This window comes from Lachnospira sp. CLA-JM-H23, assembly GCF_040096425.1.
Classification (GTDB): Bacteria; Bacillota; Clostridia; order Lachnospirales; family Lachnospiraceae; genus Lachnospira; species Lachnospira rogosae.
Map to the genome: position 1 here is coordinate 288,357 of NZ_JBBMET010000002.1, position 57,671 is coordinate 346,027.

General features: G+C 34.7%; 59 protein-coding genes, 1 pseudogene and 1 CRISPR repeat array (2 of these 61 cut by a window edge). Of the genes and pseudogenes, 7 read left to right on the plus strand and 53 right to left on the minus strand.

Annotation, left to right across the window (positions count from 1 at the left end; translation table 11 throughout):
- From WMO42_RS03720 to WMO42_RS03810, 19 genes are all read right to left on the minus strand, one after another.
- Window positions 1–72, minus strand: partial view of a DAK2 domain-containing protein gene (locus tag WMO42_RS03720; protein ID WP_090140034.1) — the 5' portion only. Its footprint begins 1,629 nt before the window's first position; 72 of the gene's 1,701 nt are visible here — the first part of the coding sequence; the start codon lies at window positions 70–72; its stop codon lies off the left edge, out of view.
- A gap of 56 nt (window positions 73–128) precedes the next feature.
- The gene (locus tag WMO42_RS03725; RefSeq protein ID WP_022501819.1) at window positions 129–488 is read right to left on the minus strand and encodes an Asp23/Gls24 family envelope stress response protein; all 360 of its coding nucleotides are present in this window, start codon (window positions 486–488) and stop codon (window positions 129–131) included.
- Window positions 489–707: 219 nt separating this feature from the next.
- Entirely contained in the window at window positions 708–893 is a 186-nt protein-coding gene (gene rpmB, locus WMO42_RS03730; protein ID WP_022205439.1) for a 50S ribosomal protein L28, read from the minus strand.
- A gap of 107 nt (window positions 894–1,000) precedes the next feature.
- The gene (locus WMO42_RS03735) at window positions 1,001–1,141 is read right to left on the minus strand and encodes a hypothetical protein (protein WP_022501820.1); all 141 of its coding nucleotides are present in this window, start codon (window positions 1,139–1,141) and stop codon (window positions 1,001–1,003) included.
- A 118-nt stretch (window positions 1,142–1,259) separates the two neighbouring features.
- Window positions 1,260–1,661 (minus strand): GerW family sporulation protein, encoded by a 402-nt coding sequence (locus WMO42_RS03740; RefSeq protein WP_022501821.1) that lies wholly within the window; start codon window positions 1,659–1,661, stop codon window positions 1,260–1,262.
- Between the two features lie 15 nt (window positions 1,662–1,676).
- The gene (locus WMO42_RS03745) at window positions 1,677–2,786 is read right to left on the minus strand and encodes a DUF2953 domain-containing protein (protein ID WP_349191584.1); all 1,110 of its coding nucleotides are present in this window, start codon (window positions 2,784–2,786) and stop codon (window positions 1,677–1,679) included.
- 14 nt (window positions 2,787–2,800) lie between these two features.
- Window positions 2,801–3,130 (minus strand): hypothetical protein, encoded by a 330-nt coding sequence (locus tag WMO42_RS03750; RefSeq protein WP_022501823.1) that lies wholly within the window; start codon window positions 3,128–3,130, stop codon window positions 2,801–2,803.
- A 44-nt stretch (window positions 3,131–3,174) separates the two neighbouring features.
- Window positions 3,175–4,575 carry a hypothetical protein gene (locus WMO42_RS03755; RefSeq protein WP_022501824.1) on the minus strand — a complete coding sequence of 467 codons (1,401 nt, stop codon included), beginning with the start codon at window positions 4,573–4,575 and terminating at the stop codon, window positions 3,175–3,177.
- Window positions 4,576–4,609: 34 nt separating this feature from the next.
- Entirely contained in the window at window positions 4,610–5,890 is a 1,281-nt protein-coding gene (locus WMO42_RS03760) for a diaminopimelate decarboxylase (protein ID WP_022501825.1), read from the minus strand.
- A 254-nt stretch (window positions 5,891–6,144) separates the two neighbouring features.
- Window positions 6,145–6,468 (minus strand): leucine-rich repeat protein, encoded by a 324-nt coding sequence (locus tag WMO42_RS03765; RefSeq protein ID WP_349191585.1) that lies wholly within the window; start codon window positions 6,466–6,468, stop codon window positions 6,145–6,147.
- Window positions 6,469–6,561: 93 nt separating this feature from the next.
- Window positions 6,562–7,506 (minus strand): lytic transglycosylase domain-containing protein, encoded by a 945-nt coding sequence (locus tag WMO42_RS03770; RefSeq protein ID WP_349191586.1) that lies wholly within the window; start codon window positions 7,504–7,506, stop codon window positions 6,562–6,564.
- 3 nt (window positions 7,507–7,509) lie between these two features.
- Complete coding sequence (locus WMO42_RS03775; protein WP_022501828.1) at window positions 7,510–7,944, minus strand: NUDIX hydrolase; 435 nt, start codon at window positions 7,942–7,944, stop codon at window positions 7,510–7,512.
- Window positions 7,945–8,092: 148 nt separating this feature from the next.
- Complete coding sequence (locus WMO42_RS03780) at window positions 8,093–9,610, minus strand: penicillin-binding transpeptidase domain-containing protein (RefSeq protein WP_318255807.1); 1,518 nt, start codon at window positions 9,608–9,610, stop codon at window positions 8,093–8,095.
- On the minus strand, window positions 9,534–10,913 hold the full coding sequence (locus WMO42_RS03785) for an FtsW/RodA/SpoVE family cell cycle protein (RefSeq protein WP_349191588.1): 1,380 nt from the start codon (window positions 10,911–10,913) through the stop codon (window positions 9,534–9,536). Before WMO42_RS03785 ends, WMO42_RS03780 begins: the two co-directional genes overlap by 77 nt.
- A gap of 2 nt (window positions 10,914–10,915) precedes the next feature.
- Window positions 10,916–13,438, minus strand: coding sequence for a U32 family peptidase (locus tag WMO42_RS03790; protein ID WP_349191590.1), 2,523 nt, complete (start codon window positions 13,436–13,438; stop codon window positions 10,916–10,918).
- Window positions 13,439–13,521: 83 nt separating this feature from the next.
- A complete protein-coding gene (locus tag WMO42_RS03795; RefSeq protein WP_022501832.1) occupies window positions 13,522–13,929 on the minus strand; it encodes a cell division protein ZapA in 408 nt (135 codons plus the stop codon).
- 50 nt (window positions 13,930–13,979) lie between these two features.
- Complete coding sequence (ruvB, locus tag WMO42_RS03800; RefSeq protein WP_055174640.1) at window positions 13,980–14,978, minus strand: Holliday junction branch migration DNA helicase RuvB; 999 nt, start codon at window positions 14,976–14,978, stop codon at window positions 13,980–13,982.
- A 98-nt stretch (window positions 14,979–15,076) separates the two neighbouring features.
- Complete coding sequence (gene ruvA / locus WMO42_RS03805; protein WP_022501834.1) at window positions 15,077–15,700, minus strand: Holliday junction branch migration protein RuvA; 624 nt, start codon at window positions 15,698–15,700, stop codon at window positions 15,077–15,079.
- Window positions 15,701–15,809: 109 nt separating this feature from the next.
- Window positions 15,810–17,117 carry an ATP-binding protein gene (locus tag WMO42_RS03810; RefSeq protein WP_022501835.1) on the minus strand — a complete coding sequence of 436 codons (1,308 nt, stop codon included), beginning with the start codon at window positions 17,115–17,117 and terminating at the stop codon, window positions 15,810–15,812.
- A gap of 215 nt (window positions 17,118–17,332) precedes the next feature.
- Between WMO42_RS03810 and WMO42_RS03815 the strand changes: the two genes are divergently transcribed.
- Both WMO42_RS03815 and WMO42_RS03820 read left to right on the plus strand, forming a co-directional pair.
- Window positions 17,333–18,628, plus strand: a complete 1,296-nt coding sequence (locus WMO42_RS03815; protein WP_022501836.1) for a glycosyltransferase family 2 protein — start codon at window positions 17,333–17,335, stop codon at window positions 18,626–18,628.
- A 157-nt stretch (window positions 18,629–18,785) separates the two neighbouring features.
- Window positions 18,786–19,294 (plus strand): annotated as a pseudogene (locus tag WMO42_RS03820) (IS5/IS1182 family transposase); the annotation flags it as partial.
- A 115-nt stretch (window positions 19,295–19,409) separates the two neighbouring features.
- Here the strand turns inward: WMO42_RS03820 and WMO42_RS03825 are convergent.
- Window positions 19,410–20,231 (minus strand): AraC family transcriptional regulator, encoded by an 822-nt coding sequence (locus tag WMO42_RS03825; protein ID WP_349191591.1) that lies wholly within the window; start codon window positions 20,229–20,231, stop codon window positions 19,410–19,412.
- Window positions 20,232–20,423: 192 nt separating this feature from the next.
- Here WMO42_RS03825 and WMO42_RS03830 point away from each other — a divergent pair, with 192 nt between their 5' ends.
- The 4 genes from WMO42_RS03830 to WMO42_RS03845 all read left to right on the plus strand — a co-directional run bounded on the left by WMO42_RS03830 (window position 20,424) and on the right by WMO42_RS03845 (window position 25,602).
- On the plus strand, window positions 20,424–21,803 hold the full coding sequence (locus WMO42_RS03830) for an MFS transporter (RefSeq protein WP_349191592.1): 1,380 nt from the start codon (window positions 20,424–20,426) through the stop codon (window positions 21,801–21,803).
- Window positions 21,804–21,827: 24 nt separating this feature from the next.
- Window positions 21,828–22,580, plus strand: a complete 753-nt coding sequence (locus WMO42_RS03835) for an alpha/beta fold hydrolase (protein ID WP_055174630.1) — start codon at window positions 21,828–21,830, stop codon at window positions 22,578–22,580.
- Between the two features lie 29 nt (window positions 22,581–22,609).
- Entirely contained in the window at window positions 22,610–24,544 is a 1,935-nt protein-coding gene (bilR, locus tag WMO42_RS03840) for a bilirubin reductase, long form (RefSeq protein ID WP_349191593.1), read from the plus strand.
- A 317-nt stretch (window positions 24,545–24,861) separates the two neighbouring features.
- Window positions 24,862–25,602 carry a transposase gene (locus WMO42_RS03845; RefSeq protein WP_349191595.1) on the plus strand — a complete coding sequence of 247 codons (741 nt, stop codon included), beginning with the start codon at window positions 24,862–24,864 and terminating at the stop codon, window positions 25,600–25,602.
- A gap of 70 nt (window positions 25,603–25,672) precedes the next feature.
- On the opposite strand, the gene WMO42_RS03850 is transcribed toward WMO42_RS03845, so the two are convergent.
- From WMO42_RS03850 to WMO42_RS03890, 9 genes are all read right to left on the minus strand, one after another.
- Window positions 25,673–26,212, minus strand: coding sequence for a Gx transporter family protein (locus WMO42_RS03850; protein WP_022502174.1), 540 nt, complete (start codon window positions 26,210–26,212; stop codon window positions 25,673–25,675).
- Between the two features lie 111 nt (window positions 26,213–26,323).
- Window positions 26,324–26,767: a NusG domain II-containing protein gene (locus tag WMO42_RS03855; RefSeq protein ID WP_349191597.1), complete on the minus strand. Its 444-nt coding sequence runs from the start codon at window positions 26,765–26,767 to the stop codon at window positions 26,324–26,326.
- On the minus strand, window positions 26,743–27,264 hold the full coding sequence (locus WMO42_RS03860) for a DNA-deoxyinosine glycosylase (protein ID WP_349191598.1): 522 nt from the start codon (window positions 27,262–27,264) through the stop codon (window positions 26,743–26,745). The genes WMO42_RS03855 and WMO42_RS03860 overlap by 25 nt, the downstream gene beginning before the upstream one ends.
- 34 nt (window positions 27,265–27,298) lie before the next feature.
- Window positions 27,299–28,663 carry an MATE family efflux transporter gene (locus WMO42_RS03865; RefSeq protein WP_349191599.1) on the minus strand — a complete coding sequence of 455 codons (1,365 nt, stop codon included), beginning with the start codon at window positions 28,661–28,663 and terminating at the stop codon, window positions 27,299–27,301.
- A gap of 55 nt (window positions 28,664–28,718) precedes the next feature.
- Entirely contained in the window at window positions 28,719–28,964 is a 246-nt protein-coding gene (locus WMO42_RS03870) for a hypothetical protein (RefSeq protein ID WP_055306567.1), read from the minus strand.
- A complete protein-coding gene (locus WMO42_RS03875) occupies window positions 28,957–29,388 on the minus strand; it encodes a hypothetical protein (protein ID WP_349191600.1) in 432 nt (143 codons plus the stop codon). The genes WMO42_RS03870 and WMO42_RS03875 overlap by 8 nt, the downstream gene beginning before the upstream one ends.
- 174 nt (window positions 29,389–29,562) lie before the next feature.
- Window positions 29,563–30,243 (minus strand): hydrogenase nickel incorporation protein HypB, encoded by a 681-nt coding sequence (gene hypB / locus WMO42_RS03880; RefSeq protein WP_055174613.1) that lies wholly within the window; start codon window positions 30,241–30,243, stop codon window positions 29,563–29,565.
- A gap of 234 nt (window positions 30,244–30,477) precedes the next feature.
- Window positions 30,478–32,310, minus strand: coding sequence for a beta-glucuronidase (gene uidA / locus WMO42_RS03885; protein WP_022502167.1), 1,833 nt, complete (start codon window positions 32,308–32,310; stop codon window positions 30,478–30,480).
- A gap of 114 nt (window positions 32,311–32,424) precedes the next feature.
- Window positions 32,425–33,819, minus strand: coding sequence for a glycoside-pentoside-hexuronide (GPH):cation symporter (locus WMO42_RS03890; protein WP_022502166.1), 1,395 nt, complete (start codon window positions 33,817–33,819; stop codon window positions 32,425–32,427).
- A gap of 465 nt (window positions 33,820–34,284) precedes the next feature.
- Here WMO42_RS03890 and WMO42_RS03895 point away from each other — a divergent pair, with 465 nt between their 5' ends.
- Entirely contained in the window at window positions 34,285–35,505 is a 1,221-nt protein-coding gene (locus tag WMO42_RS03895; RefSeq protein ID WP_022501639.1) for an AraC family transcriptional regulator, read from the plus strand.
- A 114-nt stretch (window positions 35,506–35,619) separates the two neighbouring features.
- Here WMO42_RS03895 and WMO42_RS03900 read toward each other — a convergent pair whose 3' ends face one another.
- From WMO42_RS03900 to cas10, 24 genes are all read right to left on the minus strand, one after another.
- A complete protein-coding gene (locus WMO42_RS03900; protein ID WP_022501640.1) occupies window positions 35,620–36,282 on the minus strand; it encodes a GntR family transcriptional regulator in 663 nt (220 codons plus the stop codon).
- A gap of 192 nt (window positions 36,283–36,474) precedes the next feature.
- Entirely contained in the window at window positions 36,475–38,082 is a 1,608-nt protein-coding gene (locus WMO42_RS03905; RefSeq protein ID WP_022501641.1) for a mannitol dehydrogenase family protein, read from the minus strand.
- A 58-nt stretch (window positions 38,083–38,140) separates the two neighbouring features.
- On the minus strand, window positions 38,141–39,208 hold the full coding sequence (uxuA, locus tag WMO42_RS03910) for a mannonate dehydratase (protein ID WP_055174606.1): 1,068 nt from the start codon (window positions 39,206–39,208) through the stop codon (window positions 38,141–38,143).
- 373 nt (window positions 39,209–39,581) lie between these two features.
- Window positions 39,582–43,418 (minus strand): alpha-amylase family glycosyl hydrolase, encoded by a 3,837-nt coding sequence (locus WMO42_RS03915; RefSeq protein ID WP_349191601.1) that lies wholly within the window; start codon window positions 43,416–43,418, stop codon window positions 39,582–39,584.
- Between the two features lie 249 nt (window positions 43,419–43,667).
- Window positions 43,668–44,651 carry a DUF3878 family protein gene (locus WMO42_RS03920; RefSeq protein WP_349191602.1) on the minus strand — a complete coding sequence of 328 codons (984 nt, stop codon included), beginning with the start codon at window positions 44,649–44,651 and terminating at the stop codon, window positions 43,668–43,670.
- A 69-nt stretch (window positions 44,652–44,720) separates the two neighbouring features.
- Window positions 44,721–45,131, minus strand: a complete 411-nt coding sequence (locus tag WMO42_RS03925) for a hypothetical protein (protein WP_349191603.1) — start codon at window positions 45,129–45,131, stop codon at window positions 44,721–44,723.
- 629 nt (window positions 45,132–45,760) lie between these two features.
- Entirely contained in the window at window positions 45,761–46,171 is a 411-nt protein-coding gene (locus WMO42_RS03930) for a peptide deformylase (RefSeq protein ID WP_349191604.1), read from the minus strand.
- Window positions 46,172–46,203: 32 nt separating this feature from the next.
- Window positions 46,204–46,422 carry a hypothetical protein gene (locus WMO42_RS03935; RefSeq protein ID WP_055306670.1) on the minus strand — a complete coding sequence of 73 codons (219 nt, stop codon included), beginning with the start codon at window positions 46,420–46,422 and terminating at the stop codon, window positions 46,204–46,206.
- Window positions 46,423–46,466: 44 nt separating this feature from the next.
- Window positions 46,467–47,006 carry a nitroreductase family protein gene (locus WMO42_RS03940; protein WP_090140632.1) on the minus strand — a complete coding sequence of 180 codons (540 nt, stop codon included), beginning with the start codon at window positions 47,004–47,006 and terminating at the stop codon, window positions 46,467–46,469.
- A gap of 206 nt (window positions 47,007–47,212) precedes the next feature.
- On the minus strand, window positions 47,213–47,944 hold the full coding sequence (locus tag WMO42_RS03945) for a hypothetical protein (RefSeq protein ID WP_349191605.1): 732 nt from the start codon (window positions 47,942–47,944) through the stop codon (window positions 47,213–47,215).
- An 83-nt stretch (window positions 47,945–48,027) separates the two neighbouring features.
- Window positions 48,028–48,351, minus strand: coding sequence for a prolyl oligopeptidase family serine peptidase (locus WMO42_RS03950; RefSeq protein WP_349172141.1), 324 nt, complete (start codon window positions 48,349–48,351; stop codon window positions 48,028–48,030).
- Window positions 48,252–48,470: a hypothetical protein gene (locus tag WMO42_RS03955; protein ID WP_055306558.1), complete on the minus strand. Its 219-nt coding sequence runs from the start codon at window positions 48,468–48,470 to the stop codon at window positions 48,252–48,254. Before WMO42_RS03955 ends, WMO42_RS03950 begins: the two co-directional genes overlap by 100 nt.
- 30 nt (window positions 48,471–48,500) lie before the next feature.
- Complete coding sequence (locus tag WMO42_RS03960) at window positions 48,501–48,749, minus strand: hypothetical protein (RefSeq protein ID WP_349191607.1); 249 nt, start codon at window positions 48,747–48,749, stop codon at window positions 48,501–48,503.
- A gap of 39 nt (window positions 48,750–48,788) precedes the next feature.
- Window positions 48,789–49,001 (minus strand): pyridoxamine 5'-phosphate oxidase family protein, encoded by a 213-nt coding sequence (locus WMO42_RS03965; protein ID WP_349191608.1) that lies wholly within the window; start codon window positions 48,999–49,001, stop codon window positions 48,789–48,791.
- 62 nt (window positions 49,002–49,063) lie between these two features.
- Window positions 49,064–49,273: a hypothetical protein gene (locus WMO42_RS03970; RefSeq protein ID WP_022203749.1), complete on the minus strand. Its 210-nt coding sequence runs from the start codon at window positions 49,271–49,273 to the stop codon at window positions 49,064–49,066.
- 127 nt (window positions 49,274–49,400) lie between these two features.
- Window positions 49,401–49,622, minus strand: coding sequence for a Lar family restriction alleviation protein (locus tag WMO42_RS03975; RefSeq protein ID WP_022501655.1), 222 nt, complete (start codon window positions 49,620–49,622; stop codon window positions 49,401–49,403).
- 117 nt (window positions 49,623–49,739) lie between these two features.
- Complete coding sequence (locus WMO42_RS03980; protein ID WP_349191609.1) at window positions 49,740–50,993, minus strand: hypothetical protein; 1,254 nt, start codon at window positions 50,991–50,993, stop codon at window positions 49,740–49,742.
- 81 nt (window positions 50,994–51,074) lie between these two features.
- Entirely contained in the window at window positions 51,075–51,395 is a 321-nt protein-coding gene (gene cas2 / locus WMO42_RS03985; protein WP_022501657.1) for a CRISPR-associated endonuclease Cas2, read from the minus strand.
- A gap of 18 nt (window positions 51,396–51,413) precedes the next feature.
- The gene (cas1, locus tag WMO42_RS03990) at window positions 51,414–52,415 is read right to left on the minus strand and encodes a CRISPR-associated endonuclease Cas1 (RefSeq protein WP_022501658.1); all 1,002 of its coding nucleotides are present in this window, start codon (window positions 52,413–52,415) and stop codon (window positions 51,414–51,416) included.
- A gap of 30 nt (window positions 52,416–52,445) precedes the next feature.
- Window positions 52,446–54,224: a CRISPR direct-repeat array (repeat unit 36 nt; unit sequence GTTTCCGTCCCCTACTGGGGTTCTCTATCTTCTAAT).
- A gap of 165 nt (window positions 54,225–54,389) precedes the next feature.
- Complete coding sequence (gene csm5 / locus WMO42_RS03995) at window positions 54,390–55,502, minus strand: type III-A CRISPR-associated RAMP protein Csm5 (protein ID WP_349191610.1); 1,113 nt, start codon at window positions 55,500–55,502, stop codon at window positions 54,390–54,392.
- The gene (gene csm4, locus WMO42_RS04000) at window positions 55,499–56,422 is read right to left on the minus strand and encodes a type III-A CRISPR-associated RAMP protein Csm4 (protein ID WP_349191611.1); all 924 of its coding nucleotides are present in this window, start codon (window positions 56,420–56,422) and stop codon (window positions 55,499–55,501) included. Before csm4 ends, csm5 begins: the two co-directional genes overlap by 4 nt.
- 13 nt (window positions 56,423–56,435) lie before the next feature.
- A complete protein-coding gene (csm3, locus tag WMO42_RS04005; protein ID WP_022501993.1) occupies window positions 56,436–57,110 on the minus strand; it encodes a type III-A CRISPR-associated RAMP protein Csm3 in 675 nt (224 codons plus the stop codon).
- 15 nt (window positions 57,111–57,125) lie between these two features.
- Window positions 57,126–57,521: a type III-A CRISPR-associated protein Csm2 gene (csm2, locus tag WMO42_RS04010; protein WP_349191612.1), complete on the minus strand. Its 396-nt coding sequence runs from the start codon at window positions 57,519–57,521 to the stop codon at window positions 57,126–57,128.
- Window positions 57,508–57,671: the 3' portion of a type III-A CRISPR-associated protein Cas10/Csm1 gene (gene cas10, locus WMO42_RS04015; RefSeq protein ID WP_349191613.1), read on the minus strand. Its footprint extends 2,260 nt past the window's final position; the window shows 164 of its 2,424 coding nt (coding positions 2,261–2,424); its start codon lies off the right edge, out of view; it ends in the stop codon at window positions 57,508–57,510. Before cas10 ends, csm2 begins: the two co-directional genes overlap by 14 nt.

Below are 57,671 nucleotides of genomic sequence, written 5' to 3' on the forward strand. Positions count from 1 at the left end.
TGATTCAAGATTCTTAGCTCCTGCAAGAAACATCTTCTGCACAAGTGCTGCATCTATTGTAGTAGTAGCCACTTTATTTCCTCCATTCTGCCATAAACAAGGCCCGTCAATCTACTTTATAAAAACAATTAATCTATAACACGAACGCCTTCAACATATATGTTAATCTTTTTAATTTCAAGGCCTGTGAATTCAGATACTTTGTACTTTACATTCTCAATAAGGTTGTCAGCAACTGTTGAAATGCTTACACCATAAGAAACTATAACGTGAAAATCAACTTCTATTCTATTGTCACTGTCTATCTCAACCTTAATACCTCTTGTAAGACTATCACCTTTTAACAGCTTAACAAGACCATCTTTCATACTTACTGCCGCCATTCCGACAATTCCGAAACACTCAACTGCTGTTGAACCAGCATACTGAGCAACAACATCACTTGAGATGGATACTTTTCCTAATTTGTTGTTTAATGTTCCATTCATATCTAGCCTCCATACTGCGACTTGTATTTTAAGGAATCTATGCAAAGCCTCTTATGAAGCATATTTGCAAGAAGTTTTGCGCAGTCAAACTTTCCCCACATATAAAGTATATTTTCATTATACTATCAAAGCTAAAATAAATAAAGTGAATTACGCAATTTTATTAAATTGTGCAATTCACTTTAATGTACTGATATAAATTTTCGAAAATTAATAGCATTAGGCACGCTCAACTTTACCTGAACGTAAGCAAGAAGTACATACATACATCTTCTTTGTTGCTCCATTAACCTTAACTCTAACAGACTTAACGTTAGAATTCCAAATCTTATTAGATCTTCTATGAGAATGACTCACTGCATTACCAAAGTGAGCACCTTTTTCGCAAACTGCACATTTAGCCATATCAATTACACCTCCTTACCGGTATTGGGTAAATTTACCCACAACAGAAATTATTGTATCAGAACATATTACATTTTGCAACACCTTTTTACTAAAAATATTACATTTTAATGACAAAACATATTATAACCTATAATAATAAGAGCAATTATTATAACTATATGCCAGAACATACTACCTGTAAAGATTAACCCTATAATCATTCCAACCGCAATCCAGAACATAATAAAGCCCAACATTCTGCACATAACAATCCTCTTCTTATGTACACTGCCCTTATCTTTATGATGTTATCAATACATATGGCGCAGATATACATATTATCCATTTTGTAAATGTATATGCTGTATACTCATTTTTTATAATCTATTCTTCATCTGTAACATCACTGATAGCTTCATCAATATCATCATCCATCTTTACATCACCAAACTTGCCAGTTATTCTGTCAACCACATCTGGAACCATATCCAAAATCTTAGTTACAGTATCCTGATTTTTGATATTAACAAGCTTAGTTGCACCATTCTGGATAACAAGAACAGCACTTGGAGACATCTTGCCTCCCATACCACCGCCGGCGTTATTCTTCTTATCACCAGCAAATGCACCGGCCCCAACACCAAACGATACATCAACTAATGGAAGTATAATTGTATCATTAACGTGTACCGCTTCCCCAACAACTGTCTTAGCTGATAAAAAGGAATCCATACCCTTAAAAAGCGATGCAACAGTTTCATTAAAATCATTCTTATTCTCTGCCATATTAATCCTCCATTACTAACCCTTATTAAACACAAGCTTTCTAAACCTGTTGTTTTTATATACTCTTAAAGCTATCAAAAGCAGGCGGTATATTCTTACCCTGCCTTTCATATATATATCCCCTTCCAGCACTTTCTGTTCAAATTCAGGGGTTATATTAAACTGAACACCTGTAATTCCATATATAACCGCAATCACTCCTAATATCCTGCCTGTCATATATGGTTCTTCACAACCATAGCGCACATTAACATCATACTTAACCGGTGTTATTTCTCTTATAAGTTCTTTAAGTTCCTTCTTAATAAGCCTTACAAGTTCTTTATTCTCTTCATCATTAATAATTACTTTTAAATCATTAATCTTCTGCCAAGCACTTCTCTTCTTATCCACAATGGCTTTTAAAAGCTTTTTAAACTTGCTCTTTATGCTTATAAGCTTATCTTTCACACTATTAAGTGCTGCTTTCAGCCTGCCAATGAGGTCTTTTTTCTTATGAGGCTGGCTGACTGACTGCCTATTATGTTTATCATCCTCATTATGCTGGTAATTACTTCTGCTTTCTATATGTTGCTTTATGTCAGCTTTTTTATGAATTTCTTCCAGCCTTTCTTTAGAAGAACTCCTTGAGGCTTTTTCATCTGTCTTTTCTAAAGCTTCATCTGCCACCATCTTTTTATCAGCAACGGCTTTTTCAGCTTCTAATGCTTCAACCTGCACAGCAGTATCCTGACTATTGCCAGTACCACTTGTTTCATTCTGTCTACCAGCAGCGTATTGTCCGGCAGTTTCCTGACTGCTGTCCGCCACATACATATCATCAATGCACTTATCGCCTTCTTTATTCTTTTGCTTCTTCTCCTTATCCGAATTATTATCGAATATTTTAAAGAACATAGCATATGCCTTAACCGATAAGTCATTAGCATATGATGCTTTTAGCCTAAGAACATTAAGAAGCCAGCTTATCTTAATATTTGCCGTAAGCCTGCTATGATAATCAGCACTAATATTATATCTTACCGGCACGAATAAAACCATAAGCACCAACAGAATTAATATTCCAAGCAATGATAGAAGCACTATTCCTGCTATTTTAAGAATTAATAATATAATATGAACCATTAATGCCCCCATTATTATTTATTGCCAAATCCAAGATATTCTCTTATATCAAATCCACCTGTAGCATTATACACTTCATCAATTATATCTCTCACAAGATTAAGTGCCTCATCACGTCCTTTAGCAAGTCCAACTACATATATTTCTTCGTTTACATTTTTATTCTTAAAATGTGGTTGTAAAAGCATATTAGCCGAATATATATCCAGAATATTGCAAGTGTTAGAAGCAAGTGTTATCAAAAATGTATCTGCACAAAATCTGTTCTTTCTTATATGTCCAAATACTTTATATTTATCTTTCTTTGCATTCTCACCAATATACAGCTTTCTATACCACTTCACAATATTCCTCGTTTCCAAGCAGTACAAGACCGCTTAATATACATTTATTGTCCGGCAATAATCATTCTTACTACTTCAACAACAGCCTTCTTCTCAGCTTCATCACTGCACTGTATTAATGAACTGTTGATATAATCCTGAATTTCTTCCGTATTATTAAAGAACACTGGAAGCATTGATAATACAGCCGCCATAACTGCTCTTTTAACACTTTGCTGACAGTCTGTAAATAACCTATCAAGCTCTGTAATAAGCTTTTCTGCCGCCATATCAGCATATGAATCATCAGGAATTTCATCAAAATATTCTTTAGGCGATATATCAACAAAGTCACTTCCTGACTGAAGCTTGCCGATTGCTTCAAGCGAGCTGTACATATCTGACAGTGCAAGTTCATCTAATGTATCATTAAGGTTGGCAGCAGCATACTGTGTTGCAAAATCAGCCGCCATTACAGTTTCTAATATACGCTCCTGTTTGCCCTCAAAAGCTGTAAAGAGTTCTGCTATCTCATCAAGCTCCTGCTCATCTTCAAACAGGCTCTTAGACTTAAGAATAATATCTTTAGCAACATTTACCTCTGTATTATCCCCTATTGTATTATTATCAGATAATATAATTGTATACAAATCATTAATTATCTGGGCAAGAAGCACATATATATCAGCTGCATTGTTCATCTTCTCTGTAGCTATATCAAGTGCACCCCTTAAACGTGTGTACTCACTGCTGTCAAGATTTTTATAATCTGCATTCTTTAACGTTACATAGAAATCATTCATATCCTTAAAGAACATTGAGTCTTTATCAGCATCTTTTAACATCGCACTTGTACTTAACGAATAATAGAAATCATCAATTGTCTGTTTCTGTGCTCCGTGATACAGCGTAAATGCATCTTTAATATGATCATAAAATCTTGCTTTTGACATTCTTATCGGAAGCTGGCCAACCATTTCAGATATTCTTCCATTGATAGATACATTATCTTTATCAGATAAAATGTAGTGCATTATGTCATTAGTCATATATGTATTATAGTATTCCTCATCAAGTTCATCATCCTTAAAGCGGTATTCTACTCTGTTCAATACATATTCGTATATCTTAAACTTGTCAACATAATCAGTTATGCTTTCCATAATAGCTATAAGACGGTTTCTTAGCGAACTAATCTTGTCTGTAAGAACATCTTCACTGGCAACAGCTGAATCTATGGAAGAAATCTCTATTATCTCATTGACACCCTGGAACATTTCAAGAAACAGCTCATCATCTATCTCATTATCCTTAATCATATTAAGAATTGTATAATAATTCATAGACATCTTAATATAAGCAAGACCATTATATAATGATGACAATCCCTTTCCATATTTAACAAGATTATCTGATAAATTCTTACCCTTTGTTATCTCACTGGCAATATATCCTAAATTCTTCATATACCTATTTCCAATCGTTAATTTTAATCAATGATTAATTTAAATTAAGCTTATCAAGCTTATCGCAGAAATCAAATGTTGCGAAATAATCTTTTGGTGTCTCTGCTCTTCTTATCATCTGTACACTTCCATCTTCCTTAAGCAGAAGCTCTGCTGATCTTAACTTACCATTATACTGGTACCCCATAGAATAACCATGTGCTCCAGTATCGTGAATAATGAGATAATCTCCCATATCAATCTTTGGCAGCATTCTGTCAATTGCAAATTTATCACTATTCTCACAAAGTGAACCTGTTACATCATACTTGTGGTCGCAAGGCTCATTTTCCTTACCTGCTACTGTAATATGATGATAAGCACCATAGATAGCTGGCCTCATAAGATTTACTGCACATGCATCAACACCAATATACTCCTTATAAATGTGCTTCTCGTGGATAGCCTTTGTTACAACACAGCCATAAGGTGCAAGCATAAATCTTCCAAGCTCTGTATATATTGCAACATCCCCCATACCAGCTGCTGTAAGAATTTCATCATATACCTTATGAACGCCAGCACCGATAACAGCAATATCATTAGGTGTCTGGTCTGGCTTGTATGCAACACCAACTCCACCAGAAAGGTTAATAAACTTAATATCAGCTCCTGTCTTATCACGAAGTTCTACAGCAAGCTCAAATAAAATCTTGGCAAGTGTTGGATAGTATTCATTAGAAACTGTGTTACTTGCAAGGAATGAATGTATGCCAAAATGCTTAACACCCTTGCTCTTTAATATCTTAAAGGCTTCAATAATCTGATCGTGTGTCATACCATACTTGGCATCACCCGGATTGTCCATAATTGATGTTCCAAGCTGGAAATATCCGCCAGGGTTATATCTACAACTCATAGTTTCCGGGAACTTTCCATCAAGTATTTTATCTAAGAATTCAATGTGTGTAATATCATCAAGATTAATTGTTGCACCAATCTCATTGGCATAAGCATATTCTTCTGCTGGTGTATCATTAGATGAGAACATAATCTCACCCGGCTTATAATCAAGTGCATACGCCATCATAAGCTCTGTCTCAGATGCACAATCAACTCCACAGCCGTACTCCTTTAATATATTTAATATGTATGGATTAGGGGTAGCTTTTACCGCGAAATACTCTCTATAACCTTTATTCCATGCAAATGCTTCTTTTAATCTCTTTGCATTATCTCTTATTCCCTTCTCATCATAAAGATGATAAGGTGTAGGATATGTCTTATCAATCTCCTTAAGTTGCTCTAATGTTACAAATGTCTTCTTTTCGCTCATCTTACTCTCCGTTCCACATTCCTGTTACGTATTAAAGTCTGTACTTTTAACAGATTTCATTGAATGTAATTTATATATTTTTCCACGTTGAATTGTATATTAGTTATGACAATTCGTCAAGTACGGTTATTCTAACTTATCATTGTCCTGATTTAATACAAAATGGCAGGAAGCTGTAATCTGCTGGCTGTGCGCCTCTCCCTCACACGCCATATATACCGCTCCTGCCATATTATTAATATTAAAACCACAAATTAATATGTAAGATTAGCACATCCCTTAAATGATGTAGGGTCAATCTTTACATCTTTGCCATACTGTGCACTCTTAAGATTAAAGCAGTTAAGCAATGCTTCACTTTCAATTCTTTCAAGTGTCGATGGAAATTCTACTTTCTCCAGCCTCTGGCAGTTCTCAAAAGCATTGTTGCTTATAACCTTAACACCTTCCGGAAGCACAACCTCCACAATGTCATCTCTATTAGCAAATAATTCTTCTGGAAGACAAGTAAAGTCACTCATATCTATCTCTTTATATGTTCTGTTGTATAATGTAACCTTAATTCTTTTATTGTTCATAATCTTTCCCTCACATTCTACATTGCTATCAATTGCAAAGCGGCAATGTTCGCTGTCTATTTAAACCAGCAGTGTTAATGCCGGTTATAATCTTTAATTCATATTAAGCATTTTAAGGACTGACTGACTTGTGCTAAGCAGACCATTCTTATAGTATCCTAAAGCACTGTTATCATCACTGTAATTATTGTATGCTGTATTATATGTATTACTATCATCACTTGTATTAATAGTCGATGATACCGCTAACAGCTTTGATAATATTGCTTTATATGTATTAATTACATATTTGTAATCATCATAGCTGAACAGCACATTGGAACTGCTTGTTCCTGATGATGCACGGCTCTTTAATACTGCATCAGATATATTGTACTTATTAGCTGTTATCTGGTTTCTAAGTGCTGAAAGCTCCTGGTTATTCTCTCCCTGCTGGCTGTTATTCTGTGAATTAACCATTATTCCTGTATCGCCAACACATATACTCTGTGAAAGATCTGTAGCACCAGCTCCATCAATTGTTGTTGAATCGGAAGAAAGTGCTCCACCTAATATATCATTAATTCTGTCTATATATCCTAATGTCTCTTTATATGGAGGAACTCCACCATATTTGCTTACAGAACCACTTCCAGCATTATATGCAGCAAGGGCAAGTGTAACATTACCATTGTAATCATCTAAAAGATACGCAAGCATCTTCGCTCCACCTGTAATATTCTGTCTTGCATCAAATGGATCTTCAACGCCTAACGATTCTGCCGTTGTCGGCATAAGCTGCATAATTCCCTGTGCCCCACAATATGATACTGCTTCTGTATCAAAATCCGACTCTGCCTTTGCAACCGCCTTTAACAGGTTAACATTGACACCATATTCATTGGATACTTCATTAAATATATCATCTAATGACTCGCTTCCTGAACTTATGTTGTTAATTACATTATCAAAATCAGTTGCACCAGCCGGTTTAATATTATCTCCCTGACTTACAAGATATACATTACCATCTAACATATTAACTGAATCTACTACCATTACTCACCAGTTTCCTTCTTTTCTTAATTGTCTATACATTGTATAAGCATCTGAAAGTATCTGTTTCTCATTCGGATATTCCAGAAGATGATACGCCTCGTGATACTTATAGTAACCTGCATCGTAAAAAAATTCTTCTTTCTGAGGCACACAGTCATAGCTGTCGGATTCACACAGATACCAGTGAACGATCTTATCGATATTCTTGTGTCCAGCCTTAAATGAATAATTCGTACTGCCAATGTAAGCTCTTATTCTTACATCAGCACCTGCCTCCTCATTCACTTCACGCACAGCTGTCTGTTCATAAGTTTCTCCCTTTTCGACTGTCCCCTTTGGAAGTACCCAGCCATCTCGTGAATTCATAAAATTCTTATATAATACAAGAACTTTGCCTCTGAATATTACTACTCCTCCACAGCTTACTGCTTCTGACATATCGTTTCCTCCAATCCATTATACAATGCTGATATTTTTTTATCAAGGCTAAATGTTTGACATAGCGTGCTGTTTTCTGACATTTTTCGCAATCTCTTATATATATGACGTCATCAACAAATAAGCTCCTGCCAAACATATTAACATATTATTGAAAATACGCATCAAATACAGCCTTCGCTATATACTGTGCACTTGATACACCTGAATAGCCACCCTCAAGCACAACACTTACTACAATCTCTGGTGTCTCTGCCGGAGCAAATCCAACAAACCACGAATGTACATTATCACTATTATCGTATTGTGCCGAGCCAGTCTTACCAGCAGCATTATATGATGACCATCTCATTGAACCGCCTGTACCTGAATCAACAACCTCTTCCATACATTCTGTAAGATACTGTGCTTCGTCACTTGTCATAAGCTTGTCAATAACTGTTGGTTTATTCTGTTTTACTACTCTGCCATAAGCATCTTCTATTCTGTCAACCAGATATGGTGTCATCATTGTACCATCATTAGCCACTGTTGCAGCTATCATAAGATTATGGAGTGGACTTATCATAGTTTTTCCTTGTCCAATTGCAGTTTCCTGTGCTTCACTTATGCCTGACTCCTCACTCAGTGCAAATGAACTTTTATTATATTCAAATGCGACCGGTATATTCTTATTAAATAAAAATGAGGTGCATAGATTCTTAAATGAGGTCAGCTTAAGTCCTGCACCTATATGCGAAAAGGCTGAATTACAGGAATTAGCAAAAGCATCTACAAGATCTTGCTTTCCATGTGCTTTTCCATCTGCACATGGAATTGTTGTTCCACCTTCCTCATAATCACTTCCGTCGCATACATACATAAATGAATTATCTGTACCATTTTCCCTTATATACTCAAGTGTTGTAAGTATCTTAAAGGTTGAACCCGGTGCATACAATCCTTGTGTAGCCCTGTTTAAAAGAACCGACTCAGAACTATCATAATTAATCCATTTATCGTAATCTTTATCTACCAGATTAGGGTCAAAATCAGGCTTGGAAACCATTGCCAGTATCTTTCCTGTAGAACTTTCCATAACTATCACAGCACCTTTGTTACTGCCAAGTGCCTTATATGCTGCCTTCTGCAAGGTTGTATCCAATGTTGTATACACATTATGTCCCTTTGCCTTATCGCCTGTTAAATCATTGGATATCTGATCAAATATATTATCTGTCTCAGATAACAGATAATAATTCTCTGTTGACTCAATTCCCATCTTCGTCTTGGAATTATATCCTATGACGTGGCCAAAAAGCTTTTTCTGTGGATACACTCTTGTCTCTGTACCGTCATCTGCCGTATCAGTCGTTGCAAGCACTGTTCCATCAGAAGCATATATATCGCCTCTCACAACCTTATCAGCCTGATTATCTATTCTTTTATTATATGGATTGTTAATAACATCTTTGGCATCTTTGATATTAAATACACAAAGATATACTATCATAATCGCAAATAAGCCTATAAACACAAAAGATATTATATTAGTTTCCCTGTTTCTAAGGCCTTTTTTACTTCCTTCTACAATATCCGTTTCTTTTTCTTTACGCCTGATGTTTCTTCGGCGTTGTTTTTGCTGTTGATTGTTTTTTTGCATTTTTACCTTTTCTGTCATCTTCATACTCGCTTTCATCAAGTCTCATATTATACATTCCATTAATCAGTGCAAACATCACTAACGAACTTATTATAGAGCTTCCTCCATAACTTACGAACGGCAGTGTTACACCAGTCATCGGAATAAGCTTTATTGCTCCTCCAACTGTAAGGAACACCTGAAAGCCATATGTAACTCCAAGTCCAACTGCGACAAGCCTGTAAAACAATGTCTTACATCTTGATGCAATGTTCATCATAAGTATAAGATTATTAAGGCATACCAGTAATAACGATATAGCAAATATTAATCCAAACTCCTCTGAAATAGCTGAGAACATAAAATCCTTTTCTGCAACAGGAATTTTATCCGGCATACCCTGGCAAAAACCATATCCAAACCACGAACCCATTCCTATTGAAAACAGCGACTGGCATACCTGATAACCACTATCATCAATATGGCTCCACGGATCTTTCCATATTATAACTCTTTTTCTTACATGAGAGAAAAGCTTATATGCGATAACACCTGCAACTCCTCCACCCATAATACCTGCACCTGCATATAACACATTCTTTGTTGCAATATAAAGCATAGCAATATAGACCACGAAAAATATAAGTGCTGCTCCAAGATCTGTTGACAGCACAAGTATTATAACATGAAGTGCGGCAAATGCTGTAACTACAGCAGTCTGTCTGAATGTTGTTGCTTTATTAAACATCGAAGCTACAAACATTACATATAATATCTTTACAAATTCTGCCGGCTGTACTGACACAGGTCCCACGGTAAGCACAAGATTAGCTCCATATATCTTATTGCCAAGAAGAACTGCCAGCAGAAGCACAAGTCCTGTGCCACAGTATATCCAGCCCATTTTTCTGAAGCTTTTCACCGTCTTTAACAGCCACGGAATGGCAAGTGTAAGCAATGTGCCCGCAACCGCTATAGCAAACTGCTTTACGCATTTGGTATAACTTAATCTTGCTATCATAACAAAGCCAACCGCCATCAGCATACACATATTATTAACAAGCAGTCTTGATGCTTTAGGATAAAATACCATATAAAGCATAATAACTGCACCAAGATATACCAGCTGTGCAAAATACAGATATATATAATTCATATTATCATACACAACATACATTATAAGATAACCAGTAAAATGTACAATTACCATTATAATATTCTGTATCCGGTATATCTTTTTTCTTTTATCTTCATTTCTTATTACTGCACCCCTGTATGCCGCGAGTGCATAGAAAGCCATAAGAAATGCAAGTACATATTTTGATAATTCCAAACAAACTGTCTGCATAATTAATTGACTCCTCTATAGAAATGTCCCTTATATGGCGATACCCCATCAAAGCTTAAAGCTTTCTTTATTGTAAAAGTATCTTCATCTATGAACTCAAATCTTAACGACCTAACACCAAGGTCATTTCTTTTAAGTTCTTCTGTTAAATCAAATGTGCCTGCCCACGTCACTGTGTAACAATAACTGCATACGCTCTCAACTATGTAGCTTACATCACTACCCTGCTTTAAAAGAGTTGTACTACACTTCTTATCACATATTCCATAAGTCTTTCTAACACACGATTTAGATACCATAGCAGGTATTTTTCCATACACAATAATCTCACTTCCAGCAGTCAGAGTATCCTGTAACTCAGAATTATTAAGCTCAAGCGGAAGTGTGTGGGATAGCAGCCTTACCCCCGCCTTATCAGCAATATCTTTCAATTCATAACCTGCATACTTATTAAATACATACAGTCCTGTATCAGTAATTATATCTTTAACTTTAGACTTTCTGCTTCCTATAAGTCCGATTTCTTCAATATTTCTTACAAGATAGCCATCTATTATTCCAGTATTATGTTCTATATCATCAAGCATAGCCGAAAGCTGTCTTGCCCTGCTCTGTTCAAGAATATAAGGAAGTGCTATAAACAGCTTAATTCCCATTTTGTTAATTTTTTCACACACTTTAATAAATCTCTGCCGGTCGCTGTAATACATTCCAAAATCAAGATATATTCTTCCAACTATAATATCAAGCTTATTATCAGGACTGCTGACTATATCAATCACCGAGCTGACAATATCAAAGGAATGACAATATACTGTACATAACATCTTGCCAGCATTATCTGACACATCATTATATTGGCTTTCAATACCTGTGCAATTATTGTGATACTCATTATGTGCATCACAATCCGAACTTAATATGCTATTATCCTGCTCGTTATATGTCATACAGCAGGGATTTATTATACTATCGTCCGGCTCTTTATATGTCCTGCAATATGAACTTAATATATTATTATCAAGCTGTGCTATAACTTCTCTTCTTAGCTTCTTTAATTCTCCAACCGATAAGAACACATCATTATCCATATGAAGTTCTATGCCAGACACTTTATATCCGGTGTTACCTGTCATTATAAGCTTGCTCTTAACATCTTCGTAATCGGCTGGCTGTTTTAAAGCTTTAGTCACCTCACTGCCTGATATGCTTGCACTGAATTGACCAGTCACAGCGGTAAGACTTAATGGTGAGCCTTTCACAGCCTCCATATACATATCAATATCTCTTTCAAAGCTTGTCTGCACATACTTTTCTTTTACAAGTCTTTCAAGAGAAGAATTCTTCATTCTGTTAATAATTCTGTCCTTGTACAGATTATATTTTCTTGGAAGATTGACCACTAAAGTATTACCCGCCTTAACAAACGAGCCACTCTCAAAGCTGTGTTCCTTGTCAATCTCGAATACATCCTGCGGATTGATATCCTTTAATGCTTTAAATGTAACCCTTCCCTTATCATTACTAACGACCTTTAATGCTTCACTCCCCCTATGATTAGGACGTTCATACGACATCATCTCCTTACCCTTCTTGCTGTTATAAAACCCTGTCGTAAAAGAGCCTCGGTTATATATATCACATAGATTATCTATATCTTTCTTAGTTATTTTATAGCCTTTTCTTCCATATTTAATGTACTCGTCAACATAATGCCTATATATAGAAGTAGCATATGCGGCATAGGTCACATTTTTCATTCTTCCTTCTATCTTTAACGAATACACACCAGCTTCTATTATATCTGGAAGTATAGACAGGGCACACATATCTTTAGGACTGAATGCAAAGGAATTATCTTTGTCGTTAATCTGACTGTCATTATCATATACTTTATAAGAAAGCCTGCAGGGCTGTGCACATCTTCCCCTGTTGCCGCTTCTTCCACCTCTGAAACTGCTCATAAGACATTGTCCCGAGTAACAATAACACATAGCACCATGAACAAAGCTTTCAATCTCCATATCCGGACAATCATTATGAAGCTGTGCAATCTCAGTTAATGTCATCTCTCTTGAAGTGACAACACGCTCTGCACCCATATCCCACAGAAGCTTAGCACCAAGACTGCCTGTCTGTGTCATCTGTGTGCTTGCGTGTATGTCCATATCTGGAAAATGCTTCTTTATAAGCCGCATAACTCCTAAATCCTGAACAATAACCGCATCAAGTCCGTGTTCATAAAATGGTCTTATATATAAAATCAATTGTCCTTCTATCTCTTTGTGCTTAAGAAGTGTATTAACTGTAAGATATATTCTGCACCCAGCTCTATGTGCATAGTCAAGTGCTTCAAGCATCTCTTCATTATTAAGATTGCCTGCGTATGCCCTTGCACCGAACATATCTCCTCCAAGATACACCGCATCTGCCCCTGCATTAATAACAGCCTTACATATTTCAAGAGAACCTGCTGGTGCAAGAACTTCTATTCTGTTGTAGTTGTTACCATGTGTTAATTCCATAATATATCATTTATCCTCATTCTATAATACTTATTAATCAAATCGGGACTGTAGCACATTGTCCCCAGCCCCGCTAAATATAATTATTTCTTTGAATCATTAAGTTCTGTTTCAAGCTTTACAATGGTATTTTGAAGCTTCTCTATGTTACCCTTCAATTCCTCAATCTGCTTATCAGCAGACTCAGACTTTATCTGTGCTGCAATAAGTTCGTGCTTAAGGTCATAGATTTCCTTATCTTTATTCTCAATCTCTAAAGATAAACCATCACCAAGCTTCTTTGCCTTAAAATAATCATCGGCAACATTAAGATACATAAGATTAGCTCTTATCTCTGCTGACTGCTTTCTAAAATTCTCGTCTTTACCGAACTCAGCAAGTTTATTATTAATATATGATGCTATCTTCTGAAGATATTCTTCACTTTCATATCCTCCCAAAGTAAATACTTTTCCACCTATGATTACCTCTGTTGTATTCTTTGATGACATCTGCATCCTCCTGACCTGCTTAACAATAATATATAGTAAGTATACAATATCTACTCTCTTAGTTCAATACCAAGATTATCATATGCTTTCTTTGTTGCAACTCTTCCTCTAGGTGTCCTGTTAATATAATCATTCTGTATAAGATATGGCTCATATACATCTTCAAGCGTTCCCGAATCTTCACCAATAGAAGCCGCAAGTGTCTCTATTCCAACAGGTCCTCCGTCAAATTTCTCTACAATTGTAGAAAGAATAAGCCTGTCATTCCTATCAAGTCCGTCCCTGTCAACATCTAAAAGGTCAAGTGCATAATCAGCAACATCTTTAGTTATATTACCGTCATATTTTACCTGTGCAAAATCCCTTACCCTCTTTAATAATCTGTTAGCAAGTCGTGGTGTTCCCCTTGATCTTCTTGCAAGCTCATATGCACCATCATCATCAATATCAACACCAAGAACCTCTGCTGACCTTACTATAATCTTCTTTAATTCATCACAATTATAGAATTCAAGATGATTAACAACTCCAAATCTATCTCTTAAAGGTGCAGATAAAAGTCCTGCTCTTGTCGTTGCACCAACAAGTGTAAAATGCGGAAGGTCAAGTCTTATCGACCTTGCAGTAGCACCTTTTCCAATCATTATATCAATCTCATAATCTTCCATTGCTGGATACAGTACTTCCTCAACCTGTCTGTTAAGTCTGTGTATCTCATCAACGAACAATATATCTCCCTCACTAAGATTATTGAGTATTGCCGCCATTTCTCCAGGTTTCTCTATAGCCGGACCAGAAGTTACCTTTATATTAACGCCCATTTCATTAGCTATAATTCCAGCAAGTGTTGTCTTACCAAGTCCAGGAGGTCCATAAAATAAGACATGGTCTAATGAATCTCCTCTCTCCTTTGCTGCCTTTATATATACTTTAAGGTTTCTTTTAACCTTTTCCTGTCCTACATAATCATCAAGCTTTAATGGTCTTAACGAATTCTCTATCTTTGCATCTTCCGTAAGGATTTCTGTGGATATTATTCTTTTTTCCACGTTGTATTTCACCTCCTCATAATTAAATACCCTTTTTATAACTAAGCACTATTTTATAATCAAATGCTCTCTTATATTCAAATATTCTTTTATTTTACCTATAAAGTTGCAAGGCTTTTAAGAGCCTCCTTAAGTATTGCCTCTGAATTCTTCTTATCAATATCATCAACCTTCTTAACAGCCTTAATCGCATCCTTACTGCTATAGCCAAGTGATACAAGCGCCTCAACAGCATCATTCATAACAATAATAGAATTATCCTGCTCTGCTGCCGCATTTGCCTTATTTCTGTTATTAAGTGCCATCTCAAAGGCTTCCTCAACCTTTAACTTATCCTTAAGTTCAATAATAAGCCTCTGTGCTGTCTTAGCACCAACACCCGGACAGCTCTTTATAAGATTAACATCATCTGACAGTACTGCAAATCTTAAATCATCTGTGCTGATTGCTGATAATATTCCAAGTGCCCCCTTAGGACCTATTCCGTTGACATTTATTAATAATTTAAATACGTTAAGTTCATCTCTTGTAAGAAATCCATACAGGCTCATATCGTCTTCTCTTACGTGCAGATATGTATACACCTTTACAAATTCACCCGATTTAGGTATATTTTCAGCTGTAAGGGACGATGTCTTAATGTCATAGCCAATCCCATTATTCTCTATAACTATCCCTTCTGGTGTCATCTCAACAAATTCACCTATTATATATGAATACATTATTACTCTCCGCTCTTATATTTAAAATACTATTTATGATTTTATTTTGTTGTTTTTATCCTATTTTTCAAAATGCTGTTTTATAATATCATTATTTTACAAATAAATATTACTTCCGCATTCCAAGACAATGGTTAATAAACTGCTGTGCGGTTCTTCCTGATATGCCTCCGTGGCTTAATTCCCACTTATTAGCCTCAGCCATAAGTTCTTCTTCTGACATATCAAGTCCATTTTTCTTGGCAAGTCCTATTACAATATTATAATATTCCTTATTAGATGGTTTAGAATAGCTTATCTGACACCCAAATCTATTAACAAGCGACATCTTTTCTTCAATCGTATCTGATCTGTGAAGTCCGTTAGAAGATTCCATATCATTTCTGTCGTTCCATGTTTCTTTGATAAGATGTCTTCTGTTAGATGTCGCATATATAAGAATATTGTCAGGCTTAGTTTCAACGCCACCCTCAATGACTGCCTTTAAGAACTTGTACTCAATCTCAAATTCTTCAAATGATAAATCATCCATATATATAATGAACTTGTAGTTTCTGTTCTTAATGGCCGCTATTACATTTGATAAATCCTTAAACTGATGCTTATATATCTCTATCATTCTTAAGCCCTGGTCATAATATTCATTAACGATAGCCTTGATACTTGTAGACTTACCAGTTCCGCTGTCACCAAATAAAAGAGCATTATTGGCTTTTCTGCCCTGAACAAAGTTCTCTGTATTCTCAACAAGCTTCTTTTTTTGTATCTCATATCCAATAAGATCATCTAATACAACCTTATCCATATTATTAATAGGGTTAAATGTAAGCTTTCCATTCTCTGTTGCAGATATTCTGAACGCCTTGTTAAGTCCGAACATACCTACGCCATATGCTTTATAGAATTCTGTAACTATATCAAAGAATTCATCTGCATTAGCAGCTTTGGCAAGCTTTTCGCTTAATGCCTGAACCTTTTCACTTACATTTTTATTATACATCAGCTCCTTCTTAACGATTGCCTTATAATCAGAGATTATAGAGAAACAGTCAATGCCGAGTTCTTTCTCTATAAATGAAAAATCATAATGGAAAAGATTGTAGAATACTTTAAAGTCATTCTTTGCAAATACATTAACACTTCCGTCATTAGCTCCTACCTTTTCACAGGTAATGCTGAATGGATTCTCATTAGTAATAAGAAAATATGTAAGATAATTCTGCCATAAATTCTTATCGAAACCATAATCTGTTGCAACTTCTAAAATTCTTTTTACCTGAGTATATATATCTGTAACCAGCTCTTCTTTTGATGATAATTTGTTATCAAAACGATTGAATATATCTGCCATTGATGATAAAATAGAACTGTTATCGAGATTTCCATACATAATTAATTGAGATATTTCTTTATACATTTTAGTATTCCTTTCGCCAATGTGTATATGTAACTTTTATATAATAACACATATAATATCACATTGAGAGCGAATTTTGTCACTTTTTTTAGAAATATTAGTTCGATTAACTATTGACAGCTAACGAACTAATGATATAATCTGTAAAGAACTTTGCAAAAGTTTGTAAAAGTTTTAACAGACTTTTATTTTTTAATGATTAGTGAGGATTTCAAATGAAAATCGTATCAGATATCAACGCATTTGTGTATATTGTATTGACCATCTTCTATTGTTATCAGGGAATATACGTTATTATCGCATTGCTTGGTAAAAAGAAAAAAAAGAATTACAACACCGAAGCTAAGACACTTCACAAATACGCATTTATTATTGCCGCACGTAATGAAAATGCCGTTATCGGCAATTTAATTGACAGTATTAAGAACCAGAATTATCCTTCAGAGCTTATTGATGTTATCGTAGTAGCTGATAACTGTACTGATAATACTGCGGAGATTTCAAGACAACACGGTGCCATTGTTTATGAGCGTTTCAACAATATACTTATTGGTAAAGGCTATGCTATGGACTATGTCTTTAATAAGATATGTGAAGAACGCGGTGATTACACTTGTTATGACGGTTATTTCGTATTCGATGCAGATAATATTATCGATGTCAATTACGTCAGAGAGATGAACAAAGTATTCGACAGTGGGTACAAAGTTGTCACAAGCTATCGTAACTCTAAGAATTATGACACTAACTGGATTACAGCCGGTTATTCTTTATGGTTTATAAGAGAAGCTAAATATCTTAACAACCCACGAATGATGATTAAGACAAGCTGTGCTGTATCCGGAACTGGCTATCTTGTAGACAGCTCTATTATCAAGAAGAACCACGGCTGGAAATGCAATCTTTTAACAGAGGATATTGAATTTACTGTAACTAATATTCTTGATGGCGAAAAGGTTGGTTATTGCGAAGATGCTATGTTCTATGATGAACAGCCAACAACATTTAAACAGTCTTGGAATCAGCGTATGCGTTGGACAAAAGGCTTCTATCAGGTATTATTTAAGTATGGCAGAGACTTATTCAGGACAATGTTCAAGGAAAAGAGAATGTTCGTATCCTGCTATGATATGATAATGACACTTGCACCTGCTACTTTATTTACACTTGGAACAATACTTCTTAATGTAATAATATTATTATGTGGTGGTCTTAATCCTACATTATTCAAGCAGATTGCTGGTCCAACTGTTCAGGCTATTTTACTTGGTTTCTTTAATTTCTATATGATGCTTTTAGTAATAGGACTTATAACTTTAATAACTGAGTGGAAGAAGATTCTTGCACCTGCAAGAAAGAAGATTATGTATCTTTTCTCTTTTCCTCTCTTTATAGCTACATATATTCCAATCTCAATTGTAGCGTTATTTAAGAAGGTTGAATGGAAGCCAATTCCTCATACTGTTGTTAAGACTATTGATGATTTATCAATGACACAGTATAAGCAGTAATTCTATTAAGAATTTAAACTAAATAATGATATAAAAAAAGGGGCTGTCGCACTAAGAAATTAGTGCGATGCCCCTTCTTTTATGTTAAGGCGGTATATAATCTAAAAAAATAAATCCCAGGCTTCGAAAGACCTGGGATTTATAGTAAAATATTAGTATGCTATTACATAATAAATTACAAAAAGATTATACTTTAAATCAGAGTGGATATCAACTAAAACTTCCACTCGAAAACTGCAAAAGAGATATCAATTTCATGTTTCTTTTAGAAGGGCATTCTGCACCTGACCATGCAACACTTGCACGATTCAGAAGCATTCATTTTGCCCCTTGTTCTAAGCGTATTCTCGCAGAAGTTTCAAGATTGAGGCAAATGCCAATAAATATACTTTCGTGTGGAAAAAAGCCGTTACAAAAAATCAGGCAAAACTGTTAATTAAATTAGCTGATTTTGTAGCTGAATGTGAACAACTCTATGACATAAAAATAGTTTATGGAAATGTAATAAAAATCAAACATTTAAAGAGACTACGCAAGAAGCTGTATGCTCTCAAAAATGCTGGAAATATCACATTCGTGCATGGTATAGGCAAAAGAAAAACACCATTACAAAAAAGTATTGAAGCATTAGAAGAAGCTCTTTCTAAACTTAAAGAATACACTCAATAATAAATAGTAACTTAAAAATCGTATTTTTATAGGAAAAAGAGGCTGGTACCCTAACGATTTTCAATCGTTAAAGCGACAGCCCCTTATTTGCTTTATTCTACAAACACAATCATTACTTTTCATTCCTGTCAATCTTTAAATCTTTGTAATATTGCATTGGAGTAACACCATATTCTTTCTTAAATGCTCTAAAAAAATGATTATACCCTCCAAATCCACCAAGCTCATATACCTCATGAATACTTTTCCCCTGCTCTATATAATGGCGGCATAAATCAAGTTTGCTCTTTACAATGTATGAATGAGGTGTCTCACCTGTCAATTTTTTAAACTCTCTTACTATATGATAACGGCTTATATAAAATTCTTTTTCCAAGCGCTCCAACGAGATATCTTCTGTCAAATGTTCTCTGATATAAATAAAAATATCATCCATTACAACGTGTTTTTTCTTCTTCGTCTTGATCTGTACATCATCCTGAACAGATGAGCGAAGTGCAAGTACAAGAATCATAGTTAATAGGCTTTTCTCGTATAATGAGTGGGCAAATTTAGGCGGCTCATTATTCATCGAATAGAGCTTTTTTGATATATTCTTTATAAGCATAGCCGATTCAGTCTCAGAATGAACAATCTTAACTTGATACGGAACAAAATCAAACGCTTCATCAAGTCTTGTTTCTTCATCTGACAATTTCCTTAAAAGTTCTCCACCTATATAAAGAACATAAACTTCAAGAGGATACTTATTTTTACGATATTCAAGCTTTACTTTATTACCTGGCTTAATAAATATCAAATCCTCCATAGTACATACAATATTATCGTCCTCCTGGTGCATATACCCTATCCCACCAGCTATAAATACAATTGTATAGCTCTCCTTTTGCCCAAAGCTTCGCTGGGCACTATCCAATATTTTCAAATATTCCATTTTGTAGCCTTGCTTTTTCATATGTCTATTTTGTACACTTTCCTATTATATTTTTTGTTCATTTCGTCAAAATATACAATATATCAATTTTTCGTAGTTTGCAAGCAATATTTGTATATGGATATCAGCATAACCCCAATATAATAAGATTGTAGCTACTAAAACAATATAAATGTTTGGAGGTAAATTATCATGAAAGAAACAAGACCTTTTTCCATGAAGGACAAAATTGGTTACACTCTTGGCGATTTGGGATGTTGCTGTACTGAGCAGTTCCGTGCCATGTATCTTGCTATTTTTTATACACTGGTATTAAAAGTTAATCCAGTACACGTAGGAATCCTTATGCTTGTTACAAAGTTTTGGGATGCTATAAATGACCCTTTAATTGGTGCACTTGTTGATAGCCACAAAAACAAAGGAAAAGGAAAATTTATTCCTTGGATTAAATTCTTTGCTTTTCCAACTGCAGTACTCTGTATATTAGGATTTGTTAACGTAAGCAATTTCGCTTATGGTGCACGTATTGCTTATATGTTCATTACATATATTGTTTACGAAATTATGTACACATGTGTCAACGTTCCATTTGGTAGTCTTTCAAGTGTAATGACTGATGATGTTAACCAACGTACTGACCTTTCTCGTTTCAGAAGTCTTGGCGGTACAATTTTTATGACAGTTATCGTTATTGTTGGACCATTATTCTTATATAAAGATAACCAGCCAGTACCTAGCCATTTCCTTATTATGTCAGCAATCTGTGCAGTTTTTGGATTAATCTGTCTTATGTTTACATCTCATTGGTGTAAAGAGCGTATTATTAGAGAGCCAGTTGTTGAGAAAAAAGAAAAGTTTAACTACTTCCAGGTAATTAAAGATATTACTAAAAACAAAGCATTACTCGGAGTTATGTTATCAAGCTTTATCGGTATTGTTGGAGCAGGTATGGTTAACGGATTAAATACTTATTTATTCCGCGATTATTTTGGAAATGTTGCCATCATGGCAGTTTCAGGTATGTTAAGTGTACTCTGGTCACTTATTGCATTCGTAGGCACAAAATTTGTTGCTAAGAAATTTGGAAAGAAAGAATGGATCATGTACAGTGCAACTTTCTCAGTTGTTGTTTATGCTATTTTATTCTTCTTCCCACTTGAAAATCCTTTGCTCTTTATTATCATCAACGGAATCTGCTATCTTGGAGTAAGTGGTTTCCAAGTATTAGTTTGGGCACTTGTAAATGATGCAATTGATTATCAAGAACTTCAGACAGGAAAACGTAATGAAGGAATTGTATATTCGGCATATACATTCTTCCGTAAACTTGCTAATGCTGTATCAGGAAGTATGAGTAGTTTTGCACTTGCAATTGCTGGATTCCAGGTTAATGAAGCTGTCCAGAATGAAGCATTCTCAGGACATCTTTGGAAAACATATACAGGTTTATATGTTGTAGGATATTTATTAGCTGTTCTGGTATTAAAATTTATCTACCCTCTTACAAAAGAGAAAACAGCTGAAATGTTACAGGATTTAGCTGACAAGCGAAATGCTACTACTGCAGAATAAAATTAGAAATGGAGGTATTTTAAATTGACAAAACAAGTAGAAATCACAAACCGTGATGGACACATCTTACGCGGAATAGTTAACATTCCAGAAGATGGCACAAGATTTCCTGCTATTGTAAATGTACATGGCTTTACAGGGAATAAAAGCGGTTACAAAAGTATTTATACGCACACAGCCAGATTATTAGCTGAACATGGATTTGCCAGTGTCCGTTTTGATTTATACGGAAATGGTGAAAGTGATGGTGAATTCGAGGACATGACCTTTACAGGTATCCTACACGATATCGAGGATATTATAAACTGGACTAAAACACAAGATTTTGCCAATCCAGATAAGATTATCTTATCTGGTCAGAGTATGGGAGGATACGCAGCTGCTACTGCCGCTCCTATTGTTAATCCTTATGCTCTCATACTTATGTGTCCAGGTGCTGGAATGTGGTTTGGATGTAAGGATCGTGCTGAAGCCATGGAAGCTAAGGGGATCACCAAGGCCGATATTGAAGGACTCACTTTCCCAACATCTTTTAATCATGATTTATTTAATTATGAGCCATTCTCGTCAGCAGAAGGATACAACGGACCAGTCCTCCTTATAAGAGGAACTGCAGATGATTTGGTAGATGATGCAACATGCCATAGATATGAGTCACTTTACAATGGAAAATGCAATTATAAAACAATTGAAGGCGCTAACCACAATTTTGCCAGTGCTTTTGCAAGAGCAGAATTAGACAAATTAATGTTAGAGTTTTTAACACCACTTAAATAGTATATTCAATTTGAAAGGAAGTATGAACAATGAAATTATTAGAGCCTATAAAAGTTGGAAATATTGAGTTTAAAAACCGTATTATGTTCCCACCACTTACAACAGGATATGAGGAAAAAGATGGTTCAATTGGAGAACAAAGTTTTCGTTTTTACGAGCGTCTCGCAAAAGGCGGTGTCGGATATATAGTAATTGGAGATGTTGCACCACTTCCAACATTCTCTCCTACACCAAAGCTTTATTCACCTGAGCAGGTTCAAAGCTTCAAAAGACTTGCTGACGCATGTCATGAAAATGGCGCAAAACTTGGAATTCAGTTATTCCATCCTGACTACAATGTTAAAGCTTTAAACGATATGTTTCATCAGGGCAAAATGCAGGAAGCAAGAGCTAAACTTCACCATGATATGCAGCACTTTGTAAATGAAGTTACTGCAGAAGAGCTTGATGAAATAATAAAGCATATGGAAAACTGTGCTATCTTAGCACACGAAGCTGGTGTTGATTGTATTGAAGTACATGGAGACCGTCTTGTTGGTTCTCTTTGCTCTCCTATTTTAAATCATAGAACTGATGAATATGGCGGTGACCTGGCTAATCGTACACGTTTTGCATTAACACTCGTAAAAAGATTAAAAACAATCGTACCTGACATGGTTATCGACTACAAGCTTCCTATAGTTACTCCTCTTGGAGAAAATAGTTTTAGAGGAAAAGGTGGTCTTCCACTTGATGAAGCTTGCATTTTTGCTAAAGAATTAGAAGCTTGCGGTGTTGACACATTACATGTTGCACAGGCTAACCATACTGGAAATATGGGTGATACAATCCCTGCCATGGGAACACAGCCATACGGATTTATGGTTTCTTATTCTAAAAAAATCAAAGAGTTTGTATCTATTCCTGTATCTGTAGTAGGCCGTATCGTTACACCAGAAGCTGCTGAAGCAGTTATTACAAATGGTTCTGCTGATATTATTGGATTAGGTCGTTCTCTTCTCACAGACCCTGACTTTGCAAACAAATGTGCAGATGGACATTGCTGTAATGTCAGAACATGTATGATGTGTAATAAAGGATGTACAGATAATATTCAGAATCGTGCTTTCTTAAGTTGTGTACTTAATGCTGAAAACGGTTACGAAGCAACACGACATATAACTCCTGCAGCATCATCAAAGAAAATAGCTATTATTGGTGCTGGTATTGCTGGACTTGAAGCTGCACGTGTTGCTGCATTAAGAGGTCATAGTGTAACCATTTTTGAGAAATCACTTCAGATTGGTGGTCAGTTACTTATTGCTAGTGTACCTCCAAGAAAAGAAGAAATGATGAGAAGCATTAATTATTATACAAATGTACTTCCTGAATTAGATGTAACATTCAGGCTTGGTCAGGAATTCACATCCCAAGATTATAATTCATTCGATGAAGTAATTGTGGCAACAGGAGCAAACAATGCAATAATCCCTGTTCCTGGCAAAGATCTTCCAACTGTAGCAAGTGCATGGGATGTACTTGCCAAGAAAGAAATCGTATTCGGTAATGTTTCTGTAATCGGTGGTGGTCTTGTAGGTGTTGAAACCGCTGAATATCTGGCTTCACGCGGATGTAAGGTTACAATTATTGAAATGATGGATCAGATTGCAAAAGAAGAAAGTAACACTATTTTACCTACTTTAATGAGGGAATTAGAGCATTATAATGTTCAAATAGTAACATCTGCAAAATTATCAGAAATTAAAGATGATTCTGTAGTTGTTGAAAAAACAATAGACGACAATACATCAACAGAAGAAATTGCTTCAGACTTTGTTGTAATGGCTGTTGGTGCAAGAAAGAACCTTCCAGAGCTTTCTGATTGTCCTCTTCCACTTCACTATATTGGTGATTGTGCTGGAGAACGTCCAAGTAATATTGAACATGCTATTAAATCAGCATATGATGTAGCATGTGAAATATAAATTATTAATTACCCTATTACCACAAAGGGGCTGTCGCACTAAGAAATTAGTGCGATGCCCCTTTTTTTATGTTAATGTGGTATATAATCTAAAAAAAATAAATCCCAGGCTTCGAAAACCCTGGGATTTATGGTAAAATATTAGCATACTACTACATAATAAATTACAAAAAGATTATACGTTAAATCAGAGTGGATATCAACTAAAACTTCCACTCGAATTAGAAACAATTATTCCTAAGAATGATTCTGTGCGGTTACTCAGTCAGTTTGTAGAGGAGATGGATTTGACTGATCTATATAAGAGATATCAATTTCATGTTTCTTTTAGAAGGACATTCTGCACCTGACCATGCAACACTTGCACGATTCAGGAGCATTCATTTTGCCCCTTGTTCTAAGCGTATTCTCGCAGAAGTTTCAAATATCCTTTTTGATTTAGGTGAAATATCCGGTGAAACTATCTTTATTGATGGTACAAAAATCGAGGCAAATGCCAATAAATATACTTTCGTGTGGAAAAAAGCCGTTACAAAAAATCAGGCAAAACTGTTAATTAAGTTAGCTGATTTTGTAGCTGAATGTGAACAACTCTATGACATAAAAATAGTTTATGGAAATGTAGTAAAAATCAAACATTTAAAGAGACTACGCAAAAAGCTGTATGCTCTCAAAAATGCTGAACATAACTTAAAATTCAAATATAAGAACATAACTGCGGATGCTGGTTATGAGAGCGAGGAAAACTATCTGTTTCTTGAAGCTAATAATCAGATAGCATTCATAAAGCCGGCTAATTATGAGATATCAAAAACAAGGAAATACAAGAATGATATTGGAAAGATAGAAAACATGGAATACGATAAAATATCCGATTTTTATACATGTAAGAATAACAGGAAACTTACAGTATCACATATAAGACACAATAAAACTAAAACAGGATATGTGAGTGAAAAAACTATCTATACATGTGAGAATTGCAGCGACTGCCCTTGCAAGAGTGACTGCATAAAAGGTAATGGACTGCGAATGTACTCGCTGAAAGTACTCTTTTAGCAATTGCAAGAAACATAAATAAAATAGTAACTTAAAAATCGTATTTTTATAGGAAAAAGAGGCTGGTACCTTAACGATTTTCAATCGTTAAAGCGACAGCCCCTTTTTTTACATATTTAACTACTATTCCTGACACAATTCCTATAATAATACCTGTTATTACACCAGCTATTATAAGCACTGGCAGATAATATATTATAGCACTGCTTCCCATTATAAATATTGCCGCGATTATCTGTCCGACATTATGCATAATTGCTCCACTTACACTCACACCGATATACGAAAAACTGTCTATTTTTTTTAGAACAATCATCGTTACCATACTAAGCACTGCTCCCGCAATACTAAACAAAAAGCTGTTAAGATTACCAAAAAGCATTGCAGTCAGTGATATTCTTAAAATATTAATTATAACCGCTTCCTTAATTCCCAATGTATAAAGAATTGTGATAACTGCTATATTGGCAACTCCAAGCTTAATTCCAGGAACTGGTATTGGAACTGGTATAATACTCTCAATATAGCTGAATATCATAGCCAGTGCCGTAAGCACCCCGCACATAGCAATGTTATATGTGCTGTTGTTCTTTTTATGTTCTTTTGTCATATTCTTTAATGTATTTACTCCTTCAACTATTATATAATAATTTTCTTTTCATCCTATTCTGCATTTACAAACACACTATTGCACTTTTTTCCAACTGCCTTACTTATATTACTATCTTACTATTGAATCGACCCCGCTATCATCAGCCGCCGCTCCTATAATCTCTACAACCACACGGTGTGGAAGACAGACTATTGTTTCACCTGTCTTGCTTATCCTTCCTGTCTTAACACATAACTTGTCAGGGCAATCAGCATCTGTCATTGTCACACCACCATTTTCTATTGTGACAATATTGCTTCCACCCTGATATCCTTCTATAGTCAGTGTTTCATTCTGATTGACAGATATTGTCTTTATGACCTGTCCGTCAACCTTTATCTGCACAAATACACCATCTTTCTTAACAAAATGATTAATCACAACAAATGCAATAACTGCTATGATTACAAATGCTGCAATTAATATTATATCTTTCTTATATTTACGATTATTATTATTCAAATATCTGCCCTTACTTTCCATATTACTTATATATTTATTGTTCCACTCCATATTCCAATGAGCCTGTCCAATGAATACGCAGCATTTGCAGGGCTTGTGGACGGAAGAACCTCTGCTTCAATACCAAGTACTTTCTGCTGGTACTTTTTGTAATAATTACCTGAAGCTGCACCATTACAGTATACACGCTCAATCCGGGAATTGCTTACAATCTGTCCTAAATCCGTTGGTACGACATTTTTAATGCTGCTGTCACTTGAACCAATTATATCGCAGCTATATATAGTATCCCATAAAGCTATATGATTATTATGCAGCATCTGCTTCTTATCCTCTATCGTAACTGGAACTTCAATATTCTTATCATTCATTCCACTGTTATTAATGACTGCCGTTATAACCTTCCAGAACCTGTTCTGCGGATGTCCATAGAAGAACATCTGCTCTCTTGATTTAACAGATGGCAGACTTCCAAGAATAAGTATCTTAGAGTTATTGTCATAAAGCGGAGGAAATGGATGAATAATATGCTCATACTGTGACTTCATTAGTTGTTATCTCCTGATATATTTATAATATTTTCTATTTATACTGTCGGCTATTATCCTCTACCAGCAGTTTCTTAAATTTAACCATAAATACACTTGTGGTAACCACTGCTGCTATAATGTCACTTACAGGTTCAGCAAGAAATACCGCTAACACTTTATTGCTCATAAATACTGGAAGTATGAATATAAGCGGTATAAGCAATATAAGCTTTCTAAGGCAGGCCATAATAAGGCTGACCTTTGCCTGTCCCAGTGCCATAAAACTCTGCTGACAGCATATCTGAAAGCCCAGTGAAAACATTCCTGCCATATATACCCTTAACGTCCACACTGTATACTGCTTAAGTTCTGCATTGTTTGTAAACATTCCGGCAAATACCTGAGGCACAAGCATCATAACTGCCCAGCTTGCAATTGTAAATATAATACATACCTTAAACTGTGTAAAAAATGCCCTCTTAACCCTGTCATAGTTCTTGGCACCGTAATTATAACTCATAATAGGCTGTCCACCCTGACATATTCCCTGCAATGGCATAAGAACAAGCTGGTTAGTGCTTGTTATAATTGTCATAGCACCAACCGCCAGATCACCGCCATAACGTGACAGACTTGATGTAAAGCTTACAGATAATATGCTCTCTGTTGAAAGCATTACAAAGCTTGATATTCCAAGTGCAAGGCAGGGCATTATTATAGTGCTTTTAAGCTTCAGATTACATTTTCTAAGTCTTAAAATGGTCTTATCTCCGGTAAGAAAATGTAGTATCCATACTGCACCAACTGCCTGACTAAGCACTGTTGCAAGTGCTGCTCCCTGAACGCCCATATTGAATACAAATATAAATACCGGGTCTAATATAATATTAATAACTGCCCCGATAACTGTTGTCAGCATACTAATCTTGGCAAAACCCTGCGTTGTAATAAACAAATTCATTCCTAACACAATAAGCACAAATATGCTTCCAAGCACATATATCCTTGCATATGAAAGAGCATATGGCATTGTAACACTGCTTGCACCGAACCATTTAAGAAGCACTGGCAATGTCCCATAAAATCCTGCTGTAAGCACGACTGCACATATCACTAAAAATGTAAAACAGTTCCCGACAATTTTCTCTGCCGTAGCATTATCTTTCTTACCCATATAAATAGCAGCCCTTGGTGCTCCACCCGAACCGGCAAGCATTGCAAATGCATTAAGAAGCATAAGAACCGGCGTAAATAAACCAACACCTGTAAGTGCATCTGCACCTATCTGTGGTATATGTCCTATATATATCCTGTCAACTATATTATAGAGCAAATTCACTACCTGAGCTACAACCGCTGGAATTGCAAGCTTTGCCATAAGCTTAGGTATACTGCCCTCACCTAAATTATTAATCATATTATTCTTCCTCAAACCATCTTATTTCTTATCTCTTCAACCATAGTCTCATTGGTCATACCAAGCTCTTTAAGAAGCTCTGCTGGATTATAACGGTCATAGAATTTTTTTCAAGTTTTATAGCTGCTGCCAGACTTTCACCCATCTGATAAAAATCACCAAGTGCAAGTATCGCAACATTTTCTCCCTGCTGTTCCACCTTATACTTTCCAATCTCGCTATAATCCTTATCACCCTCACGATCTGTAACCTCATTACCCGGAATAAGTATCATAACAGGGTGTTCCTTCTGGTCAAGCATTTGTTATGTCTGATTTATTCAAAAATTTATTTCTTTGAATAATTGCGTGTCCATTTTTTACAGCGCTGCATAATGCTGTAACTGTTGGCAGTTTTTCGATATAATCAGCCCCATCAAATATAACTTTTCCATTTTTATTAACAATTCCCCAATAACCATCTTTAAACTTTACTCTAGCATAATTACCCTGATATTCATAATCATAAATCTCTGCATAATCATCCCTTATCTGTGTTTCTTTATTATCTGATATAAAATTATCTGCATTATTCTTTTCATTATCTGTTGCTGACACTGAATATTCTGATTTATCAGTCTGCGAACTATTATTTTTGTTGCCTGTTATTTCATATATAACCATTATTGCTATAATCAAAATAACAGCTACGCATATAACAATATATTTTTTATTTGTCTTTTTCATATAAATATCTCCTATTAATTACAATTAACCACATTTGCAATTATATGCCGAAAAAATCAACGTTATTATATCCTAAAACTTCAGGATATTCCTGTGTAATTTCTATGCTGAAGCCGTTGCTGGTATGTTTATCGACCTGTTCCAAAATCCGGATAAAGCTAACTATGCCAGAACTTATGAATATTTCTCAGTTAACTTTTTACGTTCATCTGCAAGCCATGTTACAAACTGTTCCATACCTTCACCTGTCTTTGCACTTATTGGCATAATTATAGCATTTGGATTAAGTTCTTTAACATGATTAGTAAACTTCTGCATATCAAAATCAAATGCTTTCAGAGTATCTATCTTATTAACAAGTACAACATTACATACTGAGAACATAAGCGGATACTTAAGCGGCTTATCATCACCCTCAGGAACTGACAGTATCATAACATTACGGTGTGCCCCTGTATCGAACTCAGCAGGGCACACAAGATTACCTATATTTTCAAGAAATAGTATATCAAGGTCATCTACACCATACTCGCTTATTGCATCTGCCGTCATCTTGGCATCTATATGACACAAACCTCCGTTATGTATCTGCATTGTCTTTACACCAGTTGACTCTGCTACTCTTCTTGCATCTATATCAGACTCAATATCAACGTCCATCTCACCTATGCGGTAATCATCTTTAAGCATATTGATAAGTCTTGACAGCATAGTAGTCTTACCACTTCCCGGTGATGACATAATATTAACGAAAAACACCTTCTTATCATTTAACATACGGCGTGTCATATCCGCCTGATTATCATTCTTAGAATACACACTTTCATTTAATTTAATAACTCTGACTTCTGCCATCTTAATCTCCATTTCCAAACTACTATTTAATATAGTTATAGTCTAATAGTTTTTCACTATCTTTGTCAATATCAGTCTCTTTCATTAACTACATTTCATATAATTGTTTTTGATGTATAGAAAGAGGCGCCGCACTAATTTCTTAATGCGACACCCCTTTTTATTGTTACTATAAAATTGAGAAAGTTTTAATGTGAATCACTTATTATATTTACCTGATTGTTTATTTGTATATTACTTCTTATATCCAAATTCTGGAATATTGCTCCATCTGTTACGGAAGTAATGAGCTACCATCTTAGGCTTTCTATCCCTTGTGAATAAGCCTTTCTTGTTACCCTGTACTCTGAGTAAGCTCTGGCTTGTAGCAAAATCTGCAAAGTTCCATGCCTGCTCACCAACTACGAATTCGAATTCATCAAATACCTTATTGTTCATCTCATAATACTCAACCTGATATTCCTCTGTATACATAACAGATGTTGTATCGTGAAGTCCGCTGACAGTATCTGCACCATATTCTGTAAACATTACTGGCTTTCCAAGCTTGCCCCAGTCTGAAAGTTCCTTGCGAAGTCCTTTTTCAGAGATTTCAAGGTCTGGTCCACCAAAATACCAGCCATAATAACGGTTAAGGCATATAACATCGCTTAATTTAGAAGAACAATCAGTATCAGCAGTTGTTCCCTGAACACTTACTAATGTGCAAGGACGTTTCTGTGGATCGATTTCCTTTGCAAGGTCAAACAATGGTTTAAAGTAATCATATGCTCCCTCTGCTGCTGAGTCAGGCTCATTGGCAATACTCCACATAACAACACAGGCATGGTTCTTATCTCTTGAAATAAGGTCTCTTACAACATCCTTATGATGCTCCTGTGTCTGAACTCCGTGTTCTTTATCAAATGTACCGATTCTTTCTCCGCCAAAGTTAGCACCGCCACCAAACTGAAGGTTAACACCTACTGCTGTTGTTTCATCAATAACAACGATACCTTCCTCGTCACATAATCTCATCATCTCTTCACTGTATGGATAATGGCTTGTTCTGAAGCTGTTAGCATGCTGCCACTTCATAATAGATATATCCTTTGTGTTCATAGGAAGATTAATTCCTCGTCCATTAGGGAATGTATCCTCATGCTTTCCATAGCCCTTAAAGTAAAATGGTTTTTCATTAATAAGGAACTTAACTCCATCTACTCTTACGCTTCTTACACCATATGGAAGAGTATATACATCTTCTCCTGCTGTAACCTTTATCTGGTAAAGATAAGAATTTAATGGCTGCCATAGCTTTACATTCTCAAGCTCAAGCTTTCCCTGTGTTCCTGCTGCCTCTGCAACCTTGTTACCCTCAGCATCAAACACCTCAACCTTACAAGCTGTGCTATCCTTATCCACACCCTCAATATCAACAGCATAGTTAAGTACTGCTGATGGTGTTTCCTTTCCAAAGTCAATATCTGATGTTACTGTAATATCATTGATATAAGTTTTAGGTGTTGTGTATATCTTAACTGGTCTTGTGATACCGCAGTAGTTAAAGAAGTCAAAGTTAGGATTGTTCTGAGGCTTTTCAGATGCTCCTGCACCCATTCCTCCCATCAGACCGCTCATCATATTAGCCTTACCACCAACTGGAAGAGTTGTATAATCAATAACATTATTAACTGCTATTGTAAGAAGATTATCACCATCCTCTAACACATCATTTAACTCAACCTCAAATGGAAGGAAGCCACCCTTATGCTCACATATTAAATTACCATTAAGATAAATCTTTGCATAATGTGTTACTGCTGCACATCTTAATACAATTCTCTGACTCTTTACATATGATGGAACTGAAATATTTCTCTGATAGAATACCCATCCGTAATGATCCCTGAAATCAGCTCCTTCCTTTAAATCGTTGTATGAAGCTGGAACTGGCATAGTATCTGCATCCTTTAATGGTGCTTCATACCATTTCTCATCAAAGCCATTGCCATTGTCTAACTTAAAATCCCATACTCCACTTAAGTCACTTAATAATCTTGATTCTGTTAAAATTGGATATAACATAATTGATTCCTCCTGTAATTTTAAAATTTTGTATAATAATTTGTATAATAATTTTATTTTTCAGATGATGCCGGGGTCAGATGCCCCGACTTTATACCTACATATTGTTTTGCACTACGCATTTTCATTTCTCTTAATTCTAAGCTTTTCTGCATTCTCTTCAACTCTCTTCTTATTAAGAGGATATAAGAACCATAAAGCAAGTAAAAGTAATATCATTCCTCCCGCTGGTACAAGGCAGGTAATATTATATATTCCATCTACTACCTTTGGATCAAAGGCTGTTACTGAAGTATATCCTATTATTGAAAGAAGCACTCCTGATAAACCTGATGAACAAGCCTGTCCAAGCTTTCTTGCAAATGAATATACTGAATAAATTGTTCCATCCTGACGGACTCCAGTCTGAACCTCTGACTCATCAATTACATCTGTAATCATAGCCCATATAACCATATTGAACATTGAAGTTCCTATTGTAGCTACGATTATTAATCCTACCCATACCAATACATTGTGTGTATGAATTATGAATAATAGTATGAAGGAAGCTGCACTTATAAAGCATCCTATCATTGATAATTCTTTTTTACCTATCTTTGAAGCAAGCTTTACTATAAATGTTGAAAGTGCAAGTATAACAACTGTTCCTGCAAGACTTGCTATAGACATAGCCTTTATATTACCAAAGTAATTAGGATATACATAAGCATTCATGTTACTTAATGATAACTGTGCAAGTAAGAATACTAATGCACATACTATAATTCCTATTAATGACTTATTATGAACAAGCTGCTTAATAAGTTCCTTAAATGAGAACTTCTGTGTATTCTGTTCTACCTTAACTCTTTCTGTTGTCATATGATAGCAGAGCATATAACATATAACTGCGCCTATTGAACAGATTAATGCTCCAATCATCATCTTTTCACCAGATAATACTGAATTACCGGCTGCATCTGTATAATATACTACAAGTGGTAATATAACACCTATAGCTGTCTGTGCAAGTGTTGCACCAATTGTTCTCCAGTTAGAAAGTGATGTTCTGTCTGTTGGGTTATCTGAAATTGCAGATGCCATTGAACCATAAGGAATATTAACTCCTGTGTAACATACGCTTCCCCAGAGGAGATATGTGAAGAACATCCAGAATATCTTAAATCCCATTGGCATTCCCTTAAAATATGTTGCATACATCAGAAATGAAGCTACAGCAACCGGACCACACATACGTCTTATCCAAGGAGCGAACTTACCTTTCTTACCAGGTCTGCTTCTGTCTACTATCTGTCCCATTGTTACATCTGTTATGGCATCGACGAATCTTGCTGCCATCATCATAAGTCCTACAAGTGCTGCTGAAACTCCCATAACATCTGTATAGAACTTAAGTAAAAACATTGCTGATAACAAAAATGTAAAATCATTACCAAAATCGCCAAACATATAGCCCAGCTTATCTTTTATACCGAAAGGCTTTACCTTTCCATTAGTTTCTTTCATTGTATATCCTCCATTCTTATGCGAAATATATGCGAAATATATTTTGTATTCATCATTAATTGTTAAATAGTTTCTTTAAAGACGTCCTTAAATATTGTTCTGCATTTCGTTGTGCTGTTGTTTTCTATGGTTTTATAATACCCTTTTTAATTATTAACAGTTATTACTAAATTTAGTCTTTATAGTATAATTTTTACCTGTACAATTTTCACACTAAAAATTATACTATTGTATAATTAAATTGTACTAACATGTCAGTTGTGCTCATATTAACATGTTAGTGATTACATTTGAGACATGCTAGTTTTAAAGTTTATAATTGTTACAGATATAAATTTTTGTTTTATGCACATATCATAATTTTAAAAATTATTTTAAAAATAATAATTAATAGATAATATTTTATACAACTTATGCTATAATATGTAAATATAATGTAAAAATATAGCTTTGGGGGGAATATATATGGAATACAAAATATATTTAGATTATACAATCGAACTTTTATCGCAAATAAAAATTCCATCCTATATTATTGACGCTCCTTACACATGGGATAATCAAATTGATGGTGGACTTAGAAATAACATTTTCACCCAGAATACTTATATGAATAATCAAGAAAACTTCAGCCAGTTTATCAGCTCCTATAACAGGGATAATACTGCATTATTTATACATGACAGCTTTTCATGTGAATATATACATATTAAGCTTCCGGACAGCACAAGAATATTCATAGCAGGTCCATTCTCATATGAACGATTCACTAACCAGAGAATACTTGACTTATGTTCTTACAATTCAGTTCCTGTGCAGTATAATGAGTTTATGCAGCTGTACTACTCTGCTCTTCCAGTATTTGCTGATGAACGATGTATTACAGCTATTATAAGCTGTCTTTGCAGCAGGCTTTGGGGTAATAATTATACTATTGAAAAAAAACATATACTTAATAAGAATTTAACCCAGTATATGTATAAAGAAGAAGCACCTGAGCCTACAAAAAAATCTGTCGAAGCTCTGGAAATCCGCTATAAAAATGAAGCATTTCTTATGGAATGTATAGCACATGGAGATTATAAGTCTATTGAAAATATGGAGCGTCTTAACTCTTCTGATATAAAGCCACGCTTATCTGACTCTATACGTGACAGAAAGAACTTTATGATTATATTAAATACAATCTGCCGTAAAGCTGCACAGACTGCATATATACATCCGGTACATCTTGATGAAATATCGCGCAAATTTGCAATTAAAATTGAAGACTGCACATCAATCGCACAGCTTGAAGTATTAGAAAATGAAATAACAAGAAAATACTGTCTTCTTGTCCAGTCACACTCATTACGGACATATAGCAAGCCTATACAGAATATAATCAACTATATATCCTTCAATCTCACAGCTGATTTAAGCCTTAACGCTTTATCAGAAGAGTTTATGTTAAACAGCAGTTATTTATCAACGCTCTTTAAAAAAGAAACCGGAGTGACTCTTACGAACTTCGTCAACAATAAAAGAATAGAGCATGCAATATATCTGCTCAACACAACACAGTCTGCTATTCAGGATATTGCCGCACAATGTGGCATTAACGATGTGAACTACTTTACCAAGCTTTTTAAAAAGCTTAAAAATATGACTCCTACGCAATACCGCGAAATGATACAACACAAATAAGCTATAAATTAAAAAAGGCTGACGTAATGATAGTATATTACGTCAGTCATTTTTATCTTTTTAATATAATGATACAAAAATATGCGGATATAAGGGGAATTTCTTTCATTTACTTCAATTTTTTTCAAAATATTCCGGATATATTCCCTTAAGCTTATCAAGTTCATTAAATATTCTGCTTATATGTGCTTTTATAACGCGAAGATACATTCTCTTATCTTTATTCCTTATCGCATCAATAAGCATATTATGCTCATCATTAGTCTTTACGCTTATGTTTTTATTTAACTCTGCAAGATATCTAATTCTGTTGTAATGGCTCATCTGTGTCTTTATTATATTCTTCGCAAGCTGTTCGCCGGAACATTCATATATTAATTGATGAAATTCATTATCTATCTCTATTCTTGGAATACTTTCTGTTTCTTCGTCATAATTAATAAGTCGATTATTAAGCTCTGCCATCTTATCAAGCATATCAGCACTTGCATTTTTAAAAATTGCATCAACCATCCCAATCTCAAGACTCTTTCTGACAAACCATTCCTGCTCTGAACGCTTACAATTAATACAGGCTACATACGTTCCAGACTGAGGTATAACCTTTAAAAGTCCTTCTTTCTCAAGATTAACTATTGCCTCTCTTGCAGGTGTCCTTGATACATTATATCTTAATGCAATCTTCTGGGCACTTATAGAATCTCCTGGCAAAACTTCAAAATTCATTATATCGTATTTTAATTTTTCATATGTTTCTTCATTTAATGATTTTTCCATAAAATTACAGCCTTTCTATATATAACAGCAATCTGCCATTAATATAAAAATATAAAACAATTAATAAAATAAATAGCAAAAGCCGTCCAGAACCAATATCCTGCATAATCTCTACAGCTCTGAACGGCACAATATGTTTATATTATATATAAGATAAGCATGTCAAACGTATATTATAACATCTGCATCACATTAAAGGTATTTCTTAAGCGTTTCTCTTATAGCACCTTTTCCTGATATTTCTTCGACAAACATTTCTTCAATCTTATCACCAATTCCTGCTTCATATAAATTTATACCAAATATATTAGCATTTGACAATAAGTTCTTAAGCTGACCCGTGTAAGATGATGACTCACCCCATACGATACCATCAAGCTGACATTTCAATTCATCAGCCATAGGGTCTGGGGATAATTCAAAAGCTTCACCATTATCATCAATGCCAAGAAGATACCTGCACCAGCCTGCAATCGCAAGCGGAATGGCAGTTAGTGCTCTGGCACTTCCATCCTTGGCAACATATGACTTTATAGTTTCACCATATCTTATGCCAACCTTCTGAGATGTATCTGTTGCAATTCTTTGTGGTGTATCAGGCATAAATGGATTAGGTATACGCACATTTATAACTTCATCTGCAAACTTCTCTGGGTCTATAATACCAGGATTAGTAACAACAGGCATACCCTCAACAAGCCCTATTCTTTTTACAAGCTCTGAAAGTTCCTTATCCTTCATCTCATCAGCTATAAGGTCATAGCCTAATACGCAGCCATATACTGCAAGTGCTGTATGCAATGGATTAAGACAGGTTGTAACCTTCATTCTCTCCACCTTGTTAACTGTATCCCTGTCCGTCATATATACTCCTGCCTTTTCAAGCTGTGGTCTTCCATTCGGAAATCTATCCTCTATAACAAGATACTGTGGTCCTTCTGCATTAACAAATGGAGCTATATAAGTTCTCTTTGATGTAATAACAGGGTCCATATCTTCAACCCCGGCTTCTTTTAACGACTCAGCCACAGTATCTGCTGGTCTTGGAGTAATCTTATCTATCATAGACCATGGGAAAGATATTGTATTTTCATCATTGACATATTGTACAAAATCTTCGCTAACAAAACCTTTTTTCTGCCATTCGCCTACCATATCTGTTATTGAATTTCTTAACTTTTCACCATTATGTGAGCAGTTATCCATAGACACAACTGCTAAAGGTGCCTTACATGTATTAAATCTTTCATATAAAAGTGCTGACACAACTGCCATAGCTGATGATGCCTTATCAGGACCATTATCTATATCACTTCTGATAAATGGAAAATACTCTCCCTTTGCATCTCGAAGTGCATATCCTTTTTCTGTTATTGTAAATGAAACCATCTGAAGCTGTGGACTTGCAAATATTTTCTTCAATCTTGACCACTCAGCATCTACTGATGACTGTGCCTTAACAGCCTCTGTAAGTGAACCTAATACTTTCTTATCAGTGCTTCCATCTTCCTTTAATGTAACAGCCATAACAAGATTGTCGAATGGCTTGTATATCTTATCAACTACATCATAATCAAATGTTTCAACACATGTAATTCCTTTATCTGACAATCCCTGCTCTAATAATGAGTCTGCTATTCCACCTATAAATATTCTGAAAATGTTGCCTATTCCGAAATGAACCCATACAGGTGCTTCCTTTGTAGCTGTTGCAACTTTTTCAACATCATATGATGGAAGCTTTATTCCAGCCTTCTCCCATGCTTCTTTATCTTTAATACCTTGTATTGAAAGTTTCATGCTAATCCTCCATTCCTATATACATATTCATATATAAAACCATATTCCCATACAAAATTTACTGAGCTGACTTATCTATAGCCTCCCACAGACCATTAAGATATGTGGCACCTAATGCTCTGTCATAAAGACCATATCCTGGCATAGCAACCTCATCCCATATCATTCTTCCATGGTCTGGTCTTATGACTCCGTCAAAGCCTGTATCATATAAAGTCTTCATAATCTTATACATATCTATAGATCCATCAGATGATAAATGTGCTGCCTCTTCAAAATCTCTTGGAGAGTTGTACTTAAGATTTCTTACATGTGCAAATGGAATTCTGCCTCTGCAGGCCTTAATAATCTCACATAAATCATTGTTCTGGTTAGAACCAAATGAACCTGTACACAACGTAATTCCATTATAAGGCTTATCAACAGCATCAAGAAGTCTTGTAACTGAGTCCTTACCTGTCATAATTCTTGGCAATCCGAATATTGGCCATGCTGGGTCATCTGGATGAATACCCATCTTTATATCATATTTTTCACATACAGGTCCGATTGCTTCAAGGAAATATACAAGATTATTAAACAGCTTTTCTGCATCCACATCACTATACATTTCAAAAAGTTCTTTTAATCTGTCAAGTCTTTCCGGCTCCCATCCCGGCATAACAAAACCATTAGACATCTTCTCAACTGACTCTTTCATATGTTCAGGATCAATCATATCTACAGTATCCTGATTATAAGCAAGAACTGTTGAACCATCTTCCCTTACTCTTGCAAGCTCAGAACGTGTCCAGTCAAACACTGGCATAAAGTTGTAACATACCATATGGATGTCAGCTTCGCCAAGAGCCTGTAATGTCTTAATATAATTATCAATATGTTCATCTCTCTTAGCTGTACCTATCTTAATATCATCTGATACATTAACAGACTCAATACCGGCTATTCCAAGACCAGCATCACATACTACCTTCTTAAGTTCAGCTATCTCCTCAGGCAGCCATAACTCTCCCGCCTGCTTTCCAAATAGTGTTGTAATAACATTCTTAACTCCAGGTATCTGTCTTATCTGTTTAAGTGTTACACTGTCATAACCTGGTCCATACCATCTTAATGTCATATCCATAATGCTAAATCCTCCTTAAATTAAAATATAATCAAAAAATCACTTTATTATAGATGTACTTCGTATTATTAATTAATTCGTACACCAATTATCTATAAATATTATGCTGCATAATTACTTTGATGTCATCATACTAACATGTTAGTGCTGACATGTCAATCAATTTTTTTAATTTATTTTATATTCTTATATTCTCACTCATATACTATACCTTATAATATAAAAAAGACGTGTGAAAAATTTCTATTTTTCACACGCCATTAAAACTATATTATTATAAACACCTGAATATACTGCCTCTGAATATATTCTGCCAATCATAATATTCTGTTTGATATTATTTGTCAGCTTTTCTTTCTGTTATTTTTTATTATTATCCGTTAGTTCTCCTTTTCTTACTGCTAATAGCCATACATACTGTCATTCCTCCAACAGATAACATAAGAAGCCATACAAATATACTGTTATTGTCAGCTGTATCCGGGGTTTCTTTCACTTCTGCAGCGGTATCATTAGCACCAGCACTGCCTGAGCCTGCTCCTGTATCATTCGAACCTGCATCACCTGAGCCTGCTCCTGTATCATTCGAACCTGCATCACCTGAGCCTGCTCCTGTACCATTGTCAACCACATCACCTGAGCCTGCTCCATTTGAATTATCATTATCAGATACCTTCGCAATTACTGTATCTGCTTTCTTTATCTCGACATAGCCATTGTCTTCTACATAATATCTGTCACAATCTTCACAATGCCAGTATTCAATATTACCTTCTTCTGCCTTAGTTGCCGCCTTTGCTTCTACTAACTTTAAGCCTTTATGCACACCAAGATTATATGTTCCATATTCCTCATTACAGATTATACACTGTGCTTTCTGTATACAAGTTGCCTCTCCACCTGTATGATGGCAGTGATAAGCACATATCTTGCATACTCCTGCCTCCCAGATATGTTCCTCACTTGCTGATACCTCTAAGCCACAACAGCCATATGCTTTTTTGTGTGTATCTTCGGTCTGCACCCACTCTGGATTTCTTGTATGCTTTGAAGGCTCTTTATCTGTGTATTCCATGCCACAGTTTTCACATATTGCACCACTTGTACAATTAGCTTCCCCTCCTGTATGTATGCATTTATAATCACAGATTTCGCATACACCATCTTTCCACTTATGATTTTCTTTAGCTAATGTTACTTTACCACAGCAGGTATATTTCTTCTCGTGTGTTGTTGTTGTCTTAATACATTCCTCTGTTCCAGTATGATTATTCTCATCTACTTTTCCATAAGGGAGATTACAAATAGTACAGACTGCTTTTTCTGTACAGGTTGCCTCTCCACCTGTATGTTCACAGCCATATCCACATACACTGCAATGTCCATTTTCCCACTTATGACTTTCAACAGCTTCATATTCAGCACCACAACATTCATATTTCTTCTGGTGTGTACCCTCCGTCTGCACCCATTCAACACTTCCACTGTGGTTAGATGGATTTAACGCACCATATTCTGAATTACAATATGTACATACAGCTTTTTTAGTACATGTTGCTTCTCCGCCTTCACAATCCTTAGTTTCTTCTGCTGTACAGCCCTGTATTGTACACTTTCTTGTATGTGTGCCATCACCATTAGACTTCCACTCACCATAAGTATGTTCTGCTTTAGCCGCTGTAACAATCTGTCCACATTCACATATTACAGGTGTTGTACAATCTCCATCGTCTGTACCACTATGCTCTGTCTTAGTACTTGTTACTTCACAGCCATCATTCTCACATACTTTCCAATGGTAAGTATCATCTTTTGACCAGCTATCACTGTACTTATGACTTGTCTGTGCAGGAAATACCTTGCCACAGATAGTACAAACAGAATCTTTAGTACAATCGTTATTGTTAGGTATATGATTTTCCAGTACCTTTATATAAAGCTGCACATTACAGCCATTATTATCTATTAATTTAATAGTCTGTTCTTTATCAGCATATGAGACAGTATAATAACCATTACTATCTGGTGTCAGCTTCTTATCATCAACTCTTACCTCTGTATAAGCCGGATCAGTTACTTTGAATCGTACTTCTTCACAATAATGACCATCATTAATAATTCCATCTACCAAACGATCTGGCTTATATTTAGCACTATAATAATATCGCAGCCTGATTGTACCTGATTCAAATATACCCTTCCTGCCATATTCCGCATTAATAAGATCATAATAAGATGAAATATTAAGATTCTGTGGCACAACAAACCCTGTTCCTACTGTACCATATAGCGTAATTGACTCTCTTAATGGTGTCTCAAAACTGCTATTACCATAACCATCTGTCCTCAGATAATCAATAATTACTCTTCCTTTTTCTTCTGGCACTGATACCTGCAATGAACTCTCCTTGTCTACAAGAATCATTGTCGTATACGCCGGCACTTTTACAGTCGAACCACTGACTTCACCAAGTGATACTAAACCGGCACTTTCCCCATTAGCAATAATCACCCAGTCTGCGGCCTCTCTTGAAGCTGGAATTGCAATCTCTTTATCATCAGCTGTATCATTATTCAATACTGCCATAGTGCTCCATTCACCTTCTGTTGTATTAGTCAGTACATAAGCTTCTTTATTATTACTAATATTCTGACTATCGGCAAGTGGTGAAAAGGCTTTTCTAATATCCATAAGACCTCTATAATAAGATACTACATCTGTATAATCTATACATTTCTGCCATTCAAGCACTGACTTGTCCTGCTGTGTTGTTCCTTCAACACTACTGCACATTTCTTCTCCTGCATCCATATATAATATTCCTGGTGTTGCATATTTCATTGCAGCCTGCTGTTTATACATTTTTATTGCTTTTTCATTTCTTGCTCCATATGTGCTTCCATTAATAGAACTAATTATATTATCATATATAGATGTCTTATTCTGTCTATCTGTCTTGGTATAATTATCGCCCCATATAACAAGTCTGGGATCTGTCTTTGCAACATTTTCTTTTACTTCATCTAACCATTTATCCAGTCTTGAATGATATGCTTTTGTGTCAAAGCAGTCAACTAAATCTATTGAAAATCCATCTATATGATATACCTCTGCCCAGTATTTCATGGAATTTTCAACATATTTACGATACATTGCACGCTCCGTGGCACACTCATTGTCATAATCAGTTGTAGTGTAATAAGTTCCATTCGTATTATGTCTGTAATAATAACCAGGAACTACTTTTTCAAATACAGACTCTGTTGGTGTAACCGTATGCGTATATGGCATTTCCATTACAACTGAAATTCCCGCGTTATGAAGTGCCTGAATCATTGCTTTACATTCTTTTATTATTGCTTCACTATTTGATGCATCAGAAGCATAATCCGGCTCCGGTGCATTAAAATTCGCAACTACATATTCATCGTCAGAAGCATAATCTGAAAATGGTGCAAGTTGTACGGTTGTAACACCTAATTCTTTAAGATAATCAATACCTGATGACAATTCACCTGCATTATTTACAGTTGCACCTTTTTCTGTAAATGCACTGTATTTGCCATTTGATGTCGTACCTGATGATGTATCTGTTGAAAAATCTTTAATACTTACTTTGTATACATTATTAGCTTTGGCTGTATCTACATATATATGCTTATCATTCTCCCATCCATCTGGAGATACCATATCCGGATCTATAATATAAGAGCGCTTGCCATCTGCACTTACAGCTATTGAGTATGGGTCTGCAACCTGATATGTTGTATCGTGCGCACCCGTTATGTCTGTCGTAGAAATTGTATAATTGTAATAGAATCCTCTCCAGTCTCCTATAAGTGTTAATGTCCATACACCTGTCCACACATCTCTATTTCCATTAGCGAACATTTTTTCCAATGTAAATGATCCAACTTTAGATGACTCATCGTCATCATTCACACCTTTTCTGTAAATATTAACTTTTATATACGTTGCACTTGGTGCCCATATTTTAAAAGTTGTATAATCTTCAGTAGCCTCTATCCCAAGGTCTGAACCTTCATAAGTATAATTCTCATCAATATCGTCAGCACACTTATCATACCAATTATAAGTTCTCTTAGATGCCCTGCTGTTCTGGTTTGCAGCCGAACCTGCCACAGGTGCATTGGAGATAATCATACCTGCAGCTAATACCACTGCTATTATTTTTTTCAAATATTTCATAAACTCTCCTTTCTCTTATCGTACTTTCCCTGCAATAAAAACGTATGCAGTCTTTAAAAATATTACGAAAGCTTTATATGTTGGCATTATTATACAATAAAAAAACACAAAAAAAATGCCATCTGCGCGAAATGACATTTTTCTTGCGCGAATGACATATTTTTCTCAATATTCATTATATATGCAGTAAATTTTATTAAAATATGTTGTGGAACAGTATAAATTTTACTTATATATTATATTTATATACTATGCTTTATATGTATATATATCACATTTTCTATTAATACGACCGTTTCTAAACACTAATATGTGTTCTTTATATGTAATTGAGTCCTTGGAATACATAAATGGTTCTTCCCTGTATAACAGACACTCATATCCTGCTTCTTTGTATCTATCCAGTGCCTTAAGAGCCTTATTATGAACTATCTTATACTGTGCTTCCTCGTCACTGTTAAACGTCCTTTTGACATAATTGTCAGCTTCGTTCCGCACATCCATAATAAGCTTATCTATAAATCTGCTATGTGCCTTTCTATGAAACATAGCCGCAATAATATTACACTTAATTATGTCCGGTTTATTCAAATAGCATTTAAGCATACCTGCCATACGTTTATCGCCAACACTCACTGCCATATCTATAAGATAATTCACTGCGTCAGAATAAACTGCATCGGGATATGGCACATAATAAGCTTCTGGCACTGATTTATACTTCTTAATAGGTGGAAAATCTGCAAGCTGCATAAATATAAGCTCCTTACTGGTACAAGATGAGCTTCCAAGATATCTGTATTTATCCCTGACATCTGCAAGCTGATACTCCAGTTGTCTTAAATACTCATATCCCTTAACCCAGAAATGTCCCATACTGCCATAATTAAAATATGTAGTCTTAATACCTAGCTTATTAAATCTTATTGTAAATATATTCTCGCCGCCCTGATTAACTATAAGCATATATCCGTCACTAAGTGTTTCTATTCCAGCTACCTGTTCGCAGTCAATATCCTTATATTCTCCTGTCATTATAGAGTTCTCAAAAACAAAATAACTTTCAACTGAATCATTCATAAGATAAGCTGCATATATATCATCTTCGCCTTCCATATAAACAGGCTCGAACACACTAAGTTCAAATACCTGTGCAAGCTTTACAAACTCCTCTGGCATATCCTTAGTCAGTCCGTCAAGATATTCCATATAATATTCTATGTTATCAATCATTATTAATCTTACACCTGTTATTTACATATTTGTCATATTAATTATGTCTGATTTATTCAAAAAAATCAACTATCTTTCCATAACCACTATTTTATTAGACATACCGTGCACTGCGGGAATTATTCCAAGCACATTATAAACAGGCATAATCACTTTCATACCCTCGACCAGACTTACATCACGCTTCCAGTTAAATGCTGGCACAATCTGCTGTAGATCTTTTCCATTTTTAACACCCCAGCTAAACTTGGCATTACTGCCTTCTATCGATTTTTCCTTCATATGCTTTACAAAGAATGGTGACATAGTTTCGATCATTACTGTTGACTTATTAAAGGCTTTTTCTATAATCGAAAATATCTGTCTTATGTCATTCTCGTGTAAATACATTGACAAACCTTCTATGATTACAAGCACATTTTCTTTATTATATTCAATATCATCTGTATATGAAATGTCCATTGCAGACTTGGCAATCATTCTTCGTTAGTCATATTCAGCCCTCCTCATTTAAACAAATGTCATTATTAATTTATGTTTGATTAATCCTGCGTTCTGTAATTATAACTGTAATGTTCATATACTTCACTCCTTTTCAAGCTGCATTTGTTAGTTGTATCTAACTTTATTTTATAATACTCTATTTGAGGGATATTTTCAATATAACAATGCTCTGAAAAATGTTACTCCGTCAATAACCATTCTGATAAATAACTTGAAAAACATATGCTTTCTTTTGATCTAGTTATTCCTTTTTTTGATATCAGATAAACTTCTTTAGTGCATAAGTCCCTGACTTGTCCTTGTAAAAAGTAATATATCTAATTCATTTTCAATTTTCTTAATAACTTTGCTTAATGCCTGAGATGATACAAATAGCTGTTCAGCAGATTTTTTATATTGTGCGAGACATATACTGATAAGAAATTTCCGCAAGATTTTATGCGTTGGCTACCCAGTTGCAAATGCTAATATAAGAATGTAGGAAATATGGCATATAAAAATGTCAGAAAACCTACATTCTTATTTTATATTTTTAGGTGTATTGTTACACTTCCTTATGGAGGTGAACACTGCATGAAAAACAATCTTTTATAACTTATTCCTAATTATATTACCACCCCACAACAATGGTCTATCTCGTGCTGTATCACTTGTGCCGTAAACCCACTATACTTCCCATGTTGTGGCTTAAAATTACTATCAAGATAATCAACCTCTATCTCATCATATCTTATGCAAGGTCTGACACCATCTAATGATAAACAACCCTCTTCCGTCTTATATTCACCAGACTTCTTAGTTATAACAGGATTAATCATTGCAAACTGAAATGGACCTGATGCCACAACTATTATTGACTTATTCACACCTATCATATTTGCAGCCATTCCAACACATATTTCCCTATTTGCTCTTAACGTATCTATCAAATCTGTCACAACCTGCCTGTCTGCTTCTGTCGCAGGCTGTGCCTTTCTTGCAAATATCTGCTTTCCTTTTACAATTTTCTTAACCATAATTATATCCTTCTTCCACCGACATTTTAATCCTAATATTCTTTGTCAATATTGCCTTCTATTCCATACATTTCTTTAAATTTTTCGATATCTGCTGACGTTTTTACAAGCATAATATCTTCTATTTTGCCAGTATGAATATCCTTAAATCCAGCCACCTGTTCACCCGTACATATGCTGGTTTTAATTACCGGTTTCATATGCTCTTTATCATATGAATACACTTTTTCCTTCTTTTTAAACAAACCCATATGATTTATCACTCACATTCTCTATATATTTTTTGCTTACTATTTTAATAAAATTTCGCTATATCCGAAACACTCTTTCTCTTAGGCATCTGCGCATCCTTTGTTCCATATCCAACTGCAATAACTGAAACTGCCTGCTCATTTTCTGGCAGATTAAAGAACTCTCTTATTGCCTCACCATCACGAATTCCCATAATCAGTGTATCAAGTCCTAATTCTTTAGATTTAAGAACGAAATTCTCGTTTTGCAGTCCAAGGTCATAATAACCCCAGCCGTTGGCACATTCATTAACTGGCTCACCTGATAATCTGTCAAATCCAACGCAGTTCTTTACAAATGTTGTTACAACAAGAGCTGCTCCCTCTGAATTGTTCTGATTGAATTCTGGCAGACACTTATGTCTGAATTCTTCAATTTTGTCGTCTGATAATATGCAGTAATATCTAGATGTCTGCAAATTCTTCCACGAAGGTGCTAATATGGCCGCATTTATAATAGTTTCAAGCTGCTCTTTTGTAACTTTCTTTTCAGCATCGTAACTTCTCATACTTCTTCTGCTATTCAATACTTCCTGTAATTCCATAATAATCCTCATTTCTACGCATATTTTTGTACATAACGAGTTTGTGTCAAGTGCACACACACATAAGTCTCACGTGTGAAAAATCTATTTTCACACCAATTCTCTTTTATACGCCATTTTTAATAAAATTTTGTATCAAGTGTATACTGCTGATAAAACAGCAAAAACAATAAACTATGATTTATTTCAAATATTTTTTGATAATTTTACTTCAATATCTTCTTAATCTGCTTTTCAGTCGCAGACGGATACAATATGTTCATATGTGAAACTATTTTCTGCCACGAAGCTTCCGGCTTTTCCTTATAATCAGAGGTAACATAATCATAACCATAGATATGCTCTATTGATGAATAAACAGCCACATCCCAGCCATATTCTTCACCACTTTTATTAATACGCTTCCTAAAATCGCAGTTACATATATACATCTGCATCATAAGATTAGCAACTGCGCCATCAAATCCTTTTTCACCATCTTTGCCGTAGCCAGCCTGTTTCTTTAACTCATTAGAAAATATTTCGTTATCTGCATTTTCTTCCATAAAATGCTTCATAATCTTTTTATATTTAAGCGGTGCTTTTCCATCCTCATATAACGCATCAAAATCGTATCCGTCACGCCTGTAATTTGCAAATGCAGGAACCCATTTTCTTGATACAAAACCTGCCTTCTTTCCGAAAAACTTTCCATAGATTATATCGTGCTGTCTTGCTATAACCGCACGCCACAACCACGGGTCATATAATTCATCATCACACCACCAGTACTCAGGTGCTGTCCATTCTTCCAGTGAAAATCCTTCTATTTCATTCTTAAATAAAGGCAGAAAACCTACATCATTAATGTGTTCGATTGCTTTCTCAACTGTATGTATACACGCTGGATTGTCCCACTCAAGTCCGTGCATAATCCATTCTCCAGATTCATTTCCCATATATTTTACCGCCCAGTATTTTCATATTTATGATGTCAGTGTAAAAATTCATTTTATTACACATTTTAAAACAACTTATCATTCTAACTAGCTGATATAATCTTTTGCAAAAATTCTTCAATAATATCCAACACATTATCACTAAAGAATTCACTTCCACCGTGGTCAGCTCCCTCAAGCAAATATAACTTCACATCTTTATTATATTTCTTTAAAGCCTCATATACAACAACACTGACCTTTGGATTTATTGTACGGTCTTTTGTTCCGTGAAACATTAATATTGGTGGCAATGAAACATTTTCACTTATATTACACTCAACCGACATAGCTCTGCATAACTCAGGATTCTTGTCTGTGGTGTGATAATCTGCAAATGCAGTGTCGTACCATTTATATGCGCATATTCCACATTTGAATATATATAAGTTCCCTTCTCATCTCCGCTTGTAGGAATTCTTGTAACTCCGTCTACTGGCTTATCAAAAGAATGGTATTCTTTATATGACCACTCTTTTACTTCCATAAGTTATATTACCTCTTTTTTCTTTTAAATTCACTCTAAAATCTGTCTGCTGCTATATCCCTCTTTCTTAAAATCAGAAAATAATACATCCATTTTCACTGGTGTTACACAGATGAGATTAAGCGGCGACTCCATTTTCTTTAACGCCTCTATCGGTATTTTCTTAATTTTTGCGTGTTCATTATATTTATCAGAAAATGGTTCTATCAGTTCGGCTTTTCCCATAACCTGTATGCTCTTAAGCCTGCCAAATCCATCATATTTATCGAAAATAGCCAAACATACATTTTCATTCTTCTCAAGACCTATAAATTTCTCTCAACCTTCTGAAAACATCCAGAACTTATCATTATGATAACTGTACTCAATCGGCGTACATCTTACATAATCGCCAGTTCCTGTTGCAAGCGCACAGGTATTGTTAGCAGCTATATATTCTTCAACCGCTTTTTTAAGCTCTTCTTTGGGCATTGCTGTAATTCCCTTATTCTTCCAGTAATCAGCCGCCTTTTCAAATTGTTCGTGTGTCATAAAAATGCCTCCCAACATAAATAAAAGAGCGTGACTATTAATCACACTCCCTCATTATAGCATTATTCACCAAAATCAATATCTACTGCTCCATTTGCATATTTCATATACTCAAAAAGCTTAGGTGCTGAAAGAAGTGTAAGTGGATCTCTTTCGTGCTCATCATATTCAAACATCTCAGCCGCCTGCTTTATTTCTTCATTAGAAAGCGAATTCATATACTCTCTTAATTCCATAACTGTCATATTAAAAAGTTCTTCCTGACTCTTCATCGTTTAATTCTCCTATCTTATATATCACATTCGGGATTATTATACACATTCCCATCTATACATTAATTATAATAACATTGTACACAAACATATATGTCATACTTCAAAACTATACATACATATATTATTAATCTCCATAACCTGTATAGATTACCTTGCCAGTATTCCATAACTCAGCTGTCTTCTTCGCAGCTTCAAGCTTGTCTTCATCATTATTATATCTGAATGTTGCTGACTGACATCCACAATCCAGGCAAGTTACATAAAAACCATGGTCTACTTCCTCTAATAACGAAGGTCCTAAACATCTTGGACAATCCTGTAGATCTATCATTTCATAAATTTCCATTTTATAATACCTCTCTTAGCTGTTCTGTTATACTTGATTTAAGCTCAGTAAATAACATTATATATGATATTGGGTAATTTTTAAAGGCTATCTTTATTATAAAACAATGCATTAGAATCATTCTAAATATCTAACAATCTTATCATTCATAACATCATATGTATCCCAATCTTCTTTCTTTACTCCAACTCCAGCCTGAACAAGTAAATATCTTATAATATTCATAATTTCCTCAGGCGATTTTCCAGACTTGTCAACAAACCATTTATCTGTAACTGAAACAATCTGGTGTGCTGCTAAATTTCGAATATTTTGTTCTACATTAACTATTTCGTCAACCTTACTTTTTAGTATATTATCATTACTTTTTGCCCTGATTATATGTGCAAGTGCGTGTGAATATACCGGGCCTTCCTTTATCCCGCCTTTTTTTATATATGAATTATTTAATATATCAAAAATATCATTATTCTTTAACTTACCTATATTCCATATTTTTACACCATTACGGATATCACATAATAATTCAACATTTATATTCATTTTTGTTTTTAATATCTGTTCAAATATATCAACAATTAATGGTGTTATTCCTCTTATAAAATCAGAATATTCTTCTTTCTTTAATTTAATTTCTAACACGCAGGCATACTCAAAAAGCTTCATATTTCCAGCGTCTTTTATTGGATATATATCATATTTATTGTTTGATGTAATTTTTGATATTTCTTTATAGTTTAATTTTAATCTGTTATTAGCTATTCCAAGCATATTATATGCATCTACACTAATATCATCCTTAAGCTCTTTACCCAGCTCAAATGCTGCACTATAATCATATTTTCGTATAAATTTTTTAATCAAATCAATCTTTAAAAGTTTAATTAAATTCATACATTTAACTTCTTCACACCTATTTTCGCTATCTGGTAAATTATCCTGATTTAATTCCCAATTAAGCTCTACATCATAATTATTTCTGTCTTCTATCTCCGAATTCATTTTCTTCTGCGGCGAGTTTACCTGAATTGGTATAAACTTGTATTCTGATAATGTAGCTAATATAAGCAGCGCACTCTTCATTGCAGGTGTTCCTGATGCCATATTCACAATCAATTCATCACCAGATGATAAATTATCGCTTATATTCTTTATCTCCTGCCTGAATATTTCATAATAAACATCATATTTTTGAACATCAATTAATTCTTCATTCTCAATAACCTTGATATCAAAAGTATGACCTATAGAATCTCCCAGCATATTCAAAGTCCTTACATATCTATTATCTTCTCTATGCTTTTCTACCATCTCACTGGATAAATACAATATAACTTTATCAGGTTGGTAATGCCTGCATATATGTAACATAGAACCATCATATAAATATCTTATCGGATCTGTTCCACCTATTGGCGAAAATAATACTCTACTCATAATTCACTATTTCTCCTATAATATTATTACTTCATCTACATCATAATTTTCATTTTTACCCCAAGTTGTAACATTACCTTTTCCTTTTATCTGATACAGCCTTACACTGTCTTCATTTTCATTAATATACCTTGGAATTTCTGCTAATAATTTTATTAATTTATCTTTAGAAATAACAGCTTCAAATGCTGATTTCTGAATTCTAAAACCATATCCTAATAATAGCTTAGAAAATTTATTTCTACTTTTATTGCTAATTATATCATAAATAATTAACACAAACACCCTATCTTCTGACAATTCATCATCAATTCTAAAATAATAATCTTCATCCATAAAAATCACCTTTTCCTATCATCTTATCTGTATTGGATAGTATAACGATGCGTCTTCACTTTCCATTGCTTTAACTAACTGATTAACCTGAAGCAGCATAGCGTGGCGAAAATCCACAGTATAATCTATATAACTAAGATATTTTACATCTGTTTGAAATTTCTTTTCCAACTTTTTAATTAAAATTCCAACACCTTTTCTGTTCAAATAACAGCCTGGTTCATCTACGTTATGAGTAAATTCCTCTTTTGTTATTTCGTTGCCATTTATTATACTCATTACTGTAGCATCAACTATTACAGCTCTCCATTCTTCCATTAAATCACTTGCAAGAGTTGGATGTTTTTCTGCATCCCTATGCATAAATCCAAAATATGGATTTAATCCCTTTGCCTCTATTTTTCCATATATTTCATTCATTAATACAGAATATCCTAAACCTATCATAGAATTAAACTCATCTAATGGTGGACGCCTACTTCTACCTTGAAATACAAAATCCTCTTTTACACACTTTGATAATCCATCAAAATAATATTTTGCTCCTTGTCCTTCATATCCCATTATCTCATATATACTATTACAAGTTTCAATTTTATTTCTACATATTGACATCATATTATGTATATCTTTTAAATTAATATTTTTACTTCTTTCATATCTTCTTAATACAACTTCCTGATTTTTTAATTTTGCTGATATTATCCTTTTTGATAAATCTATTGCAAATTGTGAGTCATACAATTCACACTGACGTCTTTGCCTGTCTGTCTTTACATGTCCTGTAGAATGTAATCTTCCAAAATATCTTCCACCCTTTGAAAAAAACGAAACATTTATTCCCCTTTCCAAACATTGTTCCATACAATAAGTTGTCAACTGGGAACGTCCCATTATTACAATTCCTTCTAGTGCCTCTATTGGCATATATTTTATCATTCCATCTTTATACTTAGCGATACATCTATTTCCTTCAATACTAACTACAACACCATCTTCATTAACATATAAATAACTCATAACGCCTACCTCTCTTTCTCTCTAATATAGTATTTTGTCCCCTACTGGGGTTCTCTATCTTCTAATATTGACTTATAAGAATAAAGACCATTTTGGCAATAAGTTTCCGTCCCCTACTGGGGTTCTCTATCTTCTAATTAATAACAACATCCCACTAAGCACCCAAACGCAAACGTTTCCGTCCCCTACTGGGGTTCTCTATCTTCTAATACAACTACTTGAAAATGATAATGCAGTTGATGTAAAAGTTTCCGTCCCCTACTGGGGTTCTCTATCTTCTAATGTGAATTATCAAACGAAGATAATTTAAAGGTTATGGTTTCCGTCCCCTACTGGGGTTCTCTATCTTCTAATGATGGAAGAAATGACAGAAAAAGAAAGAAAAGATACTAAGTTTCCGTCCCCTACTGGGGTTCTCTATCTTCTAATCAGCTCATTATGTGAGTTGTTAGAGAGGTAAAAAGGTTTCCGTCCCCTACTGGGGTTCTCTATCTTCTAATACATCAGAGAATCAGCTAGTCGGCTGAATAAATTGTTTCCGTCCCCTACTGGGGTTCTCTATCTTCTAATTGGTAGTAGTATACACGTTTTAAAAACAAAATATCGTATAGTTTCCGTCCCCTACTGGGGTTCTCTATCTTCTAATTAAACCATAACATAAGATGTATAATCGTTAAAATAGGTTTCCGTCCCCTACTGGGGTTCTCTATCTTCTAATCAATAAAAGAATTAAGGAAACAAACCGAAATGTCACAAGTTTCCGTCCCCTACTGGGGTTCTCTATCTTCTAATTTAATATTGACGAACTCAAAAAATTAAATTATGAAGAGTTTCCGTCCCCTACTGGGGTTCTCTATCTTCTAATGTTTATAGAAAGGAGCATCACTATGAGATCTAAAGTTTCCGTCCCCTACTGGGGTTCTCTATCTTCTAATTAATTTAACGGATAGTGATAAAGACGAATGTATTAAAAGTTTCCGTCCCCTACTGGGGTTCTCTATCTTCTAATTATATTATTTTAATAATTAAATATATAAGATTGTTTCCGTCCCCTACTGGGGTTCTCTATCTTCTAATAGGTGTGAACTCTATAACAATATCTCCGACTGAAATAAGTTTCCGTCCCCTACTGGGGTTCTCTATCTTCTAATATGAAAATGGAAAGTTATTAATGAGCCTGGAGGAGTTTCCGTCCCCTACTGGGGTTCTCTATCTTCTAATAAGATGTAATGAAAATTACAGGCTTGATGCCCAGGGAGTTTCCGTCCCCTACTGGGGTTCTCTATCTTCTAATTCGAAGAAACAAGAAACGCCGGTAAAGAATTTGTCGGATATAGTTTCCGTCCCCTACTGGGGTTCTCTATCTTCTAATTATAATAATTCTTTACCAGCGTTAACTACAGTACAGTTTCCGTCCCCTACTGGGGTTCTCTATCTTCTAATTATGAAGAAGAATGTGAGGAAATAGAAACAGAGGTAGTTTCCGTCCCCTACTGGGGTTCTCTATCTTCTAATAAGTCTAAACGAATTGAAAGAAAAAAATTACGAAGAAGTTTCCGTCCCCTACTGGGGTTCTCTATCTTCTAATAGGCACTTGCAAGCAGGCAAAGAACATATAAAAGCATCGTTTCCGTCCCCTACTGGGGTTCTCTATCTTCTAATGTTAAAAAGGTGAGATTTAACGATTTTTCGGAATACGAGTTTCCGTCCCCTACTGGGGTTCTCTATCTTCTAATAAGAAGTTAATGAAACTTAATAAAGAACATCAACAAAGTTTCCGTCCCCTACTGGGGTTCTCTATCTTCTAATCCCGCCTCTGCAAATCCAGTATTTATGCGCATCGATTATTCACTTTGCGTGGCAAAAAATATTTTTATAATTTTAATACCAAAAGTAATCTATAATTACCAATTTGTCCAGTAAATAACCAATGCGGCGTAAAATACAATTTTATAATTGAATTTCTTCTAAGGATTATTTAATTATCATTTTACATACTCCCATCTGCATTTGCTTTCCATAGCAGCTTGTATATTTTATTATATGCGGAGATACTCCTAATGCAGCATCTTTATAATTTTTGTGATTGCCATTCTTTTCTCTCTTTACGGTGTTAAGTAATATATCTCTGATACATTTTACTCCGTCTTTTTTACCATACATAGAATACTCTATTGTTTTAGATGCAAATCCACTTCCTCCACCTAATATTACATAATCATCCTGTAAATATTCTGCTCCTTTAAATGATGCTATAAAACAATCGTTATAACACTCTGTATACTTCTTTATAGCTTCATATATTATTTGTTCATCAATATTACAAATAGACTCGTCTACTGTCAACGTAAAATTAATCTGTGTACCCGGTTTAATACATTCTCTCATTATATTAATTGAATGTTCCCTGCCATCTGGATGTCTTTCTATTTTCTTACATAATACCAAGTCTTTTATATCTATTGAAGCACTATCACTGACGATTACACCTGCCATTATATCATTAACAGCATTGCCTACTTTCTTTTCATCCCTATTTAATTTATTAAAACTTATTGTTTCAATTTCCTTCATATTTTTACTCAGGTATATGGTTCTTCTTTGCTGCTTGCCTATATCATAACTGAGATTATTTTTTGCTTTCTGATATTTTTGTGAATTTTCTAATATATCATATATAAGTAATATAGTTCTTAACATTCCTTTTATTGAACTGCCTGGAATATATGGCATACCATATGGATCTTTTATGTGTTCTTGAATTTCCATATCCCTGCTTTCAACTCCAATAACATCCCCACATTCAATCTCATATTTTATACATTTTCTGATATCCGGTATATCTATCCTGTTTCGTTTAAGCCAATCTCCCAATTTCATTGTATCTCTGCTCATTAGGTATTGTTCATACTTCGATTCAAGACCTTTATTCTTTAAGAACTGATACATTTTTTCTAAATCAACCATTTCAATATGGTTTTTATCTGAGAATATGTATGATTTTTTACTTAACTTATTACCACTTCCGATAAAGACAGGTCCTACTGTTTCTAATGTAATCTGGTATTGTCTGTATGGTTCTATCATATATTCACCCCCATAAATAAAGGCTTAGCATATCGATAAACAGGATGTACTCCTCCATCTGCTACATCATATATATCACCCTCATATTTATTCTTAACACAGGCTCCAGCCTCAATAACATATAGGTCTTTTTTTCTTCTATCATCGAACACCTGTGAAGATATAAAGCCACTTCTTTTTATAATACTATATTTAGCTTCACTCAATGAATTAGTCATTTCACATTCCTTAGGCAGACTGACCGACAATGTCATATATAACCTGCTCTTTTCTGTTATCATATTTAACAATTCATCAGCATCGTCAGCTATCTGAATATCAAATCTTCCTAAGCCACTGCTTCTCTTTCCTCCAATACCACTATAACCTAATGATATTATGAGTTCCTCAACTTCTTTAAGTTCTTCATCATTATCATAACCAACTATTATATATAATCCATTTCCTTCGTTATAATAATATTCTCCAACTCTGTAAGGGACTGTTTCATCATTATTATTAATAGCAGCTGAAACCTTTATATTCTTCTTTCCAAATTCATCGAATTCCCTTATAATGTCTTCTGGCAATTCTCCATTAATATAATCCTGTATATAATCATATGGTATATACATCGTTTTTTTATATAATTTCTTTTTTGAAGATTCTCCACTTTCTTCATCTGAATGTTTAATATTACACATAGGCTTAGGTACATAATATATATCATCCATATATGGCATTGCATCCGAAAATACAATTTTCCCTGCTTTAACGTAACTGACTAATCTGCTAAGCTTATCTTCACTATGCTTAACAGCTTCTATACATAATGCAGAAAATAATGTATCTGCACAAAATGTATATTCAGTGTTATCAAGAGAACCATTACCAAAATGAACTCCCGTAGAGAACTTCAACTTATAAGCAATATATTTCATAGTATTCTCCATTCTAAATCTCACTTAAAAGCTCATTTATCTGTTTCTTAATATTTTCATCAACATCACCTATTACATTATCTGCCTTAAGATTGTAGAATTTAACTTTTCCATATCCTCTTGAACCACTTCCGCCAAGATAATCATATTGTAACATTCTCATAGCCTCTGCTATTACCTCGATATCTTCTTCAATCTCGCCTTCTTTTCCTGCCTCAACTTCATATATTATATCAACTCCAAACTGTAATCCCTTCACCGCTCTTTCAATCTGTCTTGGATTAGCTACTGCTGTTGCCCTGTTTATTGAATTTTCAAACTTAACCTCTGTTAAATTCTGTATGCCACGATTTCTTATTTCGTCCTCATTTACTACAAACATATCTGATATTAATATCTTACTTGGTTTAACTTTTCCCTTATCATCTTTTTTAGCAGAACCAAATACTCTTGTTATACGTTCATCATCATTATTAGGATTAGCTTGAATTATTTCATTGTATCTCTTAGCAAGCAACGTTCTCATCTTTCCCTTTAATGAACTTCCCGGAATCATAGGTCTGTTAGTTCTTATATCTTTTATAACCGGGGCATCTACTGCTCCTATTGCTGAAAATGCTGAAGAACCACCGATATGCATACCTGTAACAACCTCTAATATACCTGTTATCTGAATTTTTGAATACATAATTACCCCTCCTGTTTAGTCATCATTTTTGTTCATATATCTTTTAAAAGCAACTAATGCTTCCATATAATGATAAAATAAAATATAGTTATTCTTATTTCCTTTAATTTCTTTCATTATATCCAGCAAATCAGCCTCTTCTATTAAACTCTTAACTCCCTGTTCACGTCCTGCCTCATACATAAATCTAACCCTTAGATAATCAATTCTTGAGATTAATTCATCTGGTAATACATCTTCTTTGCAATCCAATGCCTGATTATAAATATCTGCTGCCATTGCTAAAAGATTTCTTATTTTAGATGTTGTTACCATCGGTATTACTTTTCCCTGTCTGTTAACCATCTTACTCAATCTGGTTATAGCTGCTTCAGCCTTATCAACATAGTTCTTTTCATTAATCTGCATCATCACTACCTCCACTTTCCTCTGTATTATATTTATCTCTTCTCATATATGAATACATATTCATTGCAACCTTTAAGTGTCTGATATCCTTATCACCATCTTTTACCCATTTATATATATTTTGTGAAAATCGGCTATAATGTTCTTTTTCTT

Bases quoted from the DNA above. Each gene is read 5' to 3' on its own strand.
- WMO42_RS03790 (WP_349191590.1), bottom strand. From the start codon at position 13,438: ATGGAATTAACACATGGTAACAACTACAACAGAATAGAAGTTCTTGCA.
- cas2 (WP_022501657.1), bottom strand. From the start codon at position 51,395: ATGGATGAAGATTATTATTTTAGAATTGATGATGAATTGTCAGAAGAT.
- WMO42_RS03725 (WP_022501819.1), bottom strand. From the start codon at position 488: ATGAATGGAACATTAAACAACAAATTAGGAAAAGTATCCATCTCAAGT.
- WMO42_RS03930 (WP_349191604.1), bottom strand. From the start codon at position 46,171: ATGGTTAAGAAAATTGTAAAAGGAAAGCAGATATTTGCAAGAAAGGCA.
- csm2 (WP_349191612.1), bottom strand. From the start codon at position 57,521: ATGATGCAGATTAATGAAAAGAACTATGTTGATAAGGCTGAAGCAGCT.
- WMO42_RS03825 (WP_349191591.1), bottom strand. From the start codon at position 20,231: ATGGAATATTTGAAAATATTGGATAGTGCCCAGCGAAGCTTTGGGCAA.
- WMO42_RS03845 (WP_349191595.1), top strand. From the start codon at position 24,862: ATGTTTCTTTTAGAAGGACATTCTGCACCTGACCATGCAACACTTGCA.
- csm3 (WP_022501993.1), bottom strand. From the start codon at position 57,110: ATGTATTCAAAAATTCAGATAACAGGTATATTAGAGGTTGTTACAGGT.
- WMO42_RS03780 (WP_318255807.1), bottom strand. From the start codon at position 9,610: ATGAAGATGACAGAAAAGGTAAAAATGCAAAAAAACAATCAACAGCAA.
- WMO42_RS03795 (WP_022501832.1), bottom strand. From the start codon at position 13,929: ATGTCATCAAAGAATACAACAGAGGTAATCATAGGTGGAAAAGTATTT.
- WMO42_RS03755 (WP_022501824.1), bottom strand. From the start codon at position 4,575: ATGAAGAATTTAGGATATATTGCCAGTGAGATAACAAAGGGTAAGAAT.
- WMO42_RS03875 (WP_349191600.1), bottom strand. From the start codon at position 29,388: ATGAAAAAGACAAATAAAAAATATATTGTTATATGCGTAGCTGTTATT.
- WMO42_RS03855 (WP_349191597.1), bottom strand. From the start codon at position 26,767: ATGGAGTGGAACAATAAATATATAAGTAATATGGAAAGTAAGGGCAGA.
- WMO42_RS03830 (WP_349191592.1), top strand. From the start codon at position 20,424: ATGAAAGAAACAAGACCTTTTTCCATGAAGGACAAAATTGGTTACACT.
- WMO42_RS03920 (WP_349191602.1), bottom strand. From the start codon at position 44,651: ATGATTGATAACATAGAATATTATATGGAATATCTTGACGGACTGACT.
- WMO42_RS03915 (WP_349191601.1), bottom strand. From the start codon at position 43,418: ATGAAATATTTGAAAAAAATAATAGCAGTGGTATTAGCTGCAGGTATG.
- WMO42_RS03925 (WP_349191603.1), bottom strand. From the start codon at position 45,131: ATGATTGCCAAGTCTGCAATGGACATTTCATATACAGATGATATTGAA.
- WMO42_RS03765 (WP_349191585.1), bottom strand. From the start codon at position 6,468: ATGAACAATAAAAGAATTAAGGTTACATTATACAACAGAACATATAAA.
- WMO42_RS03955 (WP_055306558.1), bottom strand. From the start codon at position 48,470: ATGGAAGTAAAAGAGTGGTCATATAAAGAATACCATTCTTTTGATAAG.
- WMO42_RS03975 (WP_022501655.1), bottom strand. From the start codon at position 49,622: ATGGAAATTTATGAAATGATAGATCTACAGGATTGTCCAAGATGTTTA.
- WMO42_RS03940 (WP_090140632.1), bottom strand. From the start codon at position 47,006: ATGGAATTACAGGAAGTATTGAATAGCAGAAGAAGTATGAGAAGTTAC.
- WMO42_RS03775 (WP_022501828.1), bottom strand. From the start codon at position 7,944: ATGTCAGAAGCAGTAAGCTGTGGAGGAGTAGTAATATTCAGAGGCAAA.
- WMO42_RS03970 (WP_022203749.1), bottom strand. From the start codon at position 49,273: ATGAAGAGTCAGGAAGAACTTTTTAATATGACAGTTATGGAATTAAGA.
- bilR (WP_349191593.1), top strand. From the start codon at position 22,610: ATGAAATTATTAGAGCCTATAAAAGTTGGAAATATTGAGTTTAAAAAC.
- WMO42_RS03895 (WP_022501639.1), top strand. From the start codon at position 34,285: ATGGAATACAAAATATATTTAGATTATACAATCGAACTTTTATCGCAA.
- WMO42_RS03850 (WP_022502174.1), bottom strand. From the start codon at position 26,212: ATGACAAAAGAACATAAAAAGAACAACAGCACATATAACATTGCTATG.
- csm5 (WP_349191610.1), bottom strand. From the start codon at position 55,502: ATGATAGAACCATACAGACAATACCAGATTACATTAGAAACAGTAGGA.
- WMO42_RS03865 (WP_349191599.1), bottom strand. From the start codon at position 28,663: ATGATTAATAATTTAGGTGAGGGCAGTATACCTAAGCTTATGGCAAAG.
- WMO42_RS03980 (WP_349191609.1), bottom strand. From the start codon at position 50,993: ATGTTACATATATGCAGGCATTACCAACCTGATAAAGTTATATTGTAT.
- WMO42_RS03965 (WP_349191608.1), bottom strand. From the start codon at position 49,001: ATGACACACGAACAATTTGAAAAGGCGGCTGATTACTGGAAGAATAAG.
- uxuA (WP_055174606.1), bottom strand. From the start codon at position 39,208: ATGGATATGACATTAAGATGGTATGGACCAGGTTATGACAGTGTAACA.
- WMO42_RS03890 (WP_022502166.1), bottom strand. From the start codon at position 33,819: ATGAAAGAAACTAATGGAAAGGTAAAGCCTTTCGGTATAAAAGATAAG.
- WMO42_RS03810 (WP_022501835.1), bottom strand. From the start codon at position 17,117: ATGTATAAAGAAATATCTCAATTAATTATGTATGGAAATCTCGATAAC.
- WMO42_RS03740 (WP_022501821.1), bottom strand. From the start codon at position 1,661: ATGGCAGAGAATAAGAATGATTTTAATGAAACTGTTGCATCGCTTTTT.
- WMO42_RS03935 (WP_055306670.1), bottom strand. From the start codon at position 46,422: ATGGGTTTGTTTAAAAAGAAGGAAAAAGTGTATTCATATGATAAAGAG.
- hypB (WP_055174613.1), bottom strand. From the start codon at position 30,243: ATGGCAGAAGTCAGAGTTATTAAATTAAATGAAAGTGTGTATTCTAAG.
- uidA (WP_022502167.1), bottom strand. From the start codon at position 32,310: ATGTTATATCCAATTTTAACAGAATCAAGATTATTAAGTGACTTAAGT.
- WMO42_RS03745 (WP_349191584.1), bottom strand. From the start codon at position 2,786: ATGGTTCATATTATATTATTAATTCTTAAAATAGCAGGAATAGTGCTT.
- WMO42_RS03905 (WP_022501641.1), bottom strand. From the start codon at position 38,082: ATGAAACTTTCAATACAAGGTATTAAAGATAAAGAAGCATGGGAGAAG.
- csm4 (WP_349191611.1), bottom strand. From the start codon at position 56,422: ATGAAATATATTGCTTATAAGTTGAAGTTCTCTACGGGAGTTCATTTT.
- WMO42_RS03735 (WP_022501820.1), bottom strand. From the start codon at position 1,141: ATGTGCAGAATGTTGGGCTTTATTATGTTCTGGATTGCGGTTGGAATG.
- WMO42_RS03815 (WP_022501836.1), top strand. From the start codon at position 17,333: ATGAAAATCGTATCAGATATCAACGCATTTGTGTATATTGTATTGACC.
- WMO42_RS03870 (WP_055306567.1), bottom strand. From the start codon at position 28,964: ATGCTTGACCAGAAGGAACACCCTGTTATGATACTTATTCCGGGTAAT.
- ruvA (WP_022501834.1), bottom strand. From the start codon at position 15,700: ATGTATTCATATATAATAGGTGAATTTGTTGAGATGACACCAGAAGGG.
- rpmB (WP_022205439.1), bottom strand. From the start codon at position 893: ATGGCTAAATGTGCAGTTTGCGAAAAAGGTGCTCACTTTGGTAATGCA.
- WMO42_RS03945 (WP_349191605.1), bottom strand. From the start codon at position 47,944: ATGGGAAATGAATCTGGAGAATGGATTATGCACGGACTTGAGTGGGAC.
- WMO42_RS03760 (WP_022501825.1), bottom strand. From the start codon at position 5,890: ATGAGCGAAAAGAAGACATTTGTAACATTAGAGCAACTTAAGGAGATT.
- cas1 (WP_022501658.1), bottom strand. From the start codon at position 52,415: ATGAGTTATTTATATGTTAATGAAGATGGTGTTGTAGTTAGTATTGAA.
- WMO42_RS03770 (WP_349191586.1), bottom strand. From the start codon at position 7,506: ATGGTAGTAGATTCAGTTAATATGTTAGATGGTAATGTATATCTTGTA.
- WMO42_RS03900 (WP_022501640.1), bottom strand. From the start codon at position 36,282: ATGGAAAAATCATTAAATGAAGAAACATATGAAAAATTAAAATACGAT.
- WMO42_RS03785 (WP_349191588.1), bottom strand. From the start codon at position 10,913: ATGCAGACAGTTTGTTTGGAATTATCAAAATATGTACTTGCATTTCTT.
- WMO42_RS03860 (WP_349191598.1), bottom strand. From the start codon at position 27,264: ATGAAGTCACAGTATGAGCATATTATTCATCCATTTCCTCCGCTTTAT.